Source organism: Arthrobacter sp. AD-310, assembly GCF_054656615.1.
Genome location: NZ_BAAHNO010000031.1, coordinates 1 through 57,243 on the forward strand (window position 1 = coordinate 1; position 57,243 = coordinate 57,243).

53 protein-coding genes (1 of these 53 only partly in view) are annotated in these 57,243 nt (G+C 66.4%); 38 read left to right on the plus strand and 15 right to left on the minus strand.

The window, feature by feature from the left end; all coding sequences use genetic code 11:
• On the minus strand, positions 1–435 hold a 435-nt coding region (locus tag ACYQ1Z_RS16955), incomplete at its 3' end, for an LGFP repeat-containing protein (protein ID WP_459793715.1).
• A gap of 262 nt (positions 436–697) precedes the next feature.
• A complete protein-coding gene (locus tag ACYQ1Z_RS16960) occupies positions 698–1,567 on the minus strand; it encodes an Fpg/Nei family DNA glycosylase (protein WP_459793716.1) in 870 nt (289 codons plus the stop codon).
• Between the two features lie 164 nt (positions 1,568–1,731).
• On the opposite strand from ACYQ1Z_RS16960, the gene gcvH reads away from it, so the two are divergent.
• The 5 genes from gcvH to ACYQ1Z_RS16985 all read left to right on the plus strand — a co-directional run bounded on the left by gcvH (position 1,732) and on the right by ACYQ1Z_RS16985 (position 4,818).
• Complete coding sequence (gene gcvH / locus ACYQ1Z_RS16965; protein WP_459793717.1) at positions 1,732–2,118, plus strand: glycine cleavage system protein GcvH; 387 nt, start codon at positions 1,732–1,734, stop codon at positions 2,116–2,118.
• 155 nt (positions 2,119–2,273) lie between these two features.
• The gene (locus ACYQ1Z_RS16970; RefSeq protein WP_459793718.1) at positions 2,274–2,750 is read left to right on the plus strand and encodes an FHA domain-containing protein; all 477 of its coding nucleotides are present in this window, start codon (positions 2,274–2,276) and stop codon (positions 2,748–2,750) included.
• Positions 2,751–2,773: 23 nt separating this feature from the next.
• Positions 2,774–3,490 carry a transcriptional regulator FtsR gene (ftsR, locus tag ACYQ1Z_RS16975; protein ID WP_459793719.1) on the plus strand — a complete coding sequence of 239 codons (717 nt, stop codon included), beginning with the start codon at positions 2,774–2,776 and terminating at the stop codon, positions 3,488–3,490.
• Positions 3,490–3,993: a bifunctional nuclease family protein gene (locus ACYQ1Z_RS16980; protein WP_138135016.1), complete on the plus strand. Its 504-nt coding sequence runs from the start codon at positions 3,490–3,492 to the stop codon at positions 3,991–3,993. Before ftsR ends, ACYQ1Z_RS16980 begins: the two co-directional genes overlap by 1 nt.
• Positions 3,994–4,224: 231 nt before the next feature.
• Positions 4,225–4,818: a MerR family transcriptional regulator gene (locus tag ACYQ1Z_RS16985; protein WP_009358601.1), complete on the plus strand. Its 594-nt coding sequence runs from the start codon at positions 4,225–4,227 to the stop codon at positions 4,816–4,818.
• 91 nt (positions 4,819–4,909) lie between these two features.
• On the opposite strand, the gene ACYQ1Z_RS16990 is transcribed toward ACYQ1Z_RS16985, so the two are convergent.
• Complete coding sequence (locus ACYQ1Z_RS16990; protein WP_459793720.1) at positions 4,910–5,728, minus strand: ParA family protein; 819 nt, start codon at positions 5,726–5,728, stop codon at positions 4,910–4,912.
• 302 nt (positions 5,729–6,030) lie between these two features.
• Between ACYQ1Z_RS16990 and ACYQ1Z_RS16995 the strand changes: the two genes are divergently transcribed.
• Positions 6,031–9,429, plus strand: coding sequence for a pyruvate carboxylase (locus ACYQ1Z_RS16995; RefSeq protein ID WP_459793721.1), 3,399 nt, complete (start codon positions 6,031–6,033; stop codon positions 9,427–9,429).
• Positions 9,430–9,512: 83 nt separating this feature from the next.
• On the opposite strand, the gene ACYQ1Z_RS17000 is transcribed toward ACYQ1Z_RS16995, so the two are convergent.
• A complete protein-coding gene (locus ACYQ1Z_RS17000) occupies positions 9,513–11,321 on the minus strand; it encodes an AMP-dependent synthetase/ligase (RefSeq protein ID WP_459793722.1) in 1,809 nt (602 codons plus the stop codon).
• A gap of 180 nt (positions 11,322–11,501) precedes the next feature.
• Between ACYQ1Z_RS17000 and ACYQ1Z_RS17005 the strand changes: the two genes are divergently transcribed.
• On the plus strand, positions 11,502–12,590 hold the full coding sequence (locus ACYQ1Z_RS17005) for an ROK family glucokinase (protein WP_459793723.1): 1,089 nt from the start codon (positions 11,502–11,504) through the stop codon (positions 12,588–12,590).
• Positions 12,591–12,643: 53 nt separating this feature from the next.
• Here ACYQ1Z_RS17005 and ACYQ1Z_RS17010 read toward each other — a convergent pair whose 3' ends face one another.
• From ACYQ1Z_RS17010 to ACYQ1Z_RS17020, 3 genes are read right to left on the minus strand one after another with little or no spacing between them, the layout of a single operon-like run.
• Positions 12,644–13,189 (minus strand): hypothetical protein, encoded by a 546-nt coding sequence (locus tag ACYQ1Z_RS17010; RefSeq protein WP_459793724.1) that lies wholly within the window; start codon positions 13,187–13,189, stop codon positions 12,644–12,646.
• Positions 13,176–13,997 (minus strand): alpha/beta hydrolase, encoded by an 822-nt coding sequence (locus tag ACYQ1Z_RS17015; RefSeq protein WP_459793725.1) that lies wholly within the window; start codon positions 13,995–13,997, stop codon positions 13,176–13,178. Before ACYQ1Z_RS17015 ends, ACYQ1Z_RS17010 begins: the two co-directional genes overlap by 14 nt.
• The gene (locus tag ACYQ1Z_RS17020; RefSeq protein ID WP_459793726.1) at positions 13,994–14,782 is read right to left on the minus strand and encodes an alpha/beta hydrolase; all 789 of its coding nucleotides are present in this window, start codon (positions 14,780–14,782) and stop codon (positions 13,994–13,996) included. The genes ACYQ1Z_RS17015 and ACYQ1Z_RS17020 overlap by 4 nt, the downstream gene beginning before the upstream one ends.
• Positions 14,783–14,893: 111 nt before the next feature.
• On the opposite strand from ACYQ1Z_RS17020, the gene ACYQ1Z_RS17025 reads away from it, so the two are divergent.
• Complete coding sequence (locus tag ACYQ1Z_RS17025; protein ID WP_459793727.1) at positions 14,894–15,754, plus strand: lysophospholipid acyltransferase family protein; 861 nt, start codon at positions 14,894–14,896, stop codon at positions 15,752–15,754.
• Between the two features lie 105 nt (positions 15,755–15,859).
• The gene (locus tag ACYQ1Z_RS17030) at positions 15,860–17,254 is read left to right on the plus strand and encodes a class II 3-deoxy-7-phosphoheptulonate synthase (protein ID WP_459793728.1); all 1,395 of its coding nucleotides are present in this window, start codon (positions 15,860–15,862) and stop codon (positions 17,252–17,254) included.
• Positions 17,255–17,269: 15 nt separating this feature from the next.
• Here the strand turns inward: ACYQ1Z_RS17030 and ACYQ1Z_RS17035 are convergent, their stop codons facing one another.
• Positions 17,270–19,450, minus strand: a complete 2,181-nt coding sequence (locus ACYQ1Z_RS17035; protein WP_459793729.1) for a Stk1 family PASTA domain-containing Ser/Thr kinase — start codon at positions 19,448–19,450, stop codon at positions 17,270–17,272.
• A 102-nt stretch (positions 19,451–19,552) separates the two neighbouring features.
• On the minus strand, positions 19,553–20,911 hold the full coding sequence (locus ACYQ1Z_RS17040; protein ID WP_459793730.1) for a lytic transglycosylase: 1,359 nt from the start codon (positions 20,909–20,911) through the stop codon (positions 19,553–19,555).
• A gap of 244 nt (positions 20,912–21,155) precedes the next feature.
• Between ACYQ1Z_RS17040 and ACYQ1Z_RS17045 the strand changes: the two genes are divergently transcribed.
• Positions 21,156–21,509 carry an Rv2175c family DNA-binding protein gene (locus ACYQ1Z_RS17045; RefSeq protein WP_459793731.1) on the plus strand — a complete coding sequence of 118 codons (354 nt, stop codon included), beginning with the start codon at positions 21,156–21,158 and terminating at the stop codon, positions 21,507–21,509.
• Positions 21,510–21,518: 9 nt separating this feature from the next.
• Here ACYQ1Z_RS17045 and ACYQ1Z_RS17050 read toward each other — a convergent pair whose 3' ends face one another.
• A complete protein-coding gene (locus ACYQ1Z_RS17050; protein WP_459793732.1) occupies positions 21,519–22,613 on the minus strand; it encodes a polyprenyl synthetase family protein in 1,095 nt (364 codons plus the stop codon).
• The gene (locus tag ACYQ1Z_RS17055; RefSeq protein WP_459793733.1) at positions 22,610–23,137 is read right to left on the minus strand and encodes a hypothetical protein; all 528 of its coding nucleotides are present in this window, start codon (positions 23,135–23,137) and stop codon (positions 22,610–22,612) included. The genes ACYQ1Z_RS17050 and ACYQ1Z_RS17055 overlap by 4 nt, the downstream gene beginning before the upstream one ends.
• Positions 23,138–23,226: 89 nt before the next feature.
• Between ACYQ1Z_RS17055 and dinB the strand changes: the two genes are divergently transcribed.
• From dinB to dnaE, 23 genes are all read left to right on the plus strand, one after another.
• On the plus strand, positions 23,227–24,438 hold the full coding sequence (gene dinB / locus ACYQ1Z_RS17060) for a DNA polymerase IV (RefSeq protein ID WP_459793773.1): 1,212 nt from the start codon (positions 23,227–23,229) through the stop codon (positions 24,436–24,438).
• Between the two features lie 275 nt (positions 24,439–24,713).
• Entirely contained in the window at positions 24,714–25,085 is a 372-nt protein-coding gene (locus ACYQ1Z_RS17065; RefSeq protein WP_459793734.1) for a DUF3040 domain-containing protein, read from the plus strand.
• Positions 25,086–25,482: 397 nt separating this feature from the next.
• Entirely contained in the window at positions 25,483–25,911 is a 429-nt protein-coding gene (mraZ, locus tag ACYQ1Z_RS17070; RefSeq protein ID WP_459793735.1) for a division/cell wall cluster transcriptional repressor MraZ, read from the plus strand.
• A gap of 169 nt (positions 25,912–26,080) precedes the next feature.
• Positions 26,081–27,073: a 16S rRNA (cytosine(1402)-N(4))-methyltransferase RsmH gene (gene rsmH / locus ACYQ1Z_RS17075; protein WP_459793736.1), complete on the plus strand. Its 993-nt coding sequence runs from the start codon at positions 26,081–26,083 to the stop codon at positions 27,071–27,073.
• On the plus strand, positions 27,070–27,750 hold the full coding sequence (locus ACYQ1Z_RS17080) for a hypothetical protein (protein WP_459793737.1): 681 nt from the start codon (positions 27,070–27,072) through the stop codon (positions 27,748–27,750). Before rsmH ends, ACYQ1Z_RS17080 begins: the two co-directional genes overlap by 4 nt.
• A gap of 48 nt (positions 27,751–27,798) precedes the next feature.
• Positions 27,799–29,592 (plus strand): peptidoglycan D,D-transpeptidase FtsI family protein, encoded by a 1,794-nt coding sequence (locus tag ACYQ1Z_RS17085; RefSeq protein ID WP_459793738.1) that lies wholly within the window; start codon positions 27,799–27,801, stop codon positions 29,590–29,592.
• Positions 29,593–29,676: 84 nt separating this feature from the next.
• Positions 29,677–31,314: a UDP-N-acetylmuramoyl-L-alanyl-D-glutamate--2,6-diaminopimelate ligase gene (locus ACYQ1Z_RS17090; RefSeq protein ID WP_459793739.1), complete on the plus strand. Its 1,638-nt coding sequence runs from the start codon at positions 29,677–29,679 to the stop codon at positions 31,312–31,314.
• Positions 31,315–31,320: 6 nt separating this feature from the next.
• Positions 31,321–32,784: a UDP-N-acetylmuramoyl-tripeptide--D-alanyl-D-alanine ligase gene (locus tag ACYQ1Z_RS17095; protein ID WP_459793740.1), complete on the plus strand. Its 1,464-nt coding sequence runs from the start codon at positions 31,321–31,323 to the stop codon at positions 32,782–32,784.
• Complete coding sequence (mraY, locus tag ACYQ1Z_RS17100) at positions 32,781–33,890, plus strand: phospho-N-acetylmuramoyl-pentapeptide-transferase (protein ID WP_459793741.1); 1,110 nt, start codon at positions 32,781–32,783, stop codon at positions 33,888–33,890. The genes ACYQ1Z_RS17095 and mraY overlap by 4 nt, the downstream gene beginning before the upstream one ends.
• On the plus strand, positions 33,872–35,449 hold the full coding sequence (murD, locus tag ACYQ1Z_RS17105) for a UDP-N-acetylmuramoyl-L-alanine--D-glutamate ligase (protein ID WP_459793742.1): 1,578 nt from the start codon (positions 33,872–33,874) through the stop codon (positions 35,447–35,449). Before mraY ends, murD begins: the two co-directional genes overlap by 19 nt.
• Positions 35,450–35,451: 2 nt before the next feature.
• Positions 35,452–36,780 (plus strand): putative lipid II flippase FtsW, encoded by a 1,329-nt coding sequence (gene ftsW, locus ACYQ1Z_RS17110; RefSeq protein ID WP_459793743.1) that lies wholly within the window; start codon positions 35,452–35,454, stop codon positions 36,778–36,780.
• A 6-nt stretch (positions 36,781–36,786) separates the two neighbouring features.
• The gene (gene murG / locus ACYQ1Z_RS17115; protein WP_459793744.1) at positions 36,787–37,887 is read left to right on the plus strand and encodes an undecaprenyldiphospho-muramoylpentapeptide beta-N-acetylglucosaminyltransferase; all 1,101 of its coding nucleotides are present in this window, start codon (positions 36,787–36,789) and stop codon (positions 37,885–37,887) included.
• Positions 37,884–39,296, plus strand: coding sequence for a UDP-N-acetylmuramate--L-alanine ligase (murC, locus tag ACYQ1Z_RS17120; protein ID WP_459793745.1), 1,413 nt, complete (start codon positions 37,884–37,886; stop codon positions 39,294–39,296). Before murG ends, murC begins: the two co-directional genes overlap by 4 nt.
• Positions 39,289–40,314: a cell division protein FtsQ/DivIB gene (locus tag ACYQ1Z_RS17125; RefSeq protein ID WP_459793746.1), complete on the plus strand. Its 1,026-nt coding sequence runs from the start codon at positions 39,289–39,291 to the stop codon at positions 40,312–40,314. Before murC ends, ACYQ1Z_RS17125 begins: the two co-directional genes overlap by 8 nt.
• A 184-nt stretch (positions 40,315–40,498) precedes the next feature.
• Positions 40,499–41,737, plus strand: a complete 1,239-nt coding sequence (gene ftsZ / locus ACYQ1Z_RS17130) for a cell division protein FtsZ (protein ID WP_459793747.1) — start codon at positions 40,499–40,501, stop codon at positions 41,735–41,737.
• 8 nt (positions 41,738–41,745) lie between these two features.
• Positions 41,746–42,435 (plus strand): polyphenol oxidase family protein, encoded by a 690-nt coding sequence (locus ACYQ1Z_RS17135; RefSeq protein WP_459793748.1) that lies wholly within the window; start codon positions 41,746–41,748, stop codon positions 42,433–42,435.
• Entirely contained in the window at positions 42,428–43,165 is a 738-nt protein-coding gene (locus tag ACYQ1Z_RS17140; RefSeq protein ID WP_459793749.1) for a YggS family pyridoxal phosphate-dependent enzyme, read from the plus strand. Before ACYQ1Z_RS17135 ends, ACYQ1Z_RS17140 begins: the two co-directional genes overlap by 8 nt.
• Positions 43,166–43,253: 88 nt before the next feature.
• On the plus strand, positions 43,254–43,784 hold the full coding sequence (locus tag ACYQ1Z_RS17145; RefSeq protein WP_459793750.1) for a cell division protein SepF: 531 nt from the start codon (positions 43,254–43,256) through the stop codon (positions 43,782–43,784).
• A 123-nt stretch (positions 43,785–43,907) separates the two neighbouring features.
• Entirely contained in the window at positions 43,908–44,195 is a 288-nt protein-coding gene (locus ACYQ1Z_RS17150) for a YggT family protein (protein WP_459793751.1), read from the plus strand.
• Between the two features lie 169 nt (positions 44,196–44,364).
• Complete coding sequence (locus tag ACYQ1Z_RS17155) at positions 44,365–45,060, plus strand: DivIVA domain-containing protein (RefSeq protein ID WP_459793752.1); 696 nt, start codon at positions 44,365–44,367, stop codon at positions 45,058–45,060.
• A gap of 92 nt (positions 45,061–45,152) precedes the next feature.
• Complete coding sequence (gene lspA, locus ACYQ1Z_RS17160; RefSeq protein ID WP_459793753.1) at positions 45,153–45,815, plus strand: signal peptidase II; 663 nt, start codon at positions 45,153–45,155, stop codon at positions 45,813–45,815.
• Positions 45,808–46,734, plus strand: a complete 927-nt coding sequence (locus tag ACYQ1Z_RS17165; RefSeq protein WP_459793754.1) for an RluA family pseudouridine synthase — start codon at positions 45,808–45,810, stop codon at positions 46,732–46,734. The genes lspA and ACYQ1Z_RS17165 overlap by 8 nt, the downstream gene beginning before the upstream one ends.
• Positions 46,735–46,783: 49 nt before the next feature.
• Positions 46,784–50,341, plus strand: coding sequence for a DNA polymerase III subunit alpha (gene dnaE / locus ACYQ1Z_RS17170; protein WP_459793755.1), 3,558 nt, complete (start codon positions 46,784–46,786; stop codon positions 50,339–50,341).
• An 82-nt stretch (positions 50,342–50,423) separates the two neighbouring features.
• Here the strand turns inward: dnaE and ACYQ1Z_RS17175 are convergent, their stop codons facing one another.
• Positions 50,424–50,924, minus strand: a complete 501-nt coding sequence (locus tag ACYQ1Z_RS17175; RefSeq protein WP_459793756.1) for a flavin reductase family protein — start codon at positions 50,922–50,924, stop codon at positions 50,424–50,426.
• Between the two features lie 124 nt (positions 50,925–51,048).
• Here ACYQ1Z_RS17175 and ACYQ1Z_RS17180 point away from each other — a divergent pair, with 124 nt between their 5' ends.
• The 3 genes from ACYQ1Z_RS17180 (at position 51,049) to nrdR (ending at position 53,631) form a co-directional block, all read left to right on the plus strand.
• Positions 51,049–51,612, plus strand: a complete 564-nt coding sequence (locus ACYQ1Z_RS17180; protein WP_459793757.1) for a hypothetical protein — start codon at positions 51,049–51,051, stop codon at positions 51,610–51,612.
• Between the two features lie 9 nt (positions 51,613–51,621).
• A complete protein-coding gene (gene hisD / locus ACYQ1Z_RS17185; RefSeq protein ID WP_459793758.1) occupies positions 51,622–52,992 on the plus strand; it encodes a histidinol dehydrogenase in 1,371 nt (456 codons plus the stop codon).
• A gap of 135 nt (positions 52,993–53,127) precedes the next feature.
• A complete protein-coding gene (gene nrdR, locus ACYQ1Z_RS17190; RefSeq protein WP_459793774.1) occupies positions 53,128–53,631 on the plus strand; it encodes a transcriptional regulator NrdR in 504 nt (167 codons plus the stop codon).
• A 112-nt stretch (positions 53,632–53,743) separates the two neighbouring features.
• Here the strand turns inward: nrdR and ppgK are convergent, their stop codons facing one another.
• Together ppgK and map are read right to left on the minus strand one after the other, a co-directional pair.
• Positions 53,744–54,547, minus strand: coding sequence for a polyphosphate--glucose phosphotransferase (gene ppgK, locus ACYQ1Z_RS17195; protein ID WP_459793759.1), 804 nt, complete (start codon positions 54,545–54,547; stop codon positions 53,744–53,746).
• 89 nt (positions 54,548–54,636) lie between these two features.
• On the minus strand, positions 54,637–55,515 hold the full coding sequence (gene map / locus ACYQ1Z_RS17200) for a type I methionyl aminopeptidase (RefSeq protein WP_459793760.1): 879 nt from the start codon (positions 55,513–55,515) through the stop codon (positions 54,637–54,639).
• 39 nt (positions 55,516–55,554) lie between these two features.
• Between map and ACYQ1Z_RS17205 the strand changes: the two genes are divergently transcribed.
• Positions 55,555–55,719, plus strand: a complete 165-nt coding sequence (locus ACYQ1Z_RS17205) for an SPOR domain-containing protein (RefSeq protein WP_459793761.1) — start codon at positions 55,555–55,557, stop codon at positions 55,717–55,719.
• Between the two features lie 57 nt (positions 55,720–55,776).
• Here the strand turns inward: ACYQ1Z_RS17205 and panB are convergent, their stop codons facing one another.
• The gene (gene panB, locus ACYQ1Z_RS17210) at positions 55,777–56,700 is read right to left on the minus strand and encodes a 3-methyl-2-oxobutanoate hydroxymethyltransferase (protein ID WP_459793762.1); all 924 of its coding nucleotides are present in this window, start codon (positions 56,698–56,700) and stop codon (positions 55,777–55,779) included.
• Positions 56,701–56,913: 213 nt separating this feature from the next.
• Between panB and ACYQ1Z_RS17215 the strand changes: the two genes are divergently transcribed.
• Positions 56,914–57,243, plus strand: the 5' end (the start) of a protein-coding gene (locus tag ACYQ1Z_RS17215; RefSeq protein WP_459793763.1) for a glutamine synthetase family protein. Its footprint extends 1,011 nt past the window's final position; only the first 330 of its 1,341 coding nucleotides appear in the window; it begins with the start codon at positions 56,914–56,916; the stop codon falls past the right edge of the window.

Below are 57,243 nucleotides of genomic sequence, written 5' to 3' on the forward strand. Positions count from 1 at the left end.
GCCTGCTGCGCCTGGTGTTGAGGTTTCGTCGGTGAGTGGGAAGCCGAGGAAGCCTGCGGGTCCGCCGAGTTGGAGGTAGTGTCCGCGGATTGCGCCGTGTACTTCGTGGGGTCCGGTGGCGGTGCTGAAGTAGATCGCGCCGCCGGTGAAGTTGTTGTATCGGCCTGCTGCGCCTGGTGTTGAGGTTTCGTCGGTGAGTGGGAAGCCGAGGAAGCCTGCGGGTCCGCCGAGTTGGAGGTAGTGTCCGCGGATTGCGCCGTGCACTTCGTGGGCGCCGGTGGCGGTGCTGAAGTAGATCGTCCCGCCGGTATAGTCCTGGGCGCGGCCCCCGGCGATGTCGTACGGGCTGCCGACTGGCGTGCCAAGGAACGATGCGCTGCCGCCGAGTTGCCCGTAGTGTTCGACGATCGCGTCGTCGCCAACCTGCTGGACCATTAGTGACGCCGGAAGGCTCTGTTGCGTAACTGCCGCTGATGCGGAAGCGGGCGGCCCCAGGCTCCCGCCGAGGGCGAGGGCCACGGCTGTTACAAGGATGGCGGATCGAGACCGGCGCATTGCTACCCCTTCGTGGTGACCGAGACATGCGAGCCTTGATCGTGACGCTACGCCCGAGGGGCATGCCCGGGCAGGGCCAGAGGTCCCGAACCGCATCCGGATCACCAGCGACGCGGGGCAGCCGGGGGGGCTGCCAGTCTTCCTACTTCAGGAACTTCGACGTCCGGCGGTCTGCGAGGATCTTTCCCTTCGTTTGGCAGGTTGGGCAATACTGCAGGGCCGTGTCGGCAAAGGACACCTCCCGGACGGTGTCGCCGCACACCGGGCAGGGCAGGCCCGTCCTTGCATGGACACGCATGTGGCTGCGCTTGACGTCCTTGAGGTCTTTGGGCGGTTTCCCGGCTGCTTCTGCCAGCGCTTCGCCCAGCACGCTGTGGATGGCGTCGTACAGGACCTGCACCGTCTCCCGGTCCAGTGATTTTGCCGTCGCGAACGGCGAGATGCGCGCCGCGTGCAGGATCTCGTCGCTGTACGCGTTGCCGATTCCGGCGATGACGCTCTGGCTGCGCAGAAGTCCCTTGATCTGCTGCGAACTCCCGGCCAGGATTTCGGCCAGCATGCCGGCGTCGAACGCGTCCGTAAACGGGTCCGGGCCCAGCGTGGCGATGCCGGGGACCTCCTGCGGATCATGCACGACGTACACGGCCAGGCTCTTTTTGGTGCCCGCCTCCGTGAGGTCGAAGCCCCTGGGACCGTCGGGGCCGGTGAAGGCGCAGCGGACCGCGATGAGCCCTTTGCCCATCTTCAGTTGGCTGTCCGCCGGGGAATCGGTGAAGCGGAGCCAGCCGGCGCGGGCCAGGTGGAACACCAGGGAGATGCCGTCCGTGTCGATGCTGATGAACTTGCCGAAACGCCGGACGCCGGTCACGGTCCGGCCCTCAAGGGCGTTGTACGGCGGGTCCGCCGTCTTCAGGACGGCGAAGGAGACGATCTGCAGTTTGGCCACCACGGTTCCCCGCAGTTGCTCGTCCAGGAACCGGGCCAGGCCGGCTACCTCGGGAAGTTCGGGCATGGCTTACCTGCCGTTCCCGGTGCGGCCTGCAGCAGTGCGCGCGCTCATGGGTCCCATCTTGTCAGAAACCCCGGTGGACGCCCTGCCGGATGTGCCTATACTTTCAGCGGCGGTCTGTTTCCGGGCCCCGAGTCCAAGGTGTTTGACCAGATGAAAGGCCCCCTATGAGCAACATTCCCGAAGACCTGTCCTACACCGCCGAACACGAATGGGTTTCCGCTCCCAATGCCGACGGCGTTGTACGCGTGGGCATCACCGATTTCGCCCAGGACGCGCTTGGGGATGTTGTCTACGCCCAGATGCCCGAAGTCGGCACCAAGATTACGGCGAACGAAGTTGTGGGCGAGGTTGAGTCCACCAAGAGCGTCAGCGACATCTACGCCCCCGTGTCCGGTGAAGTCGTGGCCCGCAACGAGTCCCTGGACACCGATTCGGCCCTGATCAACACCGATCCCTACGGCGACGGCTGGCTGATCGAGGTCAAACTGGCGGAAGCGGACGCTGTCGACTCGCTGCTCAGTGCATCGGAGTACGAACAACAGGTAGGCTAAAGCTAACCGGTACATCCGGTCCGGCTCCGCGTCGCAGGCACGACGTCTTCGCATGTCAGAGCCGGATGGGGAGCCGGTGCCGGACCTGCCGGGCAGGACCGGAGGGGAAACGTTGGCTGCAGCCCCAGGGGCTGCAGCGGGAAGAGGAGGAATCCATGGCTCGCCACACACAGAACCCTGCCGACGGGGAATACGGCGCGGGTGCGGCTAAGGCGTCCGAGACCACCTCCATCCATCTCACCCCGGTCCGGGATGAACCCACCATCGCGCCCAAGCTCTCCTCGGAGGAGCGTAACTCGGTGGAGGCGCTGCCGGCCGGATCGGCGCTGCTGGTTGCCCACAGCGGACCGAACGCCGGTGCCCGCTTCCTGCTCGACTCCGACGTCACCACCGCCGGACGCCACCCGGATGCCGACATCTTCCTGGACGACGTCACCGTCTCACGCCGGCACGTCGAATTTCGGCGGACCGCCCACAGCTTCGAGGTGGTGGACAAGAACAGCCTCAACGGGACCTACGTCAACCACGACCGCGTTGATGCCGTGGAGCTCAAGTCCGGCAGCGAAGTGCAGATCGGCAAGTTCCGCCTCACCTTCTACCTGAGCCCTGCCAGCGCTGCAGGCCGCGGCTGAACCGGGGACCGCTGCCTGTGGCAATGGCACAACCCGAACGCCGGGGACCCCAGGTCCTCAACATTGGCGAAGTCCTCGCGCAACTCAGCGCCGACTTTCCAGGCATGACCGCGTCCAAAATCAGGTTCCTGGAGGAGAAGGGGCTCATCAATCCGCGCCGCACCCCTGCGGGGTACAGGCAGTACTCCGACGGCGACGTGGAGCGCCTGCGGTTCGTCCTCGCCCTGCAGCGGGACCAGTACCTTCCGCTGAAGGTCATCAAGGACTACCTGGACGCAATCGACAGGGGAGAGCGGCCGGAGAACCTGCCACCCGGCGTCGTGGTGTCCCCGCGCATCGTCTCGGACGAGCTGGCTGCCGAGCTCCAGAACCGCGGGCGCAAGCTCACCGAAGAACAGCTGCGGACCGAATCGGGTGCCAGTGTTCCGCTGCTCAAGGCGCTGCTGGACTTCGGGCTGATCAGCCACAGCAACGGCACCTTTGACGAGCATGCCCTCCAGGTGGCCCGCGCCTGCGTCCAGCTGGAGAGCCATGGCCTGGAGCCCCGGCACCTTCGCCCGTTCCAGGCTGCCGCCGAACGCGAGTTCGGCCTGGTGGAACGGGCCGTGGCGCCCCTTGCCTCCCGGAAGGACTCCGCGTCCCAGGCCCGGGCCGCGGAGGCCGCCCGTGAAATCAGCGACCTCTGCCTCACCCTGCACCGTGCCCTGGTGCAGGACCACATCTCACGCATGGACATCTGATGATTGAAGTCGAGATTGTAGGCGTTCGGATCGAACTGCCTTCCAACCAGCCCCTGGTCCTGCTGCGCGAGATGCACGGCGAACGCCACGTGCCGATCTGGATCGGTACACCGGAGGCCAGCGCCATCGCCCTGGCGCAGCAGGGCGTGGTCCCGCCGCGTCCCATGACGCACGACCTCCTGGTGGACGTCGTGGAGTCCCTGGGCCATTCGGTGGTCAGCGTGAACATTGTGGCCGTGGAAGACAACATCTTCTACGGGCAGCTCCAGTTCGAAAACGGCACCACCGTCAGCTCGCGCGCCTCCGATGCCCTCGCCGTCGCGCTGCGGGCAAAGTGCCGCATTTGGTGTGCCGATTCCGTGATGGACGAGGCGGGCGTCCGGATCACCGAACACGACGAGGGCGAGGATACCGAGCCCGGCCCCACCGTGGACGAGGAACGTGAACTGCGGCGTTTCCGGGAATTCCTTGACGACGTGGAGCCCGAGGACTTCGACGGCTGAGATCACGTTAAGGTTGCAGTTGAGGTTGAAACTTTCGACACGCCTGCCAAAACCCTCAGGGTCTTTGACCTTGGGACCGGCCACCCTTAACGTCGAAGTATAGAGTTCCCATTGCTTACGGCAGCCGCGCAAGTCACACTGGAAAGTGCGCCCCGCGATAATTACATGCATGGTCTTCGTACCAAGGCTGCTGCAGGTGTTCCCCGGGAGCGCATGACAAGGAGGATCCAGGTGAGTCCCAAAGGCGAAGCAGGCGGGCTGAAACAGCCCACGGCTGGTGTTGCTGTGCCCGCGAGCGGTGCCCAGGGCCTCCTGTTTACCGAAGACCTTCCCGTTCTCGACGAGGACGCCGGGTACCGTGGACCTACTGCCTGCAAGGCAGCCGGCATCACCTACCGGCAGCTGGACTACTGGGCACGGACCGGCCTCGTGGAACCTGCCGTCCGCGGCGCTGCAGGCTCCGGCTCCCAGCGGCTCTACGGCTTCCGCGACATCCTGGTCCTCAAAGTGGTCAAACGGCTCCTTGACACGGGTGTTTCCCTGCAGCAGATCCGCACGGCCGTGGAGCACCTGCGTGAGCGCGGCGTGGAGGACCTTGCCCAGATCACCCTGATGAGCGACGGCGCCAGTGTCTACGAGTGCACCTCCGCCGATGAGGTCATCGACCTCGTGCAGGGCGGCCAGGGAGTCTTCGGCATCGCCGTCGGCCGTGTCTGGCGCGAAGTCGAGGGCAGCCTCGCCTCGCTGCCCAGCGAACACGCCGCCGAGCAGTCCTTCCCGGACGACGAGCTGAGCAAGCGGCGCGCCGCGCGAAAGATCAGCTGACTTAATCTTCAACAGCGAGAGGGCCGTCCCGGATGGGGCGGCCCTCTCGCTGTTGGGGAATGCTTGACCGGGTGCCTGGCCCCGCGCAGTCCTACCTGGTGCGGCTGCGCAGGCCGGCGCCCACGGCCATCAGGTTGGCGAGCAGGTCGTCGAAGAGGGCGGCGGCGGACTTGGCCGAATCGCCGGGCCAGTGGTGGACCGGGTGGGCGGCGCCCTGGATCTGCTGCCAGTTGGCCTGTTCCGGGATGCGGGGGCTGAGGAGGAGTTCGCCGAACATGGACTCCATCTCGGCCAGCCGGTAGGTGTGCTCGGACGAGCCGCTGCGGACGCGGTTGGCCACGATGCCGGCAGGGGACAGGTTGGGCGCGAATTCCTGCTTGAACAGCTGGATGGCCCTCATGGTGCGTTCCGTCCCTGCAACCGAGAAGAGTCCCGGCTCTGCGACGAGGGCTACCTTGTCGCTGGCGGACCAGGCCATGCGGGTGAGTCCGTTGAGGGAGGGCGGGCAGTCCACCAGCACCAGCTCGTAGTTGTCCGCCCCGGCGAGGACGGCCGAAAGCCGGCGGAGGTCGCGGCGGCCGAGGTCCGGACGGTCGTAGATGCCGGTATAGGCGGAGCCGACGGCGACGTCCAGGACGGCGGGTCCGGAACCGTTGGCAGCGACGCGCGAAGTCCAGCTGCTGCCCACGACGTTCTCCGCGAGTTTGGCGCGGCGCGGGCTCTTGAGCATCCTGCCGATGTCCAGCTGGTCCCCCGGCTGCACACCCAGCGCGGTGGTGGCGTCGGCATGCGGGTCGAGGTCCACCACCAGCGTCCGGACGCCCGCGGCCAGCGCCGCAGATGCCAGTCCCGTGGTGACGGAAGTCTTGCCGACTCCACCCTTAAGGCTGCTGATGCTGACTACTTGCACTTGAGAGACCAAAACCTAACGCCGGATGCCGTGTTGGGAGTAATGTTTGCTCCGGCAGAGCCGAAGCCGGACGGTCCTGCCGCCCTACTCATCATATGTGGATGCGCCGGTGAATCCTGCCTTAAGGGGAGCCGGCCCGGCATCCACTGTGCTGGCCGGGGCGCTTTCCGCCGCCACGGCTGGAAGCGATCGGGACATGACGGGGAAATCTGTGATGGTCGACACAAAGATTTGTGTTTGTCCTTGTAGGTCCTAGACACTGTGACCACTCACCGATCCACCCGCAATGATGCAGGAGAAGTATGTTTTCCAAAGTTCTGGTGGCCAACCGCGGCGAAATCGCGATCAGGGCCTTCCGCGCCGGCTACGAGCTGGGCGCCAAGACCGTTGCTGTCTTCCCACACGAGGATAGGAACTCGATCCACCGCCAGAAAGCGGACGAGGCCTACCTGATCGGTGAGGAAGGACACCCGGTCCGCGCGTACCTGGATGTTGACGAGATCGTGCGGGTAGCCAAGGAGGCCGGGGCGGACGCCATCTACCCGGGCTACGGCTTCCTGTCGGAAAACCCGGGCCTGGCCCGTGCGGCCAAGGACGCCGGCATCACGTTTGTGGGTCCGCCGGCCGAGGTCCTGGAGCTCGCAGGCAACAAGGTGGCCGCGCTGAAGGCCGCCCGGGAGGCAGGTGTTCCTGTGCTGAAGTCCAGCGAGCCGTCCAAGGACCTGGACGAACTGCTGGCCGCCGCGGATGAGATCGGTTTCCCCATCTTCGCCAAGGCAGTCGCCGGCGGCGGTGGCCGCGGCATGCGCCGGGTGGATACCCGCGAGGCGCTTCCGGAAGCCCTGAAGTCCGCCATGCGCGAGGCTGACGCCGCGTTCGGCGACCCCACCATGTTCCTGGAGCAGGCGGTCCTGCGCCCGCGGCACATCGAGGTGCAGATCCTCGCCGACGCCGAGGGCAACACCATCCACCTCTTCGAACGTGACTGCTCCATCCAGCGGCGCCACCAGAAGGTCATCGAGATCGCGCCGGCGCCCAACCTGGACGAGGGCATCCGCCAGGCCCTCTACCGCGACGCCGTGAAGTTTGCCAAGGCCCTGAACTACGTCAACGCCGGCACCGTGGAATTCCTGGTGGACACTGCCGGTGAACGCGCCGGCCAGCACGTCTTTATCGAAATGAACCCGCGCATCCAGGTGGAACATACCGTCACCGAGGAGGTCACGGACGTCGACCTGGTCCAGGCGCAGATGCGGATCGCCTCCGGCGAAACGCTCGCGGACCTCGGACTTTCACAGGAAACGGTGCGCCTCCGGGGCGCTGCCCTGCAGAGCCGGATCACCACCGAGGACCCGGCGAACGGTTTCCGCCCCGACGTCGGAAAGATCACCGGGTACCGTTCCGCCGGCGGTGCGGGCGTACGGCTCGACGGCGGCACCGTCTACTCGGGTGCCGAGATCAGCCCGCACTTCGACTCCATGCTGGTCAAGCTCACCTGCCGCGGCAGGGACTACCCTGCGGCAGTTGCACGGGCGCGCCGTGCCCTCGCCGAATTCCGCATCCGTGGCGTCTCCACCAACATCTCCTTCCTCCAGGCGGTGCTGGACGATCCGGACTTCGTGGCAGGCGATGTCGCCACCAACTTCATCGACGAGCGGCCCCAGCTGCTCAAGGCCAGGGTCTCCGCCGACCGCGGCACCAAGCTCCTCACCTGGCTGGCCGACGTCACCGTCAACAAGCCGAACGGCGAGCTGACCGTCCACTCGAACCCGGCGGAGAAGCTTCCGTCCGTCAAGGACATCACCGCTGCCCCGGGGTCGCGGCAAAAGCTGCTGGAACTGGGGCCGGAAGGGTTCGCCAGGGCACTTCGCGAGCAGACCGCCGTGGCGGTCACCGACACCACCTTCCGGGACGCGCACCAGTCGCTCCTGGCCACGCGTGTCCGCACCCGCGACCTCGTCGCAGCCGGCCCTGCCGTCACGGCGCTCCTGCCCGAGCTGCTGTCCGTCGAAGCATGGGGTGGTGCCACCTATGACGTAGCCCTCCGCTTCCTGGGCGAAGACCCGTGGGACCGGCTGGCCGCACTGCGCAAGGCCATGCCGAACGTCTGCATCCAGATGCTGCTCCGCGGCCGGAACACGGTGGGCTACACGCCCTACCCGGAAGAGGTCACCGAAGCGTTCGTCAACGAGGCGGCGGCAACGGGCATCGACATCTTCCGCATCTTCGACGCCCTCAACGACGTCAGCCAAATGGCACCCGCCATCCGCGCCGTCCGGGCAACCGGCACCGCCGTCGCCGAAGTTGCGCTGTGCTACACCGGCGACCTGCTGGATCCGGCCGAGAAGCTGTACACGCTCGAGTACTACCTTGAGCTCGCACAGAAGATCGTCGACGCCGGTGCGCACATCCTCGCCATCAAGGACATGGCGGGGCTGCTGCGTCCGGCAGCTGCTGCCAAGCTTGTCGCAGCCCTCCGGGAACGTTTCGACCTGCCGGTCCACCTGCACACCCACGACACCGCAGGCGGCCAGCTGGCCACGCTCCTGGCAGCCGTGGACGCGGGTGTCGACGCCGTCGACGTCGCCTCCGCCTCGTTGGCCGGCACCACCAGCCAGGTCTCGGCATCGGCCCTGGTGGCTGCCCTCGCCCACACTCCGCTGGACACCGGCCTGAGCCTGGAAGCCGTCAGCTCCCTTGAGCCCTACTGGGAGGCGGTCCGCCGCGTCTACGCCCCGTTCGAGTCCGGCCTGCCCGGACCTACCGGCCGCGTCTACAAGCACGAGATCCCGGGCGGCCAGCTGTCCAACCTCCGCCAGCAGGCCATGGCACTGGGACTGGGCGAACGGTTCGAAGCCATTGAGGACATGTACACCGCCGCGGACCGGATCCTCGGGCACCTGGTCAAGGTGACGCCGTCGTCCAAAGTGGTGGGCGACCTCGCCCTGCACCTGGTGGGCCTCAACGCCGACCCGGCCGACTTCGAACAGAACCCGCAGAACTACGACATCCCGGACTCGGTCATCGGCTTCCTGTCCGGCGAGCTCGGTGATCCTCCGGGAGGCTGGCCGGAGCCCTTCCGCACCAAGGCCCTGCAGGGCAGGAGCGTAAAGGTCCGCGACGTTGAGCTCAGCCCGGAAGACAGCGCAGCTCTGAAGTCCGACTCGAAAACCCGCCAGCACACGCTGAACCGGCTGCTCTTCGACGGACCAACCAAGGACTACCTGAAGAGCGTCGAAACCTACGGCAACATTTCGGTCCTGGACACCCGCGACTACCTGTACGGGCTCCAGCGCGGACAGGAGCATGAGATCCAGCTCGAACGCGGCGTCCGGCTCATTGCTTCGCTGGAAGCAGTGTCCGAACCCGACGAGAAGGGCATGCGCACCGTCATGTGCACCCTCAACGGCCAGTCCCGGCCTGTTGCGGTTCGCGACCGTTCGGTGGTCAGCAACGTCAAGTCCGCCGAGAAGGCGGACCCGGCGCAGCCCGGCCACGTCGCCGCACCGTTCGCCGGTGCGGTCACCGTCACGGTCAAGACGGGCGACACCGTCAACGCCGGTGACACGGTCGCCACCATCGAGGCCATGAAGATGGAGGCATCCATCACGACGCCGGTGGGCGGCAAGGTGTCCCGCCTCGCCATCTCCTCGGTGGAGCAGGTCCAGGGCGGTGACCTGCTGCTCGTCGTCGAGCAGTAGGCGGAACCTGGCTGAGCAGGACAACAAAAGGGTCCTCCCACTGAACGCCAGTGGGAGGACCCTTGTGTTTGCCTGCGGAACAGTCAGGAGCGGGGCGTCGCGTACATCTCTTCGATGACGGTCTCAAAGTCCTTCATCACCTGCGCCCGCTTCACCTTCATGGACGGGGTGAGGTGGCCGGACGCTTCGGTGAACTCGGCGGGCACAATCCGGAAGGACTTGATGGCCTCGGCCTGGGAGACCGAGGTGTTGGCGGCCGTGATCAGGTCCTGGACCGCGGCCTTCACCACCGGGTTGTTGGCGGCGTCGTCGAGGGCCGTGTCTGCCGGGAGGCCGTGCCGCTGCAGCCAGCCCGGAAGTGCCTCCTGGTCAAGCGTGACCAGGGCGCCGATGAAGGGCCGGTTGTCACCGACCACCAGGACCTGCGAGACCAGCGCATCTGCACGGATCTGGTCTTCGAGGAGCGCCGGGATGACGTTCTTGCCGCCTGCGGTGACGATGATCTCCTTCTTGCGGCCGGTAATCCACACAAAGCCGTCCTCGTCCAGCCGGCCGATGTCGCCGGTGCGGAGCCAGCCGTCGGAGAACGTCTCGGCCGAGAGATCGTCGCGCTTGTAGTACCCGCGCATCACGCAGACACCCTTGGCCAGGATCTCGCCGTCGTCGGCGATTTTTACGGCGTTGCCCGGCAGGGGCTTGCCCACCGAACCGATCTTGATCAGCGATGGGGTGTTGACGGAGATGGGCGCAGTGGTTTCGGTCAGGCCGTAGCCTTCCAGCACCTGCAGGCCAATGCCCTGGAAGAAGTGGCCCAGCCGCTCGCCCAGGGGGCCGCCTCCGGACACCGCGTGGGCGACGTGCCCGCCCATGGCCGCGCGGAGCTTGCCGTACACCAGTTTGTCGAACAGCGCATGCCGCAGTTTCAGGCCGAGTCCGACCCGTCCGGCCTGGCGTGCCTTCGAGAAAGCGATGGCGGTGTCGGCGGCCTTGTGGAAGATGGCACCTTTGCCGCCGTCCTCTGCCTTGGTCAGGGCCGAGTTGTAGACCTTCTCGAAGACCCGCGGGACGGCCAGGATAAAGGTCGGCTCATAGCTCTGCAGGTCGGACAGCAGGTTCTTGATGTCCGGCGTGTGCGCCACCGTGGTGCCCGCTGCCATGGCAAGGACGGAGATGAACCGGGCAAACACGTGGGCAAGCGGCAGGAACATGATGGTCTTGGCGTTTTCGTGGACGATCTCGCCGATGATGGCCAGTGCGTTGTCCGAAAGCTCGACGAAGTTCCCGTGCGTCAGCTCGCAGCCCTTGGGCCTGCCCGTGGTGCCTGAGGTGTAGATGATGGTGGCGAGGTCGTCCAGCCCGGCGGCCTTCCGCCGCTCCTCAAGCTCCCCGTCACTGACAGCACCGCCCGCAGCGCGGAGCGCGTCCAGCCCCTGTCCCTCGAGCTGCCATACGTGCTGGAGGTCGGTCAGGCCCTCCGCCGTGGCAGCCTGCCGGATGACGTTCTCGTGGTGCGCGGCCTCCGCGAAGGCGGCGACCGCACCGGAATCACCGAGGTTCCAGGCGACCTGTGAGGGGGAGGAGGTCTCGTAGATGGGGACGGACACACCACCGGCAAACCAGATGGCGAAGTCCACCAGGGACCACTCGTAACGCGTGCGCGACATAATGCCTACGCGGTCGCCGGCGCCAACGCCGCTGGCGATCAGTCCCTTGGCGATCGCCCGGACGTCGGCCAGGAATTCAGTGGCGCTGATGTCCTGCCAGGCACCGGCCTGGTCAAGGCGGGAGAACACTGCCGGGTTGCTGGCTTTGGCCGCCTGGCGCAGCACCAGATCGGTGATATTAGTTTCCGGTGGGACAACAACAAGAGGCGGAACACTGAATTCGCGCACTATAGCTCCTTTGATATCCGGACCTCCCGCTCAGGGGGTATGCCTACAGACTAGTACGCTGCTGCCGGAGCCGCGCAGCACCTAAACCTACTCGTGAGTAACATCCTCGTCAATGGCTCGCCGGCTCCCGCGGCGGGGCTTCCCGGCAGGCAAGGACAAGGAAACCTAGAATGGGAGACTATGTACGGACAATCCTCCGGCGAGCACGCCGCCTCCCGCAACAAACCGGCGCCATGGGCACGGCGGTCCGCTGCCTACCGGGCCTCCGGCGGCCAGGGCGGTTTCCGTGGACAGATGCGCCTCAACCGGCGCGGCCTTGCCATCGGCATCGACATCGGCGGCACCAAGGTCGCGGCCGGAGTAGTGGACGCTGACGGCCGGATCCTGAGCGAAGCCCGCCGCTCGACGCCGGGGACGGACCCGCGGGCGGTGGAGCGGGTCATCGTCGAACTGGTGGAGGAGCTGAGCCGGGGCCAACGGATCCGGTCTGTGGGGATCGGCGCCGCAGGATGGATGGATCTCGACGGCGGCACGGTACTTTTCAGCCCGCACCTGGCATGGCGCAACGAACCGCTGCGCGCCAACCTGCAGAGGCTCCTGCGGCGGCCCGTGCTGCTGGCCAACGACGCCGACGCGGCCGCGTGGGCCGAATGGCGGTTCGGGGCCGGGCAGGGCGAAGACCGGCTGGTTTGCATCACCCTCGGGACCGGCATCGGCGGTGCCATGGTGATGGACGGCAGGGTCGAGCGTGGACGGTTCGGCGTGGCCGGCGAGTTCGGGCACCAGGTGATCGTGCCCGGGGGCCACCGCTGCGAGTGCGGCAACCGCGGCTGCTGGGAACAGTATGCGTCGGGCAATGCCCTCGGGCGCGAGGCAAGGATCCTGGCCCGCAGCAACTCGCCCATGGCCCAGGACCTCCTGGCGGCCGTGGGCGGGAAACCCGACACCATCACGGGCGCCATCGTGACTGAGCTCGCGCTGGCGGGCGATACAGCATCGCGGGAGCTCATCGAGGAAGTGGGGGAATGGCTCGGCCTCGGCCTGGCCAACCTGGCGGCGGCACTCGATCCTGGCCTCTTTGTCATAGGCGGGGGCCTGTGCTCCGCCGGCGACCTGCTGGTGGAGCCGGCACGGAAGGCATTCGCCCGGAACCTGACCGGGCGCGGGTTCCGGCCCGCAGCGGAGATCAAGCTTGCGGCCCTGGGGCCGAACGCCGGCCTCATCGGGGCGGCCGACCTGTCACGGGTCAGCAGCCGGATCCGCGCCTGACCGGTCGGGCCGCGCCTGACGGGACGGGTCGCGCCTGACCGGAGGGGCCGGGGCTAAACCCGGGCGCCGTCGTCGTCCTCGTCTTTATCCTGGGGAAGCTTCATGATCAGGTACACCGTTCCCAGCACAAAGACCGTCACGATGCCAATGATGGCCAGGAGGGGCGCGGACCGCCAGAACATTGCCGACAGCAGCAGCGCAACGGGACCGCCCACGGCGGCAAGCCACGCCAGCATGGTCAGCGGGTCTGTCCCGGCAAGGCTGGGCGGTTCCTCCGGAACGAACCCGTCTTCGTCGTCGTCAACCCCGTAGTCGCGTGGTCCCCAGGGCTCGCCCGCATCGGCATCCGGGTGTCCCGGTACGTCCCGCCGTTCCGCCGGCAGTTCCAGCGGTGCGGTCCCTGCCAGCCCCAGGGGGTCGAAGTCCCGGAAGGAAGCCCGGTGTTCCTGCTGCGGTTCCTGGGTCTCCGGTCCCTCGGGGGCATCAGGTGCCGGCGCAGGGTCCCCCTGCAGGCGGGCCACCAGGTCCAGCCACACGGCATCGTCCGGGTCTGCGCCCTGGTCCTGGGAATCGGGGGAGCCGGAGTCAGGCCTGTTCATGCCGCCCCTCCCGGCCTGCCGGCGCCGGAGATCCAGGCGCGGCACCCGCCGCCCCGCCGGGCAGCACGTGGCGGATGAAGTCGACCGAACCCTGGAAAATCTGTTCCGCATCGTTGTCCAGGGTGGCCACGTGGTAGCTGTTGCGGAGTTCGACAACTTCCAGCGGAGCATGCGTCAACCCCCGGCGGAGCAGGGCGACGCTCGAGCCGGATACAACATGGTCCACCGTGGACCTGTACACCTGCACGGGCGCGGTGATCCGGGGGAGGAGACGGACGGTGTCACGGAACATCTTGTTCATCTCGTGCGCGGCAGCGACCGGGGTGCGGGAATAGGCCCCCTCGTCCATACCCTCCTTGAGGATGTCATTGGCGATGGCCGGTGTGCTCTTCATCACGAGTTTCAGGAAGCCCGCCAGCGGGGCCCGGGGATCGTCGATGACCAAGGCCGGGTTGACCAGGACGACTCCCGCCACGGGCCGGGTGGCCGCTATACGCAAAGCCAGGGCGCCCCCCATGCTCAGGCCGGCGGCGAAAACATGCTCGCACTCCGCCTCCAGGTCCAGGTACGCCTGGTCCAAGGCGGTGTGCCACTGCTGCCAGCGGGTCCTGGCAAGGTCCTGCCACCTCGTGCCGTGGCCCGGCAGCAAGGGCATCCGGACGGCAAAACCGGCGTCCGCGAAGGCCTGCGCCCAGGCGCGGAGTCCGTGCGGGCTCCCCGTGAACCCGTGTGAAAGGACCACTCCCGTCCGGGGTCCATCCCCGCTCGAAGCGCTGGTGAACGGACTGTGGTCCGGCGTGGACGTCATGGGGTCTCCGAAGTGCTGGCGAGGCGGGCATGGGCGCGGAAGAATGCACCGGACCTGGCAAAGATCCGGGGCGCGTCCACGTCCAGCGTAGCCACATGTCCACTGTTATCAAGGCTCACCACCTCAACAAGGTGCCCGCCAAGCCGTTTCCGGAGCATCTCCAGCGACGTAGGTGGAACCACGATGTCGGTCCGCGACTTGAACACCTGGACCGGTGCCGTGATGGCCGGCATGCCGCGGAGGGCGGCGCCGAAGAGCTTTTTGAGTTCGTGGACGGCGGCAAGCGGTGTGCGGGTGTAGTCGCCGTCGTCGGTGTGGGGCGCCGTCGGCTGGTCCTCCTGGATGGGGACGGTTGTCCGCTGGAAATACTTGAGCACCCCGATGACGTGGATCCGGCGGTCGTAGAAACTCAGGCCCGGATTGACCACGCTGACACCGGCCACCGGGTGGCGGGAAGCCGTCAGAAGCGCCACCGCGCCGCCCATCGACAGTCCGGCTACGAAACACGCATCGGTGCGCGACCGGAGCTCCAGGAATGCGTCCTCGTAGCAGCGGTACCAGTCAGCCCAGCCGGTGCGGGCAAGTTGCCGCCAGTCCGTCCCGTGTCCTGGAAGCAGGGGAACAGAGACGGCGTAGCCCTGCCCGGCCAGGTATTCGGCCCACGGCATGACGCTCAGCGGACTGCCGGTGAAGCCATGGCAGATAGCGATGCCGATCCGGGCGTTGTCCCCGTGCCCCGGGTAGCTGAAAGCGGCTGGACGTGGGGGAACGCGGCTTTCAGTCATGGGTCCATCGTGTCACTGTTCGCGGCAAATCTCACTAGAGTAGGGTTGCATTGATCTGCCGACCAGGCCCGGTGCGGGGCCTGGGAGCCGCCTTCCGGAGAGGTTCGCCACGTGTTCTATTGGGTCATGAAAAGGATCTTCCTCGGTCCGGTACTGAAGCTGCTTTTCCGCCCCTGGGTCAAGGGCCTGGACAATATCCCGGCGCAGGGCGCGGCCATCATCGCTTCCAACCATCTCTCGTTTTCCGACTCCATCTTTATGCCGCTGATGGTCCGCCGTCCCGTGGTGTTCCTCGCCAAGTCGGAGTACTTCACCGGCACGGGGATCAAGGGGAGGCTCACTGCCCTGTTCTTCCGCCTCACCAACCAGTTGCCGATGGACAGGTCCGGCGGCGCTGCCTCTGCCGCCTCCCTCAATGCGGGCATGGAAGTCCTGAACCACGGCGGCCTGCTGGGCATCTACCCGGAGGGCACGCGGAGTCCCGATTCGCGCCTGTACCGGGGCAAAGTCGGCGTGGCCAGGCTTGCCCTCGAGGCAGGGGTTCCGGTGGTTCCCGTGGCCATGATCGGCACCGACAAGGTGCAGCCGATCGGCAAGCGGCTGCCGAATATCCGCAGGATCGGCATGATCTTCGGAGAGCCGCTGGACTTCAGCCACTACCGGGACCAGGCGGAAGACCGCGAGGTGCAACGGAAAGTCGCGGACCAGGTCATGTTCGAGCTGCAGCGGCTTTCCGGCCAGGAGTACGTGGACGAATACGCAGCGGTGGTGAAGCTGCGGATGGCGGGGAAGGCCGTGGAGCCGGCCGCCAGCGCCGAACCCCTTGCGTCACCTGCCGCGGCGGCCGGCGGTACGGGTAATGAAAACGCCGGCGACGCGGATGCCGGAGGCGCGGGCACCGGGAAGGCGGGGGACGGGAAGGCGGGGGACGGGAAAGCTCGCGACGACGGCGGGGCTGCCGCCGCCGGATAGCGTCCGCCGGCCGGCTGGGCAAACTCGAGGCCTGGACGTGTGACGCGCAAGCCTGCCCCCGTGACGGTTCGGTGTCGATGCAAGCGGCGCTGCCGTTAGTCTTAGATGGTGACTGAGCTATCCGCAAAACCCGCCTTTACGCTGTCCAGCACCGCCCAGAGTGGCGCTGCCAACTATCCCGGACTTGACGACTGGCGGGACCTCCCGATTTCACAGCAGCCCAGCTGGCAGGACAAGGAGGTGTTTGACGCCTCCGTCAAGGAACTTTCCGTGCTTCCGCCGCTGGTGTTCGCCGGCGAAGTGGACATCCTGCGCGAGCGGCTGGCCGCAGCCGCCCAGGGCAAGGCGTTCCTGCTGCAGGGCGGCGACTGCGCCGAAACGTTTGAGGCCGCCACGGCGGATAAGATCAGTGCCCGGGTGAAGACCATCCTCCAGATGGCAGTGGTGCTGACCTATGGCGCAGCCATGCCCGTCATCAAGATGGGCCGGATGGCCGGCCAGTTCGCCAAGCCCCGCTCCTCGAACGACGAAACCCGCAATGGCGTCACCCTTCCGGCATACCGCGGCGACATCGTCAACGGCTACGACTTCACCCCCGAGTCCCGCGGGCACGACGCCTCGCGCATGCTGAAGGCCTACCACACGTCCGCGTCCACGCTGAACCTCATCCGGGCCTTCACCCAGGGCGGCTTCGCGGACCTCCGCTCCGTACACCAGTGGAACAAGGGATTTACCGAGAATCCCGCGCATGCCCGGTACGAATCGCTCGCCCGCGACATCGACCGCGCAATTAAGTTCATGGATTCCTGTGGCGCGGACTTCGAAGCGCTCAAGCGCGTGGAGTTCTTCGCCAGCCATGAGGCCCTGCTGCTTGACTACGAGCGTGCCCTGACCCGCATTGACTCCAGGACGGGCTTCCCGTACGACACTTCGGCACACTTCCTGTGGATCGGCGAGCGAACCCGGGAACTTGACCACGCGCACGTGGACTTCCTGTCCCGCGTCCGCAACCCCATCGGGGTCAAGCTGGGCCCGTCCACCACGGGAGACGACGCGCTGCGCCTGATCGACAAGCTGGACCCGGAGCGCGAGCCGGGCCGGCTCACCTTCATCACCCGCATGGGCGCCGGTAACATCCGCGAGAAGCTGCCTGCCGTCGTCGAGAAAGTCACGGCCTCCGGCGCGCAGGTCCTGTGGGTCACCGACCCCATGCACGGCAACACGGTCACCTCGCCGAACGGCTACAAGACCCGCAATTTCGACGACGTCATTGACGAGGTGCGCGGGTTCTTCGAGGTGCACCACGGCCTCGGCACGGTCCCGGGCGGCCTGCACGTGGAGATGACCGGCGACGACGTTGCCGAATGCCTCGGCGGTGCAGATCCCATTGACCAGGATGCCTTCCTTGACCGCTACGAGTCGGTCTGCGATCCGCGGCTGAACCATATGCAGTCGCTGGAAATGGCGTTCCTGGTGGCCGGCGCGCTGGCAAAGCACTGATCAACGTTTTGCCGCTTAACGTTTTGCCGCACTGACGGTGGTGTAGGCGGCCCGGGCCGCCCACACCACCGTCAACGTGATCACGGAACCCTCCGGAACTTCCTTGTCCACCGGGTCCTGGTCCCGGACCGTTCCGAAGAACCCGCCCAGCACGTTGTTGACCCGCACCTGGAAGCCGAGGGCCTCCAGCGCCCGGCGTGCTTCGCCGGCCTGCCGGCCAATGAAGCTGGGCACTTCCACCATCCGCGGGCCCTTGGAAATCGTGAGCGTCACGGTGCCGCCGCGCGTGAGCGTTCCGCCCATGGGCGCCTGGCTGACAACGGATCCCTCCGGAACGTTCTTGTCGAAGACCTCTTCCCGTGCCACCTCCGCAATGAGGCCCGCTGCCTCGATGGCATCCACGGCGTCGTCCTCGTCCTGTCCCACCACCGACGGTACCGGGATGGGCTCGGGCCCCTTGGAAACGACCATTGCCACCGGGGTTCCGCGCCTGACCGGGGTTGCGGCAGCCGGATCCTGGGAGAGGACAACACCTGCGGCGGCGTCCTCATTGAACTCTTCGGTGACGGTCCCCAGCGCCATGCCGGCGGCGTTCAACGAGTTTTTGGCTTGCTCGAGGGTGCCGCCTGTTAACTTCGGCAGTTCGAAAAGCTGGGGCCCCTTGGAGACGAACAGGGCCACGGGCTGGAACTTGCGGATTTCCGTGCCTGCCCCGGGCTCACTTCCCACCACCAGGCCGCTCGGGACGTCGTCATCGAAAACATCACTCGTGGTGGATCGGAAACCCGCCTCACTGAGCAGCTGCTGGGCCTGCGCCACCGTTTTGTTGGCCACCGGGGGGATGGCCGCCGCGGCGCCGGGGCCCATACCAAAGAACCATCCGGCTCCCGTGGCAAGCAGCGCCGCCAGGAGCAGGACCACCACCCACAGCACACCGCGCCGGCGCGGGCTGCCTTCGCGCAGGGCACGTACAGGCGTGGCAGCAGCACGCGCACGGGCCTTCCCCTCTTCCTTCCCGGCCTTCCGCTGCTCGCGTTTGCTGAGGACCGGCGGGGGCGGGGCCCAGGCCTCGTCCTCATCCTCGCCCGGAGGGGTGAGGACATGGCTCCCGCGGATGGCAGCTGGACCCTGGTTCCTGCTGCCCTGCGCCTGGCCCGCCACCGCTCCCTGGCTGGGTCCATGCGGGGGACGTGCCGGTCGGCCCGCGGGGATGACCGTGGTCGGGTTGTTTGTCCGGGCGATGAATTCGGTGCTGTTCGGGGTGGCGCCGTGGACGGGTTCCGTTTCGAGAGCCTGGGGTGCGGCCGGCGCAGCTGCAGCCTTGGCCGCGGGCGGCTGGAGGTCGAGCTCCGCATCGCTCAGGTTGGTGCGGATGTGCCGCAGCTCCTGGAGGAGCGCACTGCCGTCCACCGGGCGGTTCTCGGGATCGTTGGCAGTGCACCACTGCACCAGCTCATCCAGTTCCGCAGCCAACCCGGGAACCAGGGCAGACGGCGGGCCGACCGTTCCGTTGACGTGCTGGTAGGCAACCTGGATGGGGACATCGCCCTTGAACGGCTGCTGCCCGGTGAGCATTTCGAAGAGCATGATGCCCACCGAGTAGACGTCGCTGCGGGCATCCGAGGACTTTCCCAGCACCACTTCAGGCGGCACATAGGCAACCGTCCCCATCAGGGTTCCGGAACTCGTCGATGTGGTTACCGCCCTCGCCAGGCCGAAGTCACCGATCTTGATCCGCCCGTCGTCGGCAATCAGGACGTTTTCCGGTTTCACATCGCGGTGGATAAAGCCGGCGGTATGCGCGGCGGCAAGTCCTTCGACGACGGGGTCAATGAGTGCCAGGGCCAGCCGCGGCGGCAGCGCGCCCTTGTCAGCGATGACGTCGCGCAGCGTGTGACCCTTGATGTACTCCATGACCAGGTATGCCGTATGGCCGTCGTTGCCCTGGTCCAGGACCCCCACAACGTGCGGATGCGACAGCCGGGCTGCCGCCTTGGCCTCCCGGCCCAGCCTGTCCAGGAAGCTGTCGTCGGCAGCGAGATGGGGGTGCAGCACCTTCAGGGCGACGTCGCGCTCGAGGCGCTGGTCCACCGCCAAATACACCGTGGACATGCCGCCCCTCGCCAGTCGCGACCGTACAGCGTAGCGGTTGTCCACCAGCGTTCCTACAAAAGGGTCAGACACGTGTTCCTGCACCCTTCGATCCTAAGCCCCGCAACGAAACGGGCCCGAACCGGCAGGCGGTCCGGGCCCGTGCAAGGCTCATGCCTGCCGCGTCCTGGTTGGTTGACGGAGCTGTCAGAAGTTCTTCCGGTGCGCCTTGATGGCAGCGACGTACGCCTTGGTGTCCTCGTACATGCCGTACTTGCTGACCGAATACTGGCCCTGGTAATAGCCCGCAATAGCCGTGTCCTCATCCTTGCTGGTGGCAAGGAGCCGGCGGATGATCGCAACCCCGGCGGTCGCGTTATCGTACGGGTCGAGCAGGTTCAGCTTCCGTCCCACCAGATCCGATGCCCACCGCCCCGAGCTGGGGATGACCTGCATGGTTCCGATGGCGTTGGCGGGGGAAACGGCCCGCTGGTCGAAGCCCGACTCCTGGTGCGCGAAGGCCAAAGCGAGTGCAGGATCCACGCCCATCCGGCGTGCTGTGTCGGCAACGATGTTGCGCATCTCGGCACGTGACGGAACGGGAGAGGCATTCAGGAGCGCCTTGTTCTCGTTGGCTGAGCTGACCACGGCCGGGGGGTAGCTGAAGCCCAGGAACGAACTTGGCACGAGCGGGGTCACGGCGGCTGCCGGCTGTGGCGCGGGCTGGCTGCCCGCACCCGGGATGGCCAGTTTGTTGCCGGGGAAGATGACCGTGGACAGGCTCATCCGGTTTGCGGACAGAAGCTCGGAGAGTTTGACGCCATGCCGGGAGGCGATGGCGGACAGGGTGTCGCCGGCCTTCACGGTGTACGAGCCAGGGGACGGTGCCGCGGTGGCCGACGTATTGGCCAGGGTGGCAGCCGGAGCGGGAGCGGGGGCAGACGGAGCCGGCTGCCCGGCACCAACCTTGATCTTCTGCCCCGGGTGGATGATGGAGCGCATGTTGAGGTTGTTCCAGCTGAAGACATCGCTGAGGGACACGTTGTGGCGGGCGGCGATGGCCCCCAGCGTGTCCCCGGGCTTGACTGTGTAAGTCGCGGCGTCGGCCGGCGCAGCCGGGGCCGGCGCGGGGGCAGGCGCGGCGGGGGAGGCCGGGGCGCCGGTGAGTTTGATCTTCTGACCCGGATAAATAAGGGTGTTGGCCTGCAGGTTGTTCAACCTGAGGACGTCACCGGTATTCAGGCCGAATTTCCCGGCAATACCCGTGATCGTGTCTCCACGCGCGATGGTGTATTCCGCCGGCGCGGACGGCTGCAGCGGTTTGAAGGCGGCCGGGATCGCAGTGGAGACGGATGCGGCGGGGATGATGGCGGCTGACGCCGCGGCAGCCTGCGCTTCCATCGCGGCGGCAAGAGTGGCAGGTACCGCCCTCGCTGGCTTTTCTGCGACGGCGGGCTCGGCGACCGCCAGAGACGACAACACAACCGCAGGCAGCGCCGCCGTTGTGGCAGCAATCATCGGCAGGCTCGGCTTGGGGGGCCGCTGGGGCGAGCGGGACATCGTCATGGAAAAGATCCTCTTCTCAACTGCGGGCGCGGGCGGGGAGGTGCCGCTGACTATTCCTGATACTAGTGTGACTTATGTTTTTACTGTTACCAGCGTTAACAATGTGAATCTCTCACGAATTCGCGGATAGCACAAGAATTCCGGGATTAGGCGCAAAGAAGATTTTCGGGAGTGTCCGCGGGATGCCGGCTGCACGGCCGGCTTCAACTAGGCGCGGAAGCGCCCACCATGGCAACCTTGATCCGTGAGTAACGTAGAAGACCTTGTGGGCGAGTGGTTGCCCCTCCCCGACGTAGCCGAGCTTTTGAATGTTTCCATTACCAGGGTGCACAGCCTTATTGATGATCGTGCACTGGCGGCATTAAGGGTGGGGGAACGGAATATCCGCTCCGTTCCTGCGGAATTCATTCAGGATGGGCAGGTGGTGGACAGCCTTAAGGGGACGATCGTTGTGCTGTCGGATGCCGGGTATTCGGATGAGGACCTGATCATCTGGTTGTTTACCGCTGACGAATCTCTGCGCGGCCGCCCCATCGACGCCCTGCGTGAAGGCCGCAAGACCGAAATCCGGCGGCGCGCACAGACGCTGGCCTGGTAAACCGGTCCCTCAGGAGGCCCGGCTGACCGTGGCTTCGGCCAGCCTCCGGAGGGCGGTTTTGGGCAGCTCGTCCAGAGGCAGTTCCTCCAGGGCGGTGAAGGCCGCTGATCCGAACTCATTAATGAGGACTTCGGTGGCATCGAGGGCGCCGGAGTCCTCGATGATCCGCCTGATCTCCGCCACGTCATCATCGGTCAGGTCCGGGCTGCCCAGCCGGGCATCGACAAAAGCGGATTCGGAGGCCGAGGCCTGGTCCAGGGCCAAAGCCACCAAAACGGTCCGCTTGCCCTCCCGCAGGTCGTCTCCGGCAGGTTTCCCCGTGGTCAGCGGATCGCCGAAGACACCGAGGACGTCATCGCGCAACTGGAACGCCTCGCCCAGCGGCAGCGCGAAGGCCGAGTAGCCGCGGAGCAGGTCATCCGATGCTCCGGCGAGGGCTCCGCCCAGGGCCAGGGGGTGTTCAGTCGAGTATTTGGCGCTCTTGAATCGGATGATCGACTGTGCCCGGCTTACTGCCCCGGCGCGGTCGCGGACCGGACCCGCCACCTCCTCCAGGATGTCCAGATACTGCCCGGCCATCACCTCCGCACGCATCAGGTTGAAGATCAGCCGGGCCCTGCTCCCCGACGCGGCCCGTTCGCCGATGTCGGTGAAGGCCTCCTCACTGAAGGACAGACAGAGGTCACCCGCCAGGATTGCCGCGGCCTGGCCGAACCGTTCACTGTCCAGGGCCCAGCCCTGGGCGCCGTGCAGCTGGCTGAAACGCCGGTGGACACTCGGCCCGCCCCGCCGGGTGTCCGAGCGGTCGATGATGTCGTCGTGGATCAGCGCCGCCGCCTGGAACAGTTCAAGCGCAGCGCCTGCCGTGACCACCTCGGCGGCGCCGGCTCCGCCGCCCGCACCGCGCCAGCCCCAGTAGCACATCAGCGCGCGCAGGCGCTTGCCGCCCGTCACCAGGTTGGAAATGGAGCCCATGATGGGATCGATGTCCGGGGATATGGCGGACATCACGGACTGCCGTTCGGTCAGGAAGCCGGTGAGCCCGCCCGCCACCGCCGCCACAAAGTCTGCCTGTTCGTTCCTAAGTTGCTCTGCGGCGCTCACTTTGCCGACTCAGCTGCCACGTTGGCGCCAATGGTGAAGGTGGCTACCCCGGAGGCTTCCACCACCGACAGGTTCACGGTTTCGCTGTCACCGCGCACAAAGTCCTTTGATGCCACTGCTCCAACGGAATCACCGGGAACAGCCTTGAATCCCTGCGCCTCGAGGGCTTTGGTATAGAAGTCCACGACAGCGGCCGTCGGGGCCTTAATGCTGGCTACGAGGGCCGCAGTGGCCGGTGCCGCTGTTTTATCGAAGCTGCTGGAGACAACCGTGGCTTCCGGCATAAGGGGCAGCAACTGCTGTGGGAAGCCCTCGACTACTGCTCCCACCGTGGCGGAGGTGTTGGGGGAGGCGGAGGGGCTCGAGGAAGCTGTGGCGGTGGGCGCAGTGCTTGCGGGGGCGGTTGCGGTGGAGGAGGAACCGGGCTCTGCTGACGGTGTGGGGCTGCAGGCGGCAAGGGCGATTGCTGCAGCGGCAGCGAGGACGGCCAAGCGCGCAGGCTTGTGGTTTCCAAAGTCCGTCACAGGGTTTTTCCTCCTGGTGTTGATGCCGGAATCAGCCTCCAGTTTAGTCAGTACCTGCGGCTAGGATTGCAGCTGTGGGGCCCGACCGTATGAACCAGCCAGGCGCAGCGCGCGTTCAGGGCCGCCGGCGCCGATGCATCATGCATGTGGATATGGACGCCTTTTTTGTCTCGGTCGAGCTGCGGACGCGTCCCGAACTTCTGGGGAAGCCGGTCATCGTCGGCTTTCCCGCGGAGCGTTCAGTTGTGCTGTCCGCTTCCTACGAAGCCCGTGCCTTCGGTGTGAAGTCCGCCATGCCGATGGCTGTCGCCCAGCGCATGTGCCCGCAGGCGGCCATCATCGAACCGCGCCACAAGCTGTACTACGAGGTGTCGGCCGAACTGATGGCCATCTTCGAGTCAATCACCGAACTCGTGGAGCCGCTGAGCGTAGATGAGGCATTCCTGGATGTGACCGGGGCCCTCCGCCGCCTCGGCCCGCCGCGCGGGATCGGCGAACTGATCCGGCGGCGTGTCTCGGCGGAACTCGGTATCACCGCTTCGGTCGGCATAGCCGAATCGAAGTTCGTGGCCAAGATCGCGTCCACGCGCTGCAAGCCCGACGGGTTGCTCCAGATCGGGCCGGATGAAACCGTCCCCTACCTGCACAGCCTGCCTGTCGGGGCGCTTTGGGGCGTGGGGGCCAAGACAGCTGACGTGCTGGCCAGGATGGGTATCCGGACTGTCGCGGACGTGGCGGCCACACCGGTGGCCGCGCTTCGAAAAACGCTGGGCGCCACGGGGGAACATGTCCACCAGTTGTCCTGGGGAATCGATCCCCGTCCGGTCACTCCTGTGCGACTGGAGAAGAGTATCGGAGCGGAGGAAACCTTTGCCGTGGACACCACGGACCAGGCACTGCTCCACCGTGAACTGCTGCGTCTCTCGCACCGAACGGCAGCGCGGCTGCGCACCTCGGGAATGGTCGCCAGGACCGTCGCGCTCAAGCTGCGCTTCGCCGACTTCTCCACGATTACCCGCAGCCGCACGGTCCCGACGCCCGTGGACAGCGCCCAGCTGATCTACAGCGTGGCGCTGCAGCTGCTTGACGCGGCGGCCCGCCCTGGCACGCCCGTGCGCCTGGTGGGTGTGAGGGCGGAACAGCTCGAAGAGGCCGCCCGGACATCGCTCCAGCTCAGCATTGACCGGCGCGATGACAATTGGCGGGCAGCGGAGCAGGCGCTGGACGAAGTCACGCGAAAATTCGGTAACAAGTCGGTCCTGCCTGCCCGGCTGATGGAGCCGGGCGGCGGCTCCGGATGACTGCCTCCACGCCCGCGTTGAAGGCGGGAGCAGGGGTCATTGGCGTCTTTCAGAACGGCCCTGAACAATCTATCCTTAGAGATACATAGTTTTTGAGTGACTGGACACACTGCCGGACCCTCTTGGACATGCTCCCGCTCCTCTCGGCCGGGTGCCTGGTTCCAGTTTTCGCCAACGCCGGCGAAGCGGGAACGATCAAGGCGCAACAGCCGTTAACGGTGCAGAAGTAGTGGCTGGGAACCAGCCCGGACGTTGGCCTACAAAAGGAGGTCGTGATGCCGCTGTCGGAGCACGAACAGAAGCTGCTTGAGCAGCTTGAAAAGCAGCTTCACGAGGACGACCCGAAGTTTGCGAATTCCATGGGATCCGACCCCGGCCGGTCATGGTCAACGCGGCATGTGGTGATCGGGGTCCTCTGCGCCTTGGCGGGCGTCTTCCTGCTGCTTGTGGGCGTGACCCTGCAAAACATATTTGTCGGGGTCCTGGGATTCATCGTGATGGGCGGGGGCGTCTACTTCGCTACCATGCGCAGTTCCGCCGCGAAGCCCGGCGCGAAGTCCCGCCCTGGCAAGAGCGGCAAACAGCGCAACTCCTTTATGAGCAGCCTGGAAGAGCGCTGGGACGAGCGGCGCCGCGGCGAACCCTGATCCCGCGGCCGTTCGGCCCCTGTCCGGCCGGCTCCTGAGCCAGCACGCCCGTCGGCGTCCCCGGACTCCCTCCCGGCAGCAGCCCTTTCCTCCACTCCGTTTCCTCCACTTCGCCCCCCGTGCGGGAGCGCCGAGCGAAAAGACCCCCTTCTGGGGGTCTTTTTTTGTGCCCCGGCGCCGCACTGCGATGCGGCCGTTGTGACCGGGGGTTAATTCCCTCCACTTCCCACCACAGGGCCGGATCCGCGTCAATAAAGGGTGCATCTCCCAGTTTTCCGTGCATAGCGCCCGCGTTTTGCGTTGACTGTGGTGGAAAGTGGAGTAATGTGGAGGGCATAAGAGGGTGGTTGCAACATAGGGGATGTGCAGTTCCTCACGGCGGACAGGCGGTGGGCCAGTGTTTCTTGGCACCCACTCGCCGCGTCTGGACGAAAAGGGACGGATCATTCTCCCCGCGAAGTTCCGGGAGGAGCTTGCCAGCGGGCTGGTGCTCACGAGGGGCCAGGAACGTTGCATCTACGTCTTCAGCGAGAAGGAATTTGCACGGGTCCACGAGCAAATGCGGGAGGCGCCAATCTCCTCTAAGCAGGCACGTGACTACATCCGTGTCTTTCTCTCTGGAGCCTCTGACGAGGTACCTGACAAGCAGGGGCGCATAACCATTCCACCAGCGCTCCGGGAGTACGCAGGGCTCGGCAGGGAACTGGCCGTCATCGGCGCAGGTACCCGGGCGGAGATCTGGGACGCCCAGGCCTGGACTGCGTACCTCGCCGAGAAGGAAGCGGCCTTCTCGGAAACTGATGACCCCATACCAGGCATTCTCTGAATACCGGGCGGGGGCACCAGGGAGTTTCTTGGACGGGATCTCCAGCCGCCCATCGGACGGCCAACCTGGCTCACTTCCCCGGAGCCAGGCGGGCGGGACGGTAGGCGCGGATGGGGATCCGGCCCAAGAAGCAGGCAGGCAAGACCACGACGGCGAGAAAGGACGAGGCGTGAACGAAGAACCGAAACCCACGTCCGAACGCCATGTGCCGGTCCTGCGGGACCGGTGCATCAATTTGTTGGCACCCGGATTCGAGGCAGCCAGGCTCCGCGGTGAAACCCCGGTTGCCATCGACGCAACCCTGGGCATGGGCGGACACTCCGAGGCGATGCTGCAGCGGTTCCCGGACCTGCACCTGATCGGCATCGACCGGGACGAGGAAGCCCTTGCCCTCGCCGGCGAACGGCTCTCGCCCTTCGAGGCCCGCACTGACCTTGTCCACGCGGTGTACGACGAAATCGAGGACGTCCTGGCGGACCTGGGGGTACCGGAAGTCCACGGCATCCTGATGGACCTCGGAGTCTCCTCGCTCCAGCTCGATGAACGCGGACGCGGCTTTGCCTACTCCTTCGACGCGCCCCTTGACATGCGCATGGACACCAGCAGGGGCCAGACCGCTGCCGATGTGGTGAATACCTACAGCGAAGAAGAGCTGGTCCGGATCATCCGCAAGTGGGGCGAGGAAAAGTTTGCCGGCCGCATCGCGAACCGCATTGTTGCCGCCCGCGCCGTCAAGCCCTTCACCACCACCGGCGAGCTCGTGGAACAGATCCGGTCCGTGGTGCCCGCCGGCGCTGCCAAGACCGGCGGCCACCCGGCGAAGCGCACTTTCCAGGCACTGCGGATCGAGGTCAACGAAGAACTCGACGTCCTGGAGCGGGCCGTGCCGGCAGCCGTGGACGCCACCGCCCTCGGTGGACGCATCGTCGTGATGTCCTACCACTCCCTGGAAGACAAGATCGTCAAGAGCGTCTTCCAGGCCCGTTCCAAGTCGTCAGCTCCGCTCGGCTTCCCGGTGGAGCTGGAGGAGCACAAGCCTGAACTCAAGACCCTGACCAAAGGCACCGAGGTGCCTACCGCCGCCGAAATTGCCGAAAACCCGCGTGCAGCCTCAGCAAGGCTGCGTGCGGCGGAACGAATCAGAGCCAGGAGAGCCGTATGAGCACCGCTGCCGTCAAGAACTTTCCCGTTACCTCCGGCAGTTCCGCGGCCAAGGCAACTCCGGCGGCCGGCGAGCCTGGCAGCCGGAAGAACCGCACGCCCCTCTCTGTTGTCCGGAGCGTGCCGCGCAAGCGCCGGGCACCGTTTGTGGTGCTGTGCTTCGCCATGCTCGCAGTGGCACTGATTGCCGTCCTGGTCCTGAACATCTCCGTCTCCACAGCGCAGTACCAGCTGGTGGAACTCCGTGCCAGGCAAAGCACCTTGACCAAGCAGAACCAGGACCTCACCCAGCAGGTTCAGAACTTCGAGGCACCGCAAAACCTGGCCGCGAAGGCGAAGGACCTGGGCATGGTGGCCTCCACCGTCAAGGGCCAGATCGATCTTTCCACCCTTTCCGTCACCGGCAAGGCAACACCGGCAGTTAAGGGCGCATCCGAAGGCGCCGTCATTCCTGCCCCCGCAGTACCCGGGCAGTTGATCGTGGTTCCGCCTGCCAGCAAGGGCGAACCCCTCGAAAGCCGCAAACCCGTTGAGGACAAGCGGGAAACCCCCGCGGCAGCGCCTGCAGAGGCCGCCGCATCGCAGGCCGCACAGGCCGCTGCCGCCGCAGCAGTTCCTGCAGCGGAACTCCACGGCGGCACCGTGCCCGCTCCGAAGCAAAAGGTGCCCGGGCAGTAAAACAGCAGGGTTGGCAGGCAACAGGGTCGAAAAGCAAGGAATTCCACGGTGGCGCAGAGGACCGGCAAAGCAGGTAACGTCAGGACGCCCAATGCCACCAGGCGGCTGCGGCTGGGGCTTGGCATCATGCTTACCCTCCTGCTGGTAGTGGGCGGCAAGCTGTTCCTGGTCCAGGGCCTCGACGTCGGCGGCATGGCAGCGGCAGCCCTCAATAAGCGGATGACCGAGACGGTTCTCCCGGCTGAACGCGGCAGCATCCTCGACGCCAATGGAACGGTGCTGGCCAACAGCGTTATCCGCTACAACGTGGTTGTGGACCAGAGGGTCAACACGAAGACTGAAACGTTCAAGCGCTTCGACGAAGCGAACAACAAGCTGGTGGACGTCTCCCGCGACCAGGGCCTGACCGAACTTGCCTCCGCCCTGGGCATGCAAAAGGACGCCGTCCGCGACGCAGTCACCGGCGAGCAGCCGTACTACATCGTCGCCAAGGACGTTAAACCGGACGTTGAAGACCGCATCTCGAAACTCCAGATCCCCGGCATCGTCACCGAGGGCGTGAGCAAACGCGTGTATCCCAACGGCTCAGTGGCCGGTGGCATTATCGGGTTCCTCAAGGACGGCAGCACCGGCCAGGCCGGAATTGAACAGACCCAGGACGGGCTGCTCCGGGGCAAGGACGGCAAGCGGCTGTTTGAGATCGGAGCCGACGGCCTTCGGATCCCCGTTGGCATGGACGAGCTGACGCCGCCGGAGGACGGCAAGGATGTTAAGCTCACTATCAATTCCGACCTGCAGTACTTTGCGCAGCAGGCCATCCAAAGCCAGACCGACAAGCTCGGTGCCGAGTGGGGCGTCATCATCGTTATGGACGTCAAAACCGGGAACCTGGTGGCCATGGCTGACACGAACGCCCCGGACCCCAACAATCCGGGGCTGGTCGCCGCGAAGGACCGCGGGGTCCGCGCGGTCACGGCCGCCTATGAGCCGGGTTCGGTGGAGAAGATGCTGACCGCGGCCGCGCTGATTGAAGAAGGTAAATCCAGTCCGCTGGACACGTTCACCCTCGGCCCCTCCTACACGGTGGACGGCCAAACTTTCACCGACTCCTTCGCCCATGGCACGGAGGAACGCACCCTCGCCGGCATCCTCGGCTATTCGATGAACACCGGGACCGTGATGGCGGGACAACGGCTGAGCAAGGAGCAGCGCCACGACTGGCTGAAGAAGTTCGGCATTGGAGAAGCCCCCGATATTGGCCTGCCCGCCACAGCTTCCGGCATCCTTACTCCCTGGGAGCAGTGGGATGGGCGGCAGCAGTACACGGTGCTGTTCGGCCAGGGCGTTTCGCAATCCACCCTGCAGACGGTCCGGGCGTTCCAGGCCATTGCCAACAACGGCGTCATGCTCCAGCCCCGCCTCATCGACTCCTATTTATCTTCTGACGGTACCGAGGAAAAGGTGCCGTCCGCGGAGCCCCGGCAGGTTGTCTCGGACAACACCGCGCAGCAGGTCCAGGACATCCTGGAGAGCGCGGTCACGGAGGGCCAGATCAAGGACGCCGGGATCGACGGTTACCGTGTCGGGGCGAAGACGGGCACCTCGGAGTCCCCCTGCGACGATGGCGCCGGGTACTGCGGATACACCGCCTCGCTGGTGGGCATGGCACCCATGGATGATCCGCGGTTTATTGTTGAGGTGGTACTCCAGCGGCCCAAGGGCAGCATCTACGGAATTACCAACGGGCCGGTCTTCCGGTCGGTGATGAGCCAGGCACTGCGGACCTACAATGTCCAGCCGTCCACCGGCGAGCCGGCCAGGCTGCCCCAGTACGCCAAGTAGCACCCGGCCTCGACGGCCGCAACGGCATGCGCTGTTGCTGCCCGCCTGCGCCAACAACGTTCCACTAGCACCATCGGAGATCCCTTGTCAGACTTCACCACGTCCCGGGACGGCGCCGAACCCGCGTCTCCTGCCACCAAGGCCCGCTTCCGGCCAACGGCCGTGACGCCGGTCCCGTTGGGCACCCTTGGCGACTCTGTCGGCGTCGTTGTTCCCGGGACTGCCGCGGATACGCCGGTAACCGGAATTTCGCTGGATTCCCGCGCGGTGGAAGCGGGCGACCTGTATGTCGCCCTGCCCGGCGCGACCCGGCATGGAGCCGACTTCGCTGCCCAGGCGATCGGGAATGGCGCAGTTGCGGTGCTGACGGACGAAGCCGGTGCCAGGCTGATGGCGCTGTCTGCCGATACTCCGGTGCCCGTCCTGGTGGTGCCGGCGCCCCGGAACGTGGCGGGCCCGCTGGCAGCCATGATCTACGGCGCCCATACAGGAGGCGGCGCAGCGCTGCGCCTGTTCGGCGTCACCGGAACCAACGGCAAGACCACCACCACCTACTTCATCAACTCGCTGCTGGCAGCACTGGGCCTGCGCGCCGGACTGATCGGGACCATCGAAATCCTCGCCGGTGGCGAACCCATCCCCAGCCTGCTCACCACGCCAGAGTCGACCGATGTGCACGGGCTGCTCGCCCTGATGCGGGAGCGGGGACTGACCGCGGCTGCCATGGAAGTTTCCTCCCACGCCATCTCCTACCAGCGCGTGGACGGACTCGTGTTCGACGTCGCTGGCTTCACCAACCTGACCCAGGACCACCTTGACCTGCACGGCACCATGGAAGACTACTTCGCCACCAAGGCAGAGTTGTTCACGCCCGCCCGCGCACGCAAGGCCGTAGTAACGGTCGACGACGGGTGGGGGCGGCGGCTTGCCGACGCCGGGGGAGTGCCGGTCACCACCCTCGCCACCACGCCGGGAACGGCAGCGGACTGGACGGTCACCTCGACGGCGGCGCGCGGGCTGGGCACGGCGTTCACACTCACCGGGCCCGGCGGCGCGGAGCTCCGCGTCCACACCGGCCTTCCCGGAAGCTTCAACGTGGCCAACGCCGCCCTCGCCACCCTCATGGTGCTCACATCCGGTGTCGACGCGGCCGAGCTGCAGGCTGCCCTCGACGCTGCGGACCCCTTCACCGTCGCCGTGCCCGGACGCATGCAACTGGTTTGCGCCGAGCCCGCCGCCGTCGTCGATTTCGCGCACAACACCGACGCGCTGGCCCGGGCGCTGGAAGCCGTCCGCGCGCCGGTGCCCGATTCCCGGCTCATCGTGGTCTTCGGCGCCACCGGCCAGCGCGACCAGGGCAAACGCCCGGCCATGGGCGCCATCGCCGCACGCCTTGCAGACACCGTCATCATCACCGATGACGACCCGCACGACGAGGACGATGCGGCAATCCGCAGGGACGTCCTGGCCGGTGCGCTGGAAGCCCGTGACAATGAAGGACTGCCCTGCGAAGTCCTCGAGGTATTTCCCCGCGCCGACGCCATCCACCGCGCCGTCGAACTCGCCCGGCCCCAGGACACCATCCTCGTCGCAGGACGCGGACACGAGGTCTGGCAGGAAGTAAAAGGGGTCAACCTCGCCCTCGACGACCGGGTGGAACTGCGGACCGCCTTGACAGCCAGGGGATTCAACGTTCTCCGAGACGACCGGATAGAGTCCTAGACCGAGATGATTGCATTTACTGCGGCGGAAATCGCCGAAATCACCAGCGGGCGCCTGGACGCCGATCCCGGAATCACGCCCCTTTCGGTGGTAACGGATTCACGCGAAGCCACCACGGGTTCGCTCTACGTCGCGAAACCCGGCGAGCACGCCGACGGCCACGACTTCCTTGCCGCAGCCTTCGACGCCGGAGCCGTCCTGGCCCTGGTCGAGCGCCCGGTGCCGGGCCCGGATGGTGCCCCGTACCCCTCGGTGGTAGTGCCGGACGCCGTCCTGGCCATGGGTGCCCTCGCAGCCGAGGCGGTGCGCAGGATCCGGGCAGCACGGGCGGAGGCAGGGGAAGAACTGACGGTGGTGGGCATCACCGGTTCCGCCGGTAAAACCACCACGAAGGACCTTCTCGCGGGAGTCTTCGCCGCGAAGGGAACCACCGTGGCGCCGCAGGGCTCCTACAACGGCGAAGTCGGCGTCCCCCTCACCATCTTCAAGGCCGACACAGGAACCCGTTATCTCGTGATCGAGATGGGCGCCACCGGCATCGGGCACATCCGCTACCTCGCGGAGATGGTCAAGCCGGATATCGGAGTAGTGCTCGGTGTGGGAACCGCACACGCCGGCGAGTTCGGGGGAGTCGACAACATCGCCCGCGCCAAGGGCGAGATGGTGGAGGGCCTTTCCAGCGCCGGCACCGCGATCATCAACCTCGACGACGACCGGGTGGCGGCCATGCGGACCCGCACCACGGCAACCGTGCTCGGCTTCTCCGCCGAAGGGCATGCCGATGCCGCCGTGCAGGCGCTCAACGCTGACACCAACTCCAGCGGCAACCCCGAGTTCGACCTCCTCTTCCCGGAAGGAGACGGTCCCCACCGGGTCTCCAGCCGCCTGATCGGCGCCCACCACACCGGGAACCTGCTGGCTGCGGCCGCGGCTGCCTACGCCGCGGGCATTCCGGGCGCCGACATCGCGGAAGCCCTCGGAAACCAGGCCGCCGCCAGCCGCTGGCGGATGGAGCGGACCGAGCGCGCCGACGGCGTCACCATCATCAACGACGCTTACAACGCCAACCCCGAATCCATGCGCGCAGCCCTCCGCACGCTGGCCGACCTCGGCCGCGGCCGGCGCACCTGGGCCGTCCTCGGTGCCATGCTCGAACTCGGGGAGGACTCGATCCGCGAACACACCGCAGTCGGCACCCAGGTTGTCCGCCTCAACATCAACCGCCTTGTGGTGGTCGGCCGTGAGGCGCGGCCGCTCTACGTCTCCGCCGTCCAGGAAGGATCCTGGGGGGATGAATGCATCTTCGCGGAGACCGTGGAAGAGGCGTATGAGCTGCTCGACGCCGAACTGCAGCCAGGCGACCTGGTCCTCTTCAAGTCCTCCAACAGCGTGGGCCTGCGCCATTTGGGCGATCGGATAGCATTACCCCCATCCCGCCACCCCGCCGACGAAAGGAGCACTCTGCCGTGATTGCACTTTTGATCGGCGCCGGACTGGCCCTGCTGTGCGCCCTCGTGGGCACCCCCCTCTTCATCAGGCTCCTGGTACGCCGCGGCTACGGACAGTTCATCCGCGACGACGGACCCACCTCGCACCATACCAAACGCGGCACCCCCACAATGGGCGGAACCGTGGTGGTGGGCGCGGTCCTGCTGAGCTACGGACTCACGCACCTCATCATGTACCTGATGAACCCTGACACGCCCGGCCCCAGCGCCTCCGCCCTCATCCTGCTGTTCCTGATGGTGGGAATGGGCCTGGTGGGCTTCCTGGACGACTTCATCAAAATCTCGCGGCAGCGAAGCCTTGGCCTGAACGCCAAGGCAAAGCTGATCCTCCAGGCCGCGGTGGGCATCATCTTCGCCATCCTTGCCCTGAACTTCCCGAACGAGGACGGCGCCACCCCGGCGTCGACCAAGATCTCCCTGGTCCGCGACCTGCCCTGGCTGGACCTGGCCTTCGGCGGCACAGTCCTCGGAGCGATCCTCTTCGTGGTCTGGTCCAACCTGATCGTCACGGCCGCCACCAACGGCGTCAACCTCACGGACGGCCTTGACGGACTGGCCGCCGGGGCCTCCGTGATGGTCTTCGGTGCATATACGCTGATGGGCATATGGCAGAGCAACCAGGCCTGCGGGTCCCCGCGGGAGGCCGGAGGCGGCTGCTACTCGGTCCGGGATCCCCTGGACCTTGCCCTGCTCGCCGCCATCATGAGCGCCGCCCTGGTGGGCTTCCTGTGGTGGAACACGTCCCCGGCAAAGATCTTTATGGGCGACACCGGGTCCCTGGCCATCGGCGGAGCCATTGCCGGTTTTGCCATCCTGTCCAGGACCGAGCTGCTGCTTGGCATCATCGGCGGCCTGTTCGTCCTGATTACCCTGTCCGTCATCATCCAGGTGGGCTACTTCAAAGCCACGGGCGGCAAGCGCATCTTCAAGATGGCGCCCCTGCAACACCATTTTGAGCTCAAGGGCTGGGCGGAAGTGACCGTGGTGGTCCGCTTCTGGATCCTGGGCGGACTCTTCGTGGCCGTAGGCCTTGGCATTTTCTACGCTGAATGGGTTGTGCTGCTGTGACCGTATCCCCGCGCCTGAAAAACCTTGTCTCCTGGGACTCCGATTGGGCCGGGCTGCGCGTCGCAGTCACCGGCATCGGTGTTTCCGGCTTCGCCGCCGCGGACACCCTGATCGAACTGGGCGCCCGCGTGGTGGTTGTCGATGCCGCCACCAGCGAAACCGCCCGCGCGCATGCCGACACACTCAAAATCGTTGGTGCCGCGGACGTCCTGTTGGGTGAGGACGCCGTCAGTCGGATCCCCCGCATCGACGGCGAACTTCCGGAATTGATCGTCACCTCGCCCGGCTGGCGCCCGGACCAGGCCCTGCTCGCCGCCGCCGCCCGTGCCCATATCCCGGTCTGGGGCGACGTGGAACTGGCCTGGCGGGTCAGGGTCCGGGAAGGCCGCAAGACGGCCGACTGGCTCGCCATCACCGGAACGAACGGCAAGACCACCACAGTCGGCCTGACAGAGTCCATGCTCCGGGCCGCAGGACTGAAGGCCGTCGCAGTCGGCAACGTGGGCACACCCATCCTGGACGCCATCCGGGACCCCGTAGAGTACGACGTCTTCGCGGTTGAGCTTTCCAGCTTCCAGCTGCACTGGGCAGAATCGCTGTCACCGGTGGCCAGCGTCTGCCTGAACGTCGCCGAGGACCACGTCGACTGGCACGGCTCCTACGACTCCTACCTGGCGGACAAGGCCAAGGTCTATGAACAGACGCAGAAGGCCTGCATTTATAACGCCGAGCAGTTCGAGACCGAGCGCATGGTCGAAAACGCGGACGTCGTCGAAGGCTGCCGCGCGATCGGCTTCACCACCGTCACGCCCTCCATCAGCATGCTCGGCGTCGTGGAAGGCCTGCTCGTGGACAGGGCCTTCATCGAGGAGCGCAAGGACAGCGCCGCCGAGCTCGCCTCCCTGCAGGACCTCGGCGCCTTCGCACCCCGCCATATGGTGGCCAACGCCCTCGCGGCAGCCGGCCTGGTCCGCGCCTACGGCGTGGACCCGGCAGCCGTGCGGCAGGGCATCCGGGACTACATTCCGGGCGACCACCGGATCCAGCTGGTGGCGCGGCAGAACGACGTGCTGTGGATCAACGACTCCAAAGCCACGAACCCGCATGCGGCATCCGCGTCGCTGGCCGCGTTCAACAACGTGGTCTGGATTGCCGGCGGCCTGTCCAAGGGTGTCTCCTACGACGACCTGGTGCGGGAGCACGCCCGCCGCCTGAAGGCGGTGGTGCTGATCGGTACCGACACCTCGACCCTCGGCGGGGCGCTCCAGCGACACGCGCCGGATGTCCCGGTGATCACGGCCGTACCGGGTGACACTGAAGAGGTGCAGACTGCTGCAGCGTCCGGTGCCGTTAATGCCGGTTCCCCCCTCTCCGGGGAACGTGTGATGTCCCTGGCCGTTGCGTCAGCAGCCCAGCTGGCCGGACCCGGCGACACTGTGCTGATGGCTCCCGCAGCTGCGTCCATGGATCAGTTCTCTTCCTATGCTCACCGTGGCGACACTTTCATCGAAGCTGTCCGCGAGCTGGTGGAAGGGCAGGCCCAGACCGGCGAGGAGTAACAATGGTCAGCACGCCCACCCGGCAGCAGCCCGCGCGCAAGCCGGGCCCGGGTTCCCCGGCCACTCCTGCCCGGCCGCCGGCCACCCTGCCCGCAAGGCTGGCGTCCATCCGCCGCCGGTTCTGGTCTGTGCTGGAAGGCAACGGAACGTCCCGGAACGGTTCCACGTACTACCTCATCCTGGGCTCAACCCTGGCGTTGACAGCCATCGGCATCATGATGGTCCTCTCCGCCTCCAGCGTGGAATCCATTGCCGCCGGGAAGTCGCCCTATGGAGACGCCCTGAAGCAGGGCATGTTCGCGGGCATCGGCATCTTCACGATGTTCGTGCTCTCCCGCATCAACGTGACGTGGCTGAAGCGGCTGGCCTGGATCGCCATCGGTGTTGCGCTGGTACTCCTGGTCCTGGTCCAGGTAGTCGGTGCAGAGGTCAACGGCAACAAGAACTGGATCGACATCGGCGGCATCACCTTCCAGCCGTCCGAAGCGTCGAAGCTGGCCCTGGCGCTCTGGATGGCCACGGTGCTCGCGAGGAAGGGCAAACTGCTCAGCCGCTGGCTGCACGTGGCGGTGCCCGCCGTGCCCATGGCAGGCGCCATCATCGTGCTGGTCATGGTGGGCAACGACCTCGGTACCGCCATGATCATCATGATGATCACTGCCGCCGCCCTGTTCTTCGCCGGGGCCCCCCTGTACTTCTTTGGCATCGCAGGCCTGATTGGCGCGGCCGGCGCCGCAGTCATGGCAGTCACCAGCCCCAACCGGGTCTGCCGCATCACGTCCTGGTGGACGGGGCAGTCCTGCGCCGACGGCATCGACGCCAACTACCAGGCCACCAACGGCCTTTACGGCCTGGCCTCCGGTGGCTGGTTCGGAGTCGGGCTCGGCCAGAGCCGGCAGAAGTACAGCTGGATCCCGGAAGCCCACAACGACTTCATCTTCGCCATCATCGGCGAGGAACTCGGCCTGGTGGGAACCGTCGTCGTACTGATCCTTTTTGCCATCCTCGGAGCGGCGATCTACCGCGTGGTGGTCGCCCAGGAGGACGTGTTCCACCGCGTCCTGGCCGGCACCATCATGGTGTGGCTCCTGGGGCAGGCCACCGTCAACATGGCCGTGGTGACCGGACTGATGCCGGTTATTGGCGTGCCGCTGCCCTTCATCTCCTATGGCGGCTCGGCGCTGCTGATGTCCCTGTGCGCCATCGGCGTGGTGCTGTCGCTGGCAAGGGAGCAGATGGCTCCTGCCATCCGTCCCAAGAAGATGCTGAAGTTCAAGGCCAAGGGCCGGGGAACTGCCGAGAAGAAAAAGACTGCAAGAAAGCGTGCCTGATCCCAGATGACCCCAAAAAGCCCCTCCATTGTGCTGGCGGGCGGCGGCACAGCCGGCCACGTCAGCCCCCTCCTGGCCATCGCCGCGGCCGTGCGGAAGGCTGCACCCGAGGCAGCCCTGCTCGCAGTGGGAACACCGTCCGGAATGGAAACCAGGCTGGTTCCTGCCGCCGGCGTTGAACTTGCCACCATCGACCGTGTCCCCTTCCCGCGCAAACCCTCAACCGACCTGGTGCGCCTGCCCGCCCGGCTGTCCGGGGCAGTCCGCCAGGCCGGGGCCATCCTCGACAAAGCAGCGGCAGACGTCCTGGTGGGTGTCGGCGGCTACGTTTGCACGCCCATGTACCTGGCGGCCAGGAAACGGCGCATCCCCATCGTCATCCACGAAGCGAACGCCCGGCCGGGACTCGCGAACAGGGTGGGGGCCATGCTGACCGACCGCGTGGCGGTCGCCTTCGAAGGCACCCCACTCCGGCACGCCGTTCACGTGGGCATGCCGATGCGGACCGAAATCTCTTCCCTCAACCGGGCAACTGCGCGTACCGCGGCCCGCGAAGCCCTGGGACTGGACCCGGAGCAGCCCACGCTGATCGTCACCGGCGGCTCCTCCGGCGCGCAAAGCATCAACCGCACCATCGCCGGTTCCGTTGGACAGTTGGGCGCCGCAGGCATCCAGACACTGCATATCACCGGCCGCGGCAAGTCCGTCCTCGATGACGCCGGCAACCCGCTTGCCGCTCCGGGATACCGGCAGGTCGAATACGTGGACGGGATGGAGCTCGTGTATGCCGCCGCGGATGTGCTGCTGGCCCGTTCGGGGGCCGCAACGGTCTGCGAAGCCGCAGCCGTCGGTGTGCCCGCGGTGCTGGTGCCGCTGCCGATCGGCAACGGGGAACAGTCCCTTAACGCCGCGGGGCTTGTTGCCGCCGGCGGTGCGCTGCTGGTCCCGGACCGGGATTTCAACGCCGGCTGGGTCGCCCGGGAACTGATTCCCCTTATCGCCGACAAAACCCGACTGGCCGGCATGGAAGCGAACTCCTACCGGCTGGGCATCCGAAACGCCGACCAGCGCATGGCTGGCCTCATCCTGGAAGCGGTACAAGCATGAACCTCCCGAACCAACCGGGCCAGGACGCCCCGCCCGCCAGCGGACCCCTCGGCGGCCTTGAGTCCTTCGGCAAGGTCCACTTCATCGGCATCGGCGGCGTGGGGATGTCCGCCGTGGCGCGAATCATGGTCGCCCGCGGCGTTCCGGTCAGCGGCTCCGACGCCAAGGACCTGCCGGTCATGAAGGACCTCGCAGCCGCGGGCGCCCGCGTCGCCGTGGGCTACGACGCCACCAACCTGGGAGACGCCCAGACAATCGTTGCCGGGTCGGCCATCAGGGCGGACAACCCGGAACTGGCCGCCGCGAGGGAAGCAGGGCTGCCCGTCCTGCACCGCTCCGAAGCCCTGGCGGCCACCATGGGGGACGACGTGGTCGTCACAGTGGCCGGAACCCATGGCAAGTCCACCACCACCTCCATGGTTGCCGTCCTCCTGCAGGGCGCCGGCCTGGACCCGTCCTTCGCCATCGGCGCCAACGTTCCGGCCCTGGGCGTCAATGCAGCCCACGGCACGTCCGGCATCTTTGTCGCCGAGGCCGACGAGTCCGACGGCTCCTTCCTCAACTACCGGCCCCGCATCGCCGTCGTCACCAATGTCGAGCCCGACCACCTTGACCACTACGGCACCGCCGAGGCCGTGTATGAGTCCTTCGACCGGTTCACGGCGCTGCTTCCCGCGGACGGCGTACTCGTGGCCTGCGCGGACGACGCCGGCGCGCTGGCCCTTGCGGAAAGAACCAGGGCGCGCGGCAACACGCGTGTGGTGTTGTACGGGACAGGACCGGGCGCCGACCTGGTGCTGCACGACGACGGCCCCGGGCGGGTGGCCGTCTCCGGGCCGGCCGGCCGCCACGGCCTTTCGCTCCAGGTGCCTGGCCGGCATAACGCCCTGAACGCGGCCGCCGCCTTCGCCGTTGCCCTTGAGCTGGGCGTGGAGCCGGCAGCAGCTGCTGCCGCCCTGGCCGGTTTTTCGGGGGCGTCACGGCGCTTCGAACTGAAGGGCTCAGCCAGGGGAGTGCGGGTGTTCGACGACTACGCGCACCACCCCACCGAGGTCCGTGCCGCCCTCGCCGCAGCACGTTCGGTAGCGGGCAGCCACAAGGTCCACGTCCTCTTCCAGCCCCACCTGTTTTCCCGGACCCGCGAGTTCGCCCGCGACTTCGCCGAGGCGCTGAACCTTGCAGACACCGCCCTGGTGCTGGACATCTACCCGGCACGGGAGGACCCGATTCCCGGCGTCACGAGCCAGCTCATCGCCGACCACCTGCGCGGCGGGGGCAGGCTGGTCTCGGCCGGTGAAGCGGTCGCGGCTTTGGTGGGCAGCGCGTCCGACGGCGATATCGTGCTGACCGCCGGTGCCGGGGACGTAACATCCTACGGCCCATTGATCGTCGAGGCGCTGCGTGGGTAGCACCCGCCGCCCCACCTACCGCCCGGGCGGCCGGAGTGGCAGCAGTGCCACTGGCGACGGCAGCGGCCGCGCCGGTGTGCGGGGCCGGCCTGCTCCCGCCGGCGACGACGTTATTTCGGCCTCCCGCAGCGTTCCCACTGTTGAGCCGGAGAAAACCGCGGCCACGGGGAAGAAAGCGAACAAGGCCGTAAAGGCCCGCAAGCTGTCCGGGACAGGTGCGTCCGCGGTCCCCGGCAAAGTACGGTTCTCCGGGTTTCGGAAGGACAAGACCGGCCCGGAGTCCGCCGGTGCGGCCGAAAATGTCCTGGCTTTTCCCGAACCCAGGGGCAAACGGCGCAAGCGGAACTTTTTGGTGGTTGCGGCGACGCTGGCAGCGCTGGTGGCCGGGCTCCTGGCCGCCGCCATTTTTTCCCCTGCCCTTGCCCTGGACACGATTTCCGTTTCGGGCACCCGGCTTCTGACGCCTGCACAGGTGCAGGGCGCCCTCGAACCGCTGCGCGGCAAACCGTTGCCGCAGATCACAGACGAGGAAGTGGGCCGGCTGCTGGAGCCCCTGGTCCAGGTGAAGTCCGTTTCTGCCGAGGCGCGGCCGCCGTCGGGACTGGCCGTCGCTGTGCATGAGCGTGTGCCCGTCGCGCTGGTCAAGCAGGGGGAGCAGTACCAGCTGGTGGATGTTGAGGGGGTCCGGCTGGCCGTCATGGCGGACCCGTCGGCTGTGTCGCTTCCCGTGATTGACGGTGGCGCCGGCACCATCGGCCAGGACCTGTTCCGGGCCACCGCGGCCGTCCTCGGTGCCCTGCCCGCCGACGTCCTCGCGAAGCTGTCCAACGCGTCCGCCCAGTCGGTGGACGCGGTCGAGCTCAAGCTCGTGGATGGCCAGACCATCATCTGGGGAAATGCGTCGGAGAAGGAACTTAAGGCTAAAGTCTTGGAGGCGCTCCTCAAGGTTCCTGCAGACCCCAAAAACCCCGTCCGGGTGTACGACGTCAGTGTGCCGCGGCACCCCGTAACACGCTGACCGCATTCTTTGCCCGGTATTAATCCGACACGCGGACCCGGTCATTGAATGTGGGAACCAGAGGAAATACCGTCACAGACATGAGTTACTTGACATAACTATAACGTTCAACTCGAACGTTAAGGTTGCAGGGTTCAAGCTCTCCATAAGTTTTCGCAAAAGACACGAACAAGGGACACGTAACGTGGCAGCTCCGCAGAATTACTTGGCCGTCATCAAAGTCGTCGGCATCGGCGGCGGTGGCGTGAACGCAGTCAACCGCATGATCGAGGTCGGGCTCCGGGGTGTCGAGTTCATCGCCATCAACACGGACGCCCAGGCCCTGCTGATGAGTGATGCCGACGTCAAGCTTGACGTCGGACGCGAGCTGACCCGCGGCCTTGGTGCTGGAGCGAACCCCGAGGTGGGCAAGCAGGCCGCCGAGGACCACGCGGACGAAATCGAAGAAGTCCTCCGCGGCGCAGACATGGTGTTTGTCACCGCCGGCGAAGGTGGCGGGACCGGGACCGGCGGCGCGCCCGTCGTCGCCCGTATCGCACGTTCCCTCGGTGCCCTCACCATCGGCGTGGTGACACGCCCGTTCACCTTCGAAGGCCGCCGCCGCGCGGGCTCCGCTGAGGCAGGTATCGACGCCCTCCGCGACGAAGTGGACACCCTGATCGTCATCCCCAACGACCGCCTGCTGTCCATCAGCGACCGGAACGTCTCCGTCCTTGACGCGTTCCGCTCGGCCGACCAGGTGCTGCTCTCCGGTGTCCAGGGCATCACGGACCTCATCACCACGCCAGGCCTGATCAACCTCGACTTCGCCGACGTGAAGTCCGTTATGCAGGGCGCAGGCTCCGCCCTGATGGGCATCGGTTCAGCCCGGGGCGAGGACCGTGCCGTCAAGGCCGCCGAGCTGGCAATCGCCTCCCCGCTGCTCGAGGCGTCCATCGACGGCGCCCACGGCGTACTGCTGTCCATCCAGGGTGGCTCGGACCTCGGCCTGTTCGAGATCAACGAAGCCGCCCGCCTGGTCCAGGAAGTCGCCCACCCTGAAGCCAACATCATCTTTGGTGCAGTCATTGACGACGCCCTCGGGGACGAGGCACGTGTCACCGTTATCGCGGCCGGTTTCGACGACGTCAAAGCCACGTCGCCGTCCCTCGACCAGTCCCAGCAGCAGGGTGCGCCGCAGCGCCCCGCCGCACCTGCGGCTGCGCCCGCACCCGCGCAGGCGCCGTCCTCCGGAAACCACCACGTGAACGTGCAGCCCGTCCACGCAGGAGTCGGGGCCGCGGGGCTCAGCAGCTGGGGACAGCAGCGTCCCTCAGCAGTCCCCGCCGATTCGGGTTTCGACGTCGACCTCCCTTCCGTGGTGGAGCCGGACCTTACCGGCAACCACCCGGATGATCTGGATGTCCCCGACTTCCTGAAGTAGGGCGCGGCTTGTTCCATTGGCGCGCCGACATCCTTCCCGGGGTGTCGGCCGCATTCACTGACGATGCCGCCGGCAACCTGGCTCTGCATGTCGGTGACGATCCCGTGCAGGTCCAACGGCGCCGGGCGGGACTGGAAGCCGCCATGGGTGTGCCCTCGTCCAGCCTGCAGTTCATGAACCAGGTCCACGGAGCCGATGTCGCTGTCCTGGACGCGGGCGGTGCCGCGCCCACCGCGGATGCCATGGTGTCCCGCAGCGTTCCGCTGGCCGTGATGGTGGCTGACTGTATCCCCGTGCTGCTCGCAGGCGAATCCGTGGACGGCCCTGTGATCGCCGCCGTCCACGCCGGACGCCCCGGAGTCGAAGCCGGCATTGTTCCCGCAGCAGTGGGGCGGATGCGATCCCTGGGCGCCACAGGCATCCGGGCCTGGCTAGGCCCCTCCATCTGTGGCCGCTGCTACGAGGTGCCGGCAGACCTGCAGGTCCGGGTGGCCGCGGCCGTTCCTGCTGCCCGGAGCACCACCTCCTGGGGCACGCCCGGGCTGGACCTGCCAGCCGGTGCTGTCAGCCAGCTCGGCGAGGCCGGTGTCCGGGTCGAGTACCTGGGGGAGTGCACCCTGGAAACACCGTCGCTGTACTCTTACCGGCGGAACCGGGACACGGGACGGTTCGCAGGCCTGGTGTGGCGCCATGAATGATCCCCTGCAGGGCGACGACGCACGTACCCGGGAACTTGAAGCGCGGCTCGCCGCAGTGCGGGAGCGCATCGCCCGGGCAGCAGCGGCCGCCGGGCGTGCGGACAACCCGCCGCGCCTGATCGTGGTGACAAAATTCCACCCGGCCGAAGACATCCGCCGGCTCGCAGCCCTCGGCGTGACGGACGTCGGCGAGAACAGGGACCAGGAAGCCTCCGGCAAGGCTGCCGAACTGGCGGACTGCGGACTCACCTGGCACTTCGTGGGGCAGCTGCAAACCAAGAAGGCCAAATCGGTGGTCCGCTATGCGGCAGCCGTGCACTCCGTGGACCGCCCGCAGCTTGTGGACGCCCTGGCCAAAGCAGCAGCCGCGGCGCAGGAGCAGGGCGCGCGCTCCGACCTGGAATGCTTTATCCAGGTCAGCCTGGAAGACGACGCCGGCGCGCACCGCGGAGGGGCAGCCCCGGCCGACGTGCCCGTGCTGGCGGACCGTATCGACGCAGCGGCCGGACTGCGGCTGGCAGGCGTGATGGCAGTGGCGCCGCTCGGCGCCCAACCCGGGCCGGCCTTCGAAAAGCTGGCCGGCATTTCGGCGCGCCTCGTCGCCGGCCATCCGGGCGCGACGGCCATCTCCGCCGGCATGAGCCAGGACCTGGAAGCGGCGGTGATGTTCGGGGCGACACACCTGCGGATCGGCTCCGATATTCTCGGATCGCGTCCCGCGGTGGGGTAGCGTCGGTCCTGTTGGAAGTGATGGGCGGGGGACTCAGTGCTGTCAGTCATTGGGCGGCCCGCAATCGGTACAGGATTAGGAGTCGACCATGGCCGGCGCTCTGCGCAAGACAATGATCTATCTTGGGCTCGCCGACGGCGATGAGCATTACGAGTCCGAGCAACAGACCGTACGTAAGGATGAGGACGAAACCATGGAAGCTGACCGCGAGGAACGCCGTGCACCCGCACCCGTCCGCGAGGTCAGCCGCGAAGCGTCCTACGCCCCCGAAGAGGAATACCGCGCCCCAGTGACCCCCATCAAGCGTGCGGCCTCAAGCCGCGAAGAGACCAGCGGCCTGCGCCAGATCACCACCATCCACCCCCGCTCCTACAACGACGCCAAGCTCATCGGTGAGAGCTTCCGGGACGGCATCCCGGTGATCATGAACGTCACGGACATGGGAGAGGCCGATGCCAAGCGCCTGGTCGATTTCTCCGCGGGGCTCGTGTTCGGGCTCCGCGGCAGCATCGAGAGGGTCACCAACAAGGTTTTCCTGCTCTCACCTTCGTACGTCGAAGTTATTGGTGACGACAAAAAAGCCAGCGACAACCAGGCCAGCTTCTTCAACCAGAGCTGACCTTCCGGCAGCATGATGATGCCAGGCAGGGGACACCTGCCTGGCATCTGTGCTGAAATAGACGGAACACATCGGCAGGACACCCTGGTATCCACAAAATGACATGGAGAGATTAAATAAGTCATGGGAATTGTTTTCGGACTTGTCTATCTCGCGCTCCTGCTGTTTTTTGTAGCCCTCATCATCCGCCTGGTCTTTGACTGGGTGCAGATGTTCGCCCGCGAATGGCGGCCCAGGGGAGCGGCCCTGGTGGCAGCGCACACGGTCTACTCGGTTACCGATCCGCCCTTGAAAGTGCTGCGCCGGATGATCCCGCCGCTTCGCCTGGGCGGCATTTCCCTGGACCTCGGATTCCTGATCCTGTTCATCGCCGTCAGTATCGCGATGGGAATCACGCGGGGACTCGCCTGAACCGGCAAAATGCCCGCAATACAGCCTCGACCTGCGGGAACGGTTACTGTAAGCGGAGAACACGTGTTTGACACCGCAGTGTTGAATTAGAGTAAGCAGACCAAATTTAGGTACCGTAGTTTTGACGGCCGGAAGGCCTACTGACTAACCAGACCAGTGAGGTGACCAGATGGCTTTGACGCCAGAAGACGTTGTCAACAAGCGCTTTCAGCCGACCAAGTTCCGTGAGGGCTACGACCAGGACGAAGTTGACGACTTCCTGGACGAGATCGTCGTTGAACTCCGCCGCCTGAACCAGGAAAACGACGAGCTCCGCAAGAAGCTCGCCGAAGCCGGTTCCGCCGTCCCGGCCAGCACCACCGCCGCTCCGGTCGTGGAGAAGGTCCCCGCCCCGGTCAAGTCCGAAAAGGACGAGGCACGCGAAAAGGCCGAGGCCGAAGCCAAGGCCGCCGCCGAGGCGAGCAAGAAGAAGGAAGCCCAGGCTCCCGCCCCTGTTGCCGCCGCACCCGCACCTGCGAGCCAGGCCGCCGTCGCCACCCCCTCCGCAGAATCCGCTGCAGGACTGCTGGCCATGGCCCAGCAGATGCACGACCGCCACGTCGCCGATGGCCAGGCCCAGAAGGACAAGATCATCGCCGAGGCGCAGATCGAAGCCAGCAGCCTCGTCAACGACGCGCAGGAGAAGTCCCGCAAGATCCTGGGGGCCCTGGAGCAGCAGCGCTCGGTCCTGGAACGCAAGGTGGAGCAGCTGCGCGGCTTTGAGCGCGACTACCGCTCGCGGCTGAAGGCCTACATCGAGGGCCAGCTGCGCGACCTCGAAGCCCGCGGCTCGGTGGCAACCCCCGAAGTGAGCGAAGCCAACTAGTCCGTCAAGCACGTATTCTGAAAGCCGGTGGCTGAGGATTCCTCGGCCGCCGGCTTTTCGGCATTGACACCGGTATTACGAACGAAAGCATCATGACTGACCAGCCCCCGGCAGACGCCGCACGCCCTGTCCCGCCACATGTGCGCCCCCGCCGCACCATCCTGCTGTCCCTCTTCGCCGGGTTCGCGGTCTTCGCCTACGTATTCGACCAGCTGACCAAGCTCTGGGTCACCTCCACCATGGTGGAGGGCGAACGCATCCCGGTGCTGCCGCCCCTCCTGCACTGGTACTTCATCCGGAACTCCGGCGCGGCGTTTTCCATTGGCGAGAATGTCACCTGGGTGTTTTCCATCATCATGGCCGCCGTTGCCGTTGCCATCCTTTTCCAGGTAAGGAAGCTCGGCTCGAAGTGGTGGGCCCTTGCGCTCGGCCTGCTGCTCGGCGGTGCGCTTGGCAACCTCACTGACAGGCTGTTCCGCGAGCCGTCCTTCGGCATGGGACACGTGGTCGACTTCATCCAGCTGCCCAACTTCGCCATCTTCAACATTGCAGACTCCGCAGTGGTGTCCGCTGTCGCCATCATCTGCATCCTCACACTGCGTGGCATCTCCCTGGACGGCACCCGACTTGCCGCGCACGGCAAGGACGGGGCCGACGGCGCGGACCAGGGCGCCGGCACGGAAAAGGGCGCCGGCCATGCTGAGGCGCAGGGGACGGCAAACGCCGACAGCAAGGAAAAGACCGGCAATGACTGAACGGTACGTCGTTGCTGACGAGTACGTGGGGTCCAGGGCGGACGCCGGTCTGGCCGGAATCCTTGGTGTCTCCCGTTCCGCAGCGGCAGCCCTGATAGCCGGCGGACACGTCGTGAGCCGGGGCAAGGCCCTGGGAAAGTCGGCCAAACTGGCGGCAGGTGACGTCCTTGACGTCAGCATGCCGGAGCAGCGGGACCCGCTGGAAGTCGTGGAGGAAGTTGTGGAAGGCCTGAAGATCCTGCTCGACGACGACGATTTCGTCGTCGTCGACAAACCCGTTGGCGTCGCCGCCCACCCGTCCCCGGGCTGGGTCGGCCCCACCGTCGTCGGCGGGCTGGCGGGTGCCGGCTACCGCATTTCCACGTCCGGTTCGCCGGAACGCGCCGGCATTGTGCACCGGCTGGACGTCGGAACGTCCGGCGTGATGGTGGTTGCCAAATCGGAACCCGCCTATACCGCGCTGAAACGGGCTTTCAAGGAACGCACCGTGGACAAGGTCTACCACGCCGTGGTGCAGGGCCTGCCGGACCCCCTGACAGGCACGATCGACGCTCCCATCGGCCGCCATCCCGGCCACGACTGGCGCTTCGCGGTCATCGAGGATGGCCGCCACTCCGTCACGCATTACGAAGTCCTGGAGGCGTTCGGCAAGGCCAGCCTCGTGGAGGTGCACCTCGAGACCGGCCGGACCCACCAGATCCGGGTCCATTTCTCGGCGCTCCGGCATCCGTGTGCGGGCGACCTCACCTACGGCGCAGACCCCAGGCTCGCCGCCAACCTCGGCCTGACCCGGCAGTGGCTGCACGCCCGCGAGCTTGGCTTCGACCACCCGGTCACGGGCGAGCGGATCCGGGTGACCAGCGACTACCCGCAGGACCTGGCCTACGCCCTGGAAGTGCTGGAAGCCGGACGGGCCTGAACGGCGCGTGGTGGACCGGGCCGCCGGAACCCGCCCTTAGAATAGTGCGGTGACTTCCAGCAATGATTCGTTTGTCCACCTGCACACGCATACCGAATACTCCATGCTGGATGGAGCGGCACGCCTGGGGGAACTGTTCGACGAAACCGAGCGGCTGGGCATGCCGGCCCTGGCCACCACGGACCATGGCTACCTGTTCGGGGCCTTCGACTTCTGGCAGAAGGCCAAGGCCAAGGGCATCAAACCCATCATCGGCGTCGAAGCCTACGTAACGCCCGGGACCGCCCGCACGGACAAGGAACGCGTCCGCTGGGGCGACGAGTCCCAGCGCAAGGACGACGTCTCCGGCGGTGGCTCGTACACCCACATGACCCTGCTCAGCTACAACAACGTGGGCATGCGGAACCTGTTCCGGGCATCCTCCATCGCGTCGCTGGACTCGGTCTTCGGCAAGTGGCCCCGGCTGGACCGGGAGCTGCTCAACACCTACTCCGAGGGGCTTATCGCCACCACCGGCTGCCCCTCCGGCGAAGTCCAGACCCGGCTCCGGCTCGGCCAGTACCGTGAAGCCCTGGAGGCGGCCGCGGAATTCCGTGACATCTTCGGCGCCGAAAACTACTTCTGCGAACTGATGGACCACGGCCTGGACATCGAGCGCCGGGTTACGGGCGACCTGCTGCGCCTGGCGAAGGAACTGAACCTTCCGCTGGTGGCCACCAACGACCTCCACTACACCCACGAGCACGATGCCAAGGCCCATGAGGCGCTGCTGGCCATCCAGTCCGGCTCCACCCTCCTGGAACCCACCTACGACAACGGCGGTTCACGCTTCGCGTTCTCCGGCAGCGGTTACTACCTGAAGTCCCCGCGCGAGATGCGAGAGCTGTTCCGCGACCACCCGGACGCCTGCGACAACACCCTCCTGATCGCCGAACGCTGCGAGGTGTCCTTCAACACGGACGCCAACTACATGCCGCGCTTCCCATGCCCGCCGGGGGAGGACGAGACCTCCTGGCTGGTCAAGGAAGTCGATAAAGGGCTGCAGTACCGGTACCCGGGAGGCATCCCGGACGAAGTCCGCAAGCAGGCCGACTACGAGCTCGGCGTCATCACCTCGATGGGCTTCCCCGGCTACTTCCTGGTGGTTGCCGACTTCATCAACTGGGCCAAGAACAGCGGCATCCGGGTGGGCCCGGGCCGTGGTTCGGGTGCCGGCTCCATGGTGGCGTACGCCATGCGCATCACCGACCTCGACCCGCTCCGGCACGGCCTGATCTTCGAACGCTTCCTCAACCCCGACCGCGTCTCGATGCCCGACTTCGACGTCGACTTCGATGACCGGCGGCGGCCGGAGGTCATCGACTACGTGACCCGCAAGTACGGCGACGAGCGCGTAGCGATGATCGTCACGTACGGCACCATCAAGACCAAGCAGGCGCTCAAGGACTCCTCCCGCGTGCTCGGCTACCCCTTCAGCATGGGCGAGCAGCTCACCAAGGCGCTGCCGCCGGCCGTCATGGCCAAGGACATTCCGCTCGCGGACATCCAGAACCCGGAAGCCAAGCGCTACTCGGAGGCCGGTGATTTCCGCCAGCTGATCAGCACGGACCCGGAAGCCGCGAAGGTCTTCGAAACCGCCCTCGGCATCGAGGGCCTGAAGCGGCAGTGGGGCGTCCACGCAGCCGGCGTCATCATGTCCTCGGACCCCATCATCGACGTCATCCCCATCATGCGCCGTTTCCAGGACGGCCAGGTCATCACCCAGTTCGACTACCCGACGTCCGAGGGCCTTGGCCTGATCAAGATGGACTTCCTGGGCCTGCGGAACCTGACGATCATTTCCGACGCCCTCGAGAACATCAAGATGAACCGCGGGATCGACCTCGATCTCGAAAACCTCGAGCTTGATGATGCCCCGTCCTACGAGCTCCTGGCCCGTGGCGACACCCTGGGCGTGTTCCAGCTTGACGGCGGGCCCATGCGCTCACTGCTCAAGCTCATGAAGCCCGACAACTTCGAAGACATCTCCGCTGTGCTCGCGCTGTACCGGCCTGGTCCCATGGGCGCCAACGCGCACACCGACTACGCCCTGCGCAAGAACGGGATCCAGGAAGTCATTCCCATCCACCCGGAACTCGAGGAGCCCCTGAAGGAAATCCTCGGCGGCACGTTCGGCCTGATCGTGTACCAGGAGCAGGTTATGGCCGTGGCGCAGAAGCTGGCCGGCTACTCGCTGGGCCAGGCAGACATCCTCCGCCGCGCCATGGGCAAGAAGAAGAAGTCGGAACTGGACAAGCAGTTCGCCGGCTTCTCGCAGGGCATGCAGGACAACGGCTACTCCATGGACGCCGTCAAGACCCTGTGGGACATCCTCCTGCCGTTCTCCGACTACGCGTTCAACAAGGCGCACTCGGCCGCGTACGGTGTCATCTCCTACTGGACCGCCTACCTCAAGGCGCACTACGCCCCCGAGTACATGGCGGCGCTGCTCACCTCGGTGGGTGACGACAAGGACAAGTCGGCCATCTACCTCAACGAATGCCGCCGGATGGGCATCACCGTGCTGCCGCCGGATGTCAACGAGTCCGCGTTGAACTTCACCCCCGTGGGCAACGACATCCGCTTCGGCATGGGCGCCATCCGCAACGTGGGTGTCAACGCCGTCGAGGCCATGGTGGCCGCCCGGGAAAGCGAAGGCGCGTTCACGTCCTTCAAGGACTTCCTCATGAAGGTCCCGGCAGTGGTCTGCAACAAGCGGACCATCGAATCACTCATCAAGTCCGGTGCGTTCGACTCCCTGGGCCACCACCGCCGTGCCCTCGCCCTCGTCCACGAGGAAGCGATCGATTCGGTCATCACGCTCAAGCGCAACGAGGCTATCGGCCAGTTCGACCTCTTCGCCGGCATCGAGGAGACCGAGTCGGAGTCGTCGCTAAGCATCGAAATTCCGGACCTGCCCGAGTGGGAAAAGAAGGACAAACTGTCCTTCGAACGCGACATGCTGGGCCTGTACGTGTCAGACCACCCGCTGCAGGGCCTGGAGGGGCTCCTGAGCCAGCACGCGGAGATGAGTATCACCTCGGTCCTTGGCGAGGACGGTCCGCAGGACGGGGCCATCATCACCATCGCCGGAATGATCACCTCGCTGAGCCGGCGCATCGCCAAGGCCAGCGGCAACGCGTACGCCCGCGCCGAGGTGGAGGACCTGGGCGGCTCGATGGAGGTCATGTTCTTCGGCCAGGTCTACAGCCCCATCGCCTCCGTGCTCGCCGAAGACCTGATCGTGGTGGTCAAGGGGCGGCTGCAGAAACGCGACGACGGCGCCATCACGCTCAACTGCATGGAACTGTCCGTCCCCGACCTCAGCGAAGGAATGAACGGGCCGCTGGTCATCACCATGCCCACACACAAGGCCACCGAAGCCGTGGTCACCGAACTGGGGGACGTGCTCCGCACCCACCGCGGCAACTCCGAAGTGCGGCTGCATCTGCAGGGCGACACGAGGACCGAGATCATGGGGCTGCCCGTGCACCTGCGCGTGAACCCGAGTCCGTCGCTGTTCGGCGACCTCAAGGTCCTTCTCGGCCCTGCCTGCCTGGACGCCTGACAAACAGCGGACGACGGCGGGACCTGGCTTCCGCCGTCGTCCGCCTTTGTTCCGCTGCCGCGGGCAACAGGTCTCCTGGTGCCTATATTTCGTAGTCCAACGGGACGGGCTGGCCATAGGCGCCGCCGTGGTACAGCAGCGGCGACCCTTCGCCGCCCACCTGGCCGTCCACCACCTGGACCACCACCACGGCGTTGTTCTCGAACGACAGCCGCATCTGGACCTCACCGATGAGCCACCCGGCGACGTCGTTCAGGATGGGCACCCCGTGCGGCCCGACCTCCCAGTGGTTGCCTTCGAAACGGTTGCCCGGGCTGGCGAAGCGGGCGGCGAGTTCCTGGTTCTCCAGCCCCAGCATGTGGACGCCCAGGTATTGCGTGTTCGCGACCGCGGGCCAGGACCTGGAACTGCGCGCCATGTTGAACGTGAACCGGGGCGGCCTGGCCGACAGGGATGCCACGGACGTGGCGGTGAATCCGTAAGGCTCGTCCTGGTAGTTCACCGTGATGATGGCGACCCCCGCCGCATGGCGCCGGAACATTTCCCGGAACGTCCGCTCGAAGGGTGCGCTGTTGTCGGTCACCGGAACTCCTGACGCTGAAAGGCTGCTTTACTCCAAGCGTATGGTCCGCCGGGCGCCATGGGGAAACTCCTGGCCAATACGGTTAAACGATGGTGGCCGCCACACATTTGTTAAGGTTTGTTGCATGATGAAACCTTCCCGCCGCAGGCCTGGCCGGCTGCCCTGGGTGTTCCTCGCAGTACCGGCCGCGGCGGGCGTGCCCGCAGGAATCCTCTGGTGGCTCCTGGCACCAGGCGGGCTCAACCTCGTCACCAGGGACCCTGAACTTGCCACCGGCGGCAACCCCGCCGTGTGGCTGCCTCGCGACCTGACGCTCGCCGGTCTTATGCTCTTTGCCGGCTGCCTGCTCGCCGTCTTCCTGGCAGACAGGAAGCGAACACAGCCGCGGGCCGCCCTGCTGCTGGGGCTCGCCGGCGCCCTCGCCGGCAACCTCCTCGCCTGGCAGGCAGGAATGGTTGCCGCCCGCCTGTGGGCTCCGGTAGTGGACGCCTCCGCAAACGCGAGCATCGCCTTTTCACTCCGTTCCCTGCCGGTGCTGCTCCTCTGGCCGGCTGCAACGGCAGTCTCGGTATTTGTGCTTGAACTGCTGAACCTCTCCGGAAGCAGGCGCAGCGCCGACGCCGGCGGCGGTGCGGGGGAAGGTTGGCCGGAGCATGCCGCTGGCGGGGGCACCCGCCCGGCCCCGTAAAATGGTCCGGTGACCATTTCTTCGGAGTTCCCCGCCCCCGCCGCTGCCGCCGTGACGTTCCGGACCGTTGACGTCCGGGGAAAGAACCTGACGCTGGCGGAGCTCCGCGCTGCCGTCCCGCGGGCGCAGGGCAGGACTGTCGCTGACGCCGAAGAGAAGGTCCTGGACATCATTTCCGCTGTCCGCCAGCGCGGCTTCGAGGCCCTTGCCGAGCTGGCGGAGCGTTTCGACGGCGTCGCCCAGGACCACCCGCGGGTCCCGCAGGAGGCGCTGGCCTCGGCACTGGACCAGTTGGACCCCGACGTCAGGCGCGCACTTGAGGAATCGATCAGCCGGGCGCGCAAGTTCGCGGACGGGCAGCGCCCGCGCAACCTGGACGTTGAGCTGGGTGACGGAGCGGTGGTCAGCCAGAACTGGGTGCCCGTGGCGCGCGTAGGCCTCTACGTTCCCGGCGGCCTCGCCGTGTACCCGTCCTCGGTGGTCATGAACGTGGTTCCAGCCCTCGCCGCCGGTGTGGAATCCATCGCCCTTGCCTCCCCGCCGCAGAAGGAGTTCGGCGGGCTGCCGCACCCCACCATCCTCGCCGCGGCTGCCCTCCTGGGCATCAGCGAGGTCTACGCGATCGGCGGGGCGCAGGCCATCGCCGCCTTCGCCTACGGTGCCTCTGCGACACCGGCCGGTCCCGCACTCGAGCCCGTGGACGTGGTGACGGGCCCGGGCAACATCTTCGTCGCCACCGCAAAGCGACTGGTGAAGGGTGTGGTGGGCATCGATTCCGAGGCCGGCACCACGGAGATCGCCATCCTGGCAGACTCCACCGCGCAGCCCGCCCTGGTGGCCGCGGATCTGATCAGCCAGGCCGAGCACGACCCCCAGGCAGCCTCGGTGCTGATCACCGATTCCGAGGACCTGGCAACGGCGGTCCGTGCTGAACTGGAGCGGCAGGCCGCAGCCACCAAACATTCGGCCCGTGTCCGGGAAGCGCTGTCCGGTCCCCAGTCCGGGGTGGTGCTGGTGTCCGGCCTGGAGCAGGGCATCGCGGCGTGCGACGCCTATGCGGCCGAACACCTCGAAATCATGACCAGGGATGCGGCGTCGGTGGCCGCAAGGATCCGGAACGCCGGGGCCATCTTCGTGGGTGACTACAGCCCCGTCAGCCTGGGCGACTACTGCGCCGGGTCCAACCACGTCCTTCCCACCAGCGGGACGGCGGCGTTCTCCTCGGGACTGAACGTGAACACGTTCCTGCGGGCCATCCAAGTGGTCAACTACAGCAAGGCGGCACTGGAAGAGGTCAGCAGCCACATTGTCAGCCTGTCCCGCGCTGAGGACCTGCCGGCCCACGGCGATGCTGTGAGCGCCCGCTTCCAGGCATCCTGACCTGCGGCACTACATGTAGTAATTACAGGATTGTTATTACGCTACATGTGCCCGTAAACTTGAAGGCGCGACAGCGCGGCCATGCCGCGCGCTCATTGGGACGTCCCGGCACGGGACCAGGCGAGAGGGGACACCGTGTATTGTCCGTTCTGCCGCAACCCTGATTCCCGAGTGGTGGACAGCCGCATGGCGGATGACGGCTCGGCCATCCGCCGGCGCAGGCAATGCCCCGAATGCGGCCGCCGGTTCACCACCGTTGAAACCACCAGCCTGTCCGTCATCAAGCGGTCCGGCGTGGGCGAGCCCTTCAGCCGCAGCAAGGTGATCAACGGCGTCCGCAAGGCCTGCCAGGGCCGGCCGGTGAGCGAAGACGACCTAGCCCTGCTGGCGCAAGAGGTCGAAGAGCAGATCCGGGCCTCCGGCGCCGCGGAAATCGACGCGCATGAGGTAGGTCTGGCCATCCTGGGCCCGCTTCAGAAACTCGACAAGGTCGCGTACCTCCGCTTCGCCAGCGTCTACCAGGCCTTCGAATCCCTTGAGGACTTCGAGACGGCAATCTCCCTGCTCCGGCACGAGGCCGAGGAAACCAAGGGAACGCCGGCCAAGAACACCAAGGGCGCGGAGAAGAGCACCCTCTAAAAGCTCCGGTGGCGGTGGTGGAGGGGAAGCCGCAGCCGCCACCGGCACACACCCGAATAAACGCAGGACGCCCCCTCCGGGACCGGAGGGGGCGTCCTGCGTTAAGCGGTGCCTACTTGGCCAGCTTGTGCTTGAGGGCGATCTCCAGGGCTGCGCCGACAATTCCGGCCTCGTTCCGCAGGACAGCGGGGACGATGGGGGTGCGGAGCTTCAGGTTGGGCAGGTACTCGTCGGCGCGCTTCGAAATGCCGCCGCCCACAATGAAGAGTTCGGGGGAGAACAGGAACTCCACGTGGGAGAAGTAGCGCTGCAGGAGAACGCTGTATTCGTCCCAGGTCAGTCCGTCGCGTTCCCGGGCGACGGCGGATGCCTTGGTTTCGGCGTCAAAGCCGTCGATTTCCAGGTGGCCGAGTTCGGCGTTGGGCACCAGCTTGCCGTCGAAGATGAAGGCCGAGCCGATACCCGTGCCCAGGGTGATCACCAGGACGGTACCGGCAACCCCGGCGCCTGCACCGTAGCGAGCCTCCGCGAGCCCGGCCGCGTCGGCGTCGTTGATGACCTCGACGGGCCGGTTGAGGCGGGCCGTCAGCATGGCGTCGATGTCCGTCTCCAGCCAGGCCTTGTCCACGTTGGCAGCGGAATGCACCACGCCGTGCTGGATGATGCCGGGAAAGGTAACGCCAATGGGGGAGTCGGGCGCGGGCGCGTCGGGGCGGGCGGACAACTCCGCCACCACCAGCGCCACGGCCTCCGTCACAGCTTCCGGTGTGGCCGGCTGCGGTGTGGGCACGCGGAAGCGCTCACCCAGGAGCTTGCCCTTCTTCAGGTCGACGATGCCGCCCTTGATGCCCGTGCCTCCGATGTCGATGCCGATCAGCGGGGCGTTCTTGTGCGGTTTCTCGTCCTTCTTGGCCAATGGGTTTCCGTTCTGGCAGGGGGCGGGCTAAGGGAAGTGGCGGCCGGGGTGCCGGGAGGAGGCGGCGGCAGCCGGGTCAATGCGTGGTGCTAGGGCAGGGTGAGGATTTCGGCGCCGGACTCGGTGACCAGCAGCGTGTGTTCGAACTGCGCGGTACGCTTGCGGTCCCTGGTCACCACCGTCCAGTCATCGGACCACATGTCCCACTCGACGCTGCCCAGTGTGAGCATCGGTTCGATGGTAAACACCATGCCTGTTTCAATGACCGTGTTGTATGCCGGGGCGGCGTCGTAGTGCGGAATGATGAGGCCGGTGTGGAACGCTTCGCCCACACCGTGGCCCGTGAAGTCGCGGACAACGCCATAGCCGAACCGTTTGGCGTAGGACTGGATGGCGCGGCCGATGACGTTGATTTCGCGGCCGGGGGCCACCGCCTTGATGGCCCGGTTCAGCGACTCCTGCGTCCGCTCCACGAGCAGTCGGGATTCCTCGTCCACGTCGCCCACCAGGAAGGTGTAGTTGGTGTCGCCGTGGACGCCGTTGATGAACGCCGTGATGTCGATGTTGATGATGTCGCCGTCCTGCACCACCGTGCTGTCCGGAATGCCGTGGCAGATGACCTCGTTCAGTGAGGAACACAGCGACTTGGGAAAGCCCCGGTAACCCAGCGTGGAGGGGTAGGCGTGATGGTCCAGGAGGAATTCGTGGCCCACCCTGTCCAGTTCGTCCGTGGTGACGCCGGGCCGGATGTGCTTGCCCACCTCCACGATGGCCTGGGCAGCGATCCTGCCGGCGATGCGGATCTTCTCGATGGTCTCGGCCGACTTGACCTCCGACCCCGTGAATTTGGCGGGGGCCGCCTTACCCACATACTCCGGACGGGGGATCGACGCCGGTACGGGACGCTGCGGGCTTACGGCGCCGGGGATGAGGGTGCCGATGGGTGCAGTCGAGGCAAGGGAAGGCATAGATTGATCATATAAGGCACCACAGAGCGGGGAGCAATGATGACTGAGTACTGGTACAACATCAACACCCACGAGGTCGAAGAGGACCGCCTCTCCGACTGGAGCCAGCTGATCGGCCCCTACAAGACGAGGTCTGAGGCTGAGCACGCGCTGGAGAAGGTCCGGGCACGCAACGAGGCTTGGGAAAAGGACGACGACGACTGACGCCCTGGGTGGGCACCGCCGGGGACTGCGCGCAGCCTGGAACGAATGTTCGGGGCCCTAGAACGAATGTTCGGGGCCGGGGAACTGCCCGGACCGCACGTCTTCGCCGTACGCCGTGGCGGCGTCGAGCAGGGTGTTGCGCAGGTCCGCGTACTGCTTGACGAACTTGGCCATCCGCCCGCCGCGCAGGCCTGCCATGTCCTGCCACACGAGGACCTGCCCGGTGGTTTCCTTGCCCGCGCCGATGCCCACGGTGGGAACGGTGACGGCGGCGTCCACGGCTGCCGCGGTTTCCGCGGGCACCATTTCCATGAGCACGCAGAAGGCGCCGGCGTCGGCGAGGGCGACGGCGTCGTCGATGAGGCGTTGCGCGTCGTCGCCGCGGCCCTGGACCCGGTACCCGCCCAGGGCGTGTTCGCTCTGCGGCGTGAAGCCGATGTGGGCCATCACGGGGATGCCCGCCTGCACCATGGCCCGGACAGTGGGTGCGTAGTATTTACCGCCCTCGATCTTGACGGCGTGCGCCAGGCCCTCCTTGAGGAACCGGACGCCTGCCGTGACGGCCTGCCCGGCGGAAACCTCGTAACTGCCAAACGGCAGGTCGGCCACAACGAGGGCACGTTTCGCCGACCGTGCCACCGCGCGGCAGAGGGGAAGCAGTTCGTCCACGGTGACGGGCAGGCTCGTTTCGTTGCCGAACACGTTGTTGGAGGCGGAGTCGCCCACCAGGAGCACTTCGATTCCGGCAGCGTCGAAGATCTCGGCGGTGTACTGCTCGTAGGCGGTGAGCATGGCGAACCTGGTGCCGTCCCTCTTGGCCTGCTGAAGGTGGTGGATGCGCACCTTGGCGGGTTTCGGCGCCGGGGCGGCTGCGGCCTGCCCCGCTTCATTCTTTGCAGGCCCGTCCTGCCCGGGGCCGCTGCCGTAAGGTGCGGGGACGTCGTCGGGCACGCTGGGGTTCGGGCTGTTGGTTGAGGCCATGGCATGAGCGTAGTGCGGCACCGGCCGTCCTAGCTACCGGCTCCTGCCCGCAGCGCGGGTGATAAGGGTCATAAATACGTGTTAACGCTGTGTTACGGGCGGGGCAGGCTCCAGCACCGGCGCCGAATGCTTAGTACAGTGTTTGTGAACTGCTGCCGGCTTCCCATTTGCCGCGAACCCGGAGCATGGACGTTGACCGGAGAAGAGGCCATCATGGACCGCCAGCAAGAGTTTGTCCTGCGCACAATCGAAGAGCGCGACGTACGTTTCGTGCGCCTGTGGTTCACCGACGTCGTGGGCTCGCTCAAGTCGGTTGCCCTGGCGCCGGCAGAGGTCGAGGGCGCCTTCGAGGAAGGCCTCGGCTTCGACGGCTCCTCCATCGAGGGCCTCGCCCGCGTGTTCGAGTCGGACATGCTGCTGCAGCCCGACCCGGCCACCTTCCAGATCCTGCCGTGGCGCGGTGAGACGGAGCAGACCTCGCGCATGTTCTGCGACATCCTGACCCCGGACGGCGAGCCTTCCGCGGCGGACCCCCGCAATGTC

Excerpts from the sequence above, each read along its gene's own strand:
- ACYQ1Z_RS16960 (WP_459793716.1), bottom strand. The coding sequence starts at position 1,567 with ATGCCCGAACTTCCCGAGGTAGCCGGCCTGGCCCGGTTCCTGGACGAG.
- gcvH (WP_459793717.1), top strand. The coding sequence starts at position 1,732 with ATGAGCAACATTCCCGAAGACCTGTCCTACACCGCCGAACACGAATGG.
- ACYQ1Z_RS16970 (WP_459793718.1), top strand. The coding sequence starts at position 2,274 with ATGGCTCGCCACACACAGAACCCTGCCGACGGGGAATACGGCGCGGGT.
- ftsR (WP_459793719.1), top strand. The coding sequence starts at position 2,774 with ATGGCACAACCCGAACGCCGGGGACCCCAGGTCCTCAACATTGGCGAA.
- ACYQ1Z_RS16980 (WP_138135016.1), top strand. The coding sequence starts at position 3,490 with ATGATTGAAGTCGAGATTGTAGGCGTTCGGATCGAACTGCCTTCCAAC.
- ACYQ1Z_RS16995 (WP_459793721.1), top strand. The coding sequence starts at position 6,031 with ATGTTTTCCAAAGTTCTGGTGGCCAACCGCGGCGAAATCGCGATCAGG.
- ACYQ1Z_RS17005 (WP_459793723.1), top strand. The coding sequence starts at position 11,502 with ATGTACGGACAATCCTCCGGCGAGCACGCCGCCTCCCGCAACAAACCG.
- ACYQ1Z_RS17010 (WP_459793724.1), bottom strand. The coding sequence starts at position 13,189 with ATGAACAGGCCTGACTCCGGCTCCCCCGATTCCCAGGACCAGGGCGCA.
- ACYQ1Z_RS17015 (WP_459793725.1), bottom strand. The coding sequence starts at position 13,997 with ATGACGTCCACGCCGGACCACAGTCCGTTCACCAGCGCTTCGAGCGGG.
- ACYQ1Z_RS17020 (WP_459793726.1), bottom strand. The coding sequence starts at position 14,782 with ATGACTGAAAGCCGCGTTCCCCCACGTCCAGCCGCTTTCAGCTACCCG.
- ACYQ1Z_RS17030 (WP_459793728.1), top strand. The coding sequence starts at position 15,860 with ATGGTGACTGAGCTATCCGCAAAACCCGCCTTTACGCTGTCCAGCACC.
- ACYQ1Z_RS17040 (WP_459793730.1), bottom strand. The coding sequence starts at position 20,911 with ATGACGATGTCCCGCTCGCCCCAGCGGCCCCCCAAGCCGAGCCTGCCG.
- dinB (WP_459793773.1), top strand. The coding sequence starts at position 23,227 with ATGAACCAGCCAGGCGCAGCGCGCGTTCAGGGCCGCCGGCGCCGATGC.
- ACYQ1Z_RS17065 (WP_459793734.1), top strand. The coding sequence starts at position 24,714 with ATGCCGCTGTCGGAGCACGAACAGAAGCTGCTTGAGCAGCTTGAAAAG.
- ACYQ1Z_RS17080 (WP_459793737.1), top strand. The coding sequence starts at position 27,070 with ATGAGCACCGCTGCCGTCAAGAACTTTCCCGTTACCTCCGGCAGTTCC.
- ACYQ1Z_RS17095 (WP_459793740.1), top strand. The coding sequence starts at position 31,321 with ATGATTGCATTTACTGCGGCGGAAATCGCCGAAATCACCAGCGGGCGC.
- murD (WP_459793742.1), top strand. The coding sequence starts at position 33,872 with ATGGGTTGTGCTGCTGTGACCGTATCCCCGCGCCTGAAAAACCTTGTC.
- ftsW (WP_459793743.1), top strand. The coding sequence starts at position 35,452 with ATGGTCAGCACGCCCACCCGGCAGCAGCCCGCGCGCAAGCCGGGCCCG.
- murG (WP_459793744.1), top strand. The coding sequence starts at position 36,787 with ATGACCCCAAAAAGCCCCTCCATTGTGCTGGCGGGCGGCGGCACAGCC.
- murC (WP_459793745.1), top strand. The coding sequence starts at position 37,884 with ATGAACCTCCCGAACCAACCGGGCCAGGACGCCCCGCCCGCCAGCGGA.
- ACYQ1Z_RS17140 (WP_459793749.1), top strand. The coding sequence starts at position 42,428 with ATGAATGATCCCCTGCAGGGCGACGACGCACGTACCCGGGAACTTGAA.
- ACYQ1Z_RS17145 (WP_459793750.1), top strand. The coding sequence starts at position 43,254 with ATGGCCGGCGCTCTGCGCAAGACAATGATCTATCTTGGGCTCGCCGAC.
- ACYQ1Z_RS17150 (WP_459793751.1), top strand. The coding sequence starts at position 43,908 with ATGGGAATTGTTTTCGGACTTGTCTATCTCGCGCTCCTGCTGTTTTTT.
- ACYQ1Z_RS17155 (WP_459793752.1), top strand. The coding sequence starts at position 44,365 with ATGGCTTTGACGCCAGAAGACGTTGTCAACAAGCGCTTTCAGCCGACC.
- lspA (WP_459793753.1), top strand. The coding sequence starts at position 45,153 with ATGACTGACCAGCCCCCGGCAGACGCCGCACGCCCTGTCCCGCCACAT.
- ACYQ1Z_RS17165 (WP_459793754.1), top strand. The coding sequence starts at position 45,808 with ATGACTGAACGGTACGTCGTTGCTGACGAGTACGTGGGGTCCAGGGCG.
- ACYQ1Z_RS17180 (WP_459793757.1), top strand. The coding sequence starts at position 51,049 with ATGATGAAACCTTCCCGCCGCAGGCCTGGCCGGCTGCCCTGGGTGTTC.
- map (WP_459793760.1), bottom strand. The coding sequence starts at position 55,515 with ATGCCTTCCCTTGCCTCGACTGCACCCATCGGCACCCTCATCCCCGGC.
- ACYQ1Z_RS17205 (WP_459793761.1), top strand. The coding sequence starts at position 55,555 with ATGACTGAGTACTGGTACAACATCAACACCCACGAGGTCGAAGAGGAC.
- panB (WP_459793762.1), bottom strand. The coding sequence starts at position 56,700 with ATGGCCTCAACCAACAGCCCGAACCCCAGCGTGCCCGACGACGTCCCC.